The following is a 43029-nucleotide window of genomic DNA, read 5'->3' as shown; positions in this document are numbered from 1 at the left end:
GCTATGTGGATCCGGTCGGCCTCACGCAAGTACCGCGAGGGACCGGGCGGGGGCGCCACCGCTGTGATCGGTGACGCCCCGACGTCCCGGCCGGACGGGGCGCGGCCGTTACGCCACCGCTTCCCCGTCCGGAGGTTGATCCCGACGATCCGGCACGCCTCCGCGTTGCTCACACCCTGCTGCATGAGCTGAAGGTAGACGCGCCGTTCCTCGGTCAGGGAACGACGCCCCCGGTTGATCGAACGGTCCCGGACCTCGAAGTCCATCGCACTCCCCGAGCTGGGGTGTTGCGACGACCACTAGAACCCAAGGACGGGCGGGGGCCGCTGTCGTTCGCGGTGGGCCTCAGGCGAGCGTGCTTATCGGCCACCCACCCGGCAGCAGTCCGGTTCGAGACCGGCCGGGAGGCGTTCGCCGCTGAAGACCGCGGTGGTCGCCTCGTCCCCGCCGAGCGCGGCCACCGCGAGCAGCAGGGATCCGGCGGTCCAGGTGGTGAGTTCCTCGGGCCATATGGCCCGCTCGCCCTCGAAGACGTATCCCGTCCAGTAGAGGCCGCCATCGGCCCGCAGGTGCTGGATGGACTGCAGGATCTCCAGGGACCGGTCCGACTCCCCCATGATCCAGAGGGCCAGGGCCAGTTCGCAGCTCTCGCCGCCGGTCACCCATGGGTTGGGGAGCACGCAGCGCACCCCGAGTCCGGGGACCACGAAGCTGTCCCAGCCGTCCTCGATCCGCCGGCTCGCGGCGGAGCCGGTGACCGCGCCGCCGAGCACCGGGTAGTACCAGTCCATCGAGTAGCGGCTCTTGTCCAGGAAGCGCTCGGGGTGGCTGCGGATCGCGTGGCCGAGCGCCCCGGCCGCCAGCTCCCAGTCCGGCTGGGCCTCCTCGCGCTGTTCGGCCAGCGCCAGTGCGCAGCGCAGTGCCTGGTGGATGGAGGAGCAACCGGTCAGCAGCGCGTCGGTGACCGGGGTGCCGTCCGCCTCGCGCTTCCAGCCGATCTGCCCACCTGGCTGCTGGAGCCGCAGCACGCATTCGATCGCGGCGAAGACCGTCGGCCACATCCGGTCGACGAACGCGTCGTCACCGGTGGCGAGGTAGTGGTGCCAGACGCCGACGGCCACGTAGGCGCAGAAGTTGGTCTCGAGACCGAGGTCGGTCGGCTTGGCGGGGTCGCCGTCGTGGTACGCGGCGTACCAGGAGCCGTCGCCGTTCTGGTGGCGGGCCAGCCATGCGTAGGCGCGGGCGGCGGCCTCGTGCTCACCGGCCGCGTCCAGCGCCATCGCGGCCTCGATGTGGTCCCACGGGTCGAGGTGGTGGCCACGGAACCAGGGCAGCGCACCGTCCCCGCGCTGCACGGCGAGCAGTGCGGCCACGGTCTCGGCCGCCTGTTCGGCGGTGAGGACGCCCGGCAGGACGAGATGCTCGGTCTGCTCCGGCGTGCTCACGCCGCCTCGGCCTCGGGCAGGTGCGGCTTGGTGGCGTACGCCACGAAGCTCTTGCCGACGACCGGGTTGAGCAGCTGCTCGGCGACCCGGGTGGCGAGCGGCTTCTTCATGATGTCCCAGACCAGCAGCTTGTGATAGGCGCGCACCGGCAGCGCTGCGTCCTCGCCGTCACGGCCCACTCCGAAGGCGCACTTCAGCCACCAGTAGGGGCTGTGCAGCGCGTGCGCGTGGTGGGTGCCGTAGGGCTTGAGCCCGGCCTCGCGGATCCTGCCGAGCAGCTGGTCGGCCTTGTAGATGCGGATGTGCCCGCCCTCGACCTCGTGGTACGCGTCGGAGAGGGTCCAGCAGACCTTCTCGGGGCCGTAGCGGGGCACGGTGATCGCGATCCGGCCACCGGGCTTCAGCACCCGGACCATCTCGGCGAGCACGCCCTTGTCGTCGGGGATGTGCTCCATCACCTCGGAGATGATCACGACGTCGAAGGAGGCGTCGGGGAAGGGCAGGTTGAGCGCGTCGCCCTCCATCGCGGTGGCGGTCGCGCCCGCGGGCGCCTCACCGGCCTCCTTCATCGCGGCGAACCACTTCGCGACCTCGCGGATCTCCTCGCTGTTCTGGTCGAGGGCCACCACCTGGGCGCCGCGCCGGTAGCACTCGAAGGCATGCCGGCCGGCGCCGCAGCCCAGATCGAGCACCCGGTCGCCGGCGGCGAGCGGGAAGCGGGTGAAGTCGACGGTCAGCACGGGGGCCTGCCTTCGAGGTCGGAGGTACGGATTCCAGGAGACACCGGAGCCACGGGGGCCACAGGAGCCGCGGGGGCAGTCACCTGCGGGCTCCCCGGGCCGCGATCGACTGACGGTACAGCTCGACGGTACCGAGAGCGGCCCTGGCCCAGGTGAAGTTGGCCAGTACCCGGGCGCGGCCTGCCTCACCGAGCCTGGCGCGCAGTTCGCGGTCGCCGAGGAGCCGGCCGAGAGCGGCGGCCAGCGCCCCCGCGTCACCGGGCGGCACGGCGAGGCAGGTCTCCCCGTCGGGCCCCGCGACCTCGGGGATCGCGCCACCGGTGGTGGCGACCAGCGGGGTCCCGGTGGCCATGGCCTCGGCGGCGGGCAGCGAGAAGCCCTCGTACAGCGAGGGGACGCAGGAGATCTGGGCGCTGCGGACAAGGTCGACGAGCTCGGCGTCGCTGATGCCCTTCACGAACTCCACGGCGTCCTGGAGCCCGTAGCGCTCGATGGCCTGGGCGACGGGGCCGCGTTCGGCCCGCTTGCCGACGACCACGAGGTGCGCCCGCGGGTTCTCGACCCGGAGCTTGGCGAGTGCCTCCACCAGGTGGACGAGGCCCTTGAGCGGGACGTCCGCGCTGGAGGTGGTGACGATCCGGCCGGGGATCTCGGCGACCGAGGGGTCGGGCGACCAGAGGTCGGTGTCGGCCCCGATGTGCACGACCTGGATGCGCTCCCTGCGCACCCCGAGGTGCTCGACGATCTCCTGCTGGGAGGAGCCGGAGACGGTGAGGACGGACGGCAGCCGGCGGGCGACGCGCTTCTGCATGCGTGTGAAGCCGTACCAGCGGCGCACGGCGAGCCGGCGGCGCACCGAACCCGCGGCTTCCAGATCCAGCCTGCGGTCGACGGTGATGGGGTGGTGGATCGTGGTGACCAGCGGCGCGCCGAGGTCCCCGAGCAGCCCGTAGCCGAGCGTCTGATTGTCGTGCACCACGTCGAAGTCGCCGCGCCTGGCGAGGAGATGACGGCGGGCCCGCAGGCTGAAGGTGGTGGGCTCGGGGAAGCCGCCCGTCCACATGGTGGCGACTTCGGCGACATCGATCCAGTCGCGGTACTCGCCACGCCCCGGGGTGCGGAAGGGGTCGGGCTGGCGGTAGAGGTCGAGGCTCGGCAGCTCGGTGAGCGGGACACCCTCGTCGAGTACGGGGTAGGGCTGGGCGCCGATCACTTCGACGCTGTGGCCGAGCCGCGCGAGCTCCCGGCCGAGGTGGCGGACGTAGACGCCCTGGCCGCCGCAGAAGGGGTTGCCCTTGTAGGTCAGGAGTGCGATGCGCAAGGGCCGGTCACCGTCCGTGCCCGAGGCGCTGCCGCCCGCGAGGGGGCCCGTATCTATGGCCTCAGCGGTCACACTCGGCCCCCTTCTCACTGCCTTTTCGCCGGAGCGTAACCGGTCGCGCTAATCTAGAACAAGTTTCAGACTGGTCGGTTCAACCCGCACCGAATCTACCGGCAGGTAGCGTCGGTGTGGCGGCCGGATCAGGTGATTCGCGCCACGGCAACACCCTGGCATGCCGCGCGCGCCCGGAAACAGGCGCCCGGCCGGGCAGGGAACCGGTTCTCCCTTATTGGACGGGGACAGATGACAGCGGAAGCCAGGCCCCCGGCACCTCTCCTGACGGAACGCCAGGAGGCGCGCCGTCGCGGCATCCTGCAGGCCGGCGCCCAGCTCGCGGGGCGTGGCGGCTTCGAGGCGGTGCAGATGCGTGAGGTGGCGGACGCCGCCGGGGTCGCCCTGGGCACGCTCTACCGCTACTTCCCCTCCAAGGTCCATCTGCTGGTCGCGATCATGCAGGATCAGCTCCAGCATCTGCACGCGGTACTCCGCAGGAAGCAGCCGGCCACGGGCGACGACGCCGCCGAGCGGGTCGCCGAGACGCTGATGCTGGCCTTCAGGGCCCTCCAGCGCGATCCGCATCTGGCCGATGCCATGGTGCGGGCGCTGACCTTCGCCGACCGGGGGGTGAGCCCGGAGGTGGACGCGGTGTCCCGGCTGACGACGGCGATCGTCCTGGACGCGATGGGGGTGGAGAACCCCACGCAGGAGCAGCTGGCCGTGGTCCGCGTCATCGAGCACACCTGGCACTCCGCGCTGATCACCTGGCTGTCGGGCCGGGAGTCGATCGCACAGGTGAAGGGCGACATCGAGACGGTGTGCGGGCTGATCGACCGTCCGGCGGACGCCCGCTGACCCCGCGGCCCTCCCCCGCTGTCAGGCCGGGTCCTCGTAGGCGCCCTTGGCCTTCTCGGGCAGATGGCAGCCGTCCTCGACGGCGGTGAGGGACACCGGCTGCCCGGTCCCTGAGTCCTCCACGGCCGCGTAGCGGGCGTACAGCTTCCAGCCGCGCTTGGCGAGGGTGCGGTAGGTGGTGTCCTGCTCGGCATGGCTGGAGATGATCTCCCAGTCGTGCTGCCGCAACCGCATCACCGTCGCGTCGAAGGCGCCGGCGGAGTCCGGTGCGGCGCTCTTCCAGGGCGCGACGCACGTCCGCCAGGCCCCGTCGGGCAGCCCGGCCGTCGAGGTGTCGCCGGCCGGGAGGCCACCGGCCCGGGCGAGGCCGGCTATCTCGGCGGCGACGACCTGCGTGGTGAACGGCGGGGTCGGTTCGGGTGAGGCGGAGGCGGAGGCGGGGGCCGCCCCGTCGCTGTCCCCCGTCAGGCCGCAGCCCGCCGTCACCGTCATGAATCCGGCCGCCACGGCGGCGACGGCCACCGTCCTTCGAATGCGCAACTCTGCTTCCCACCCGGCTCGTCCCATCCCGGGGCAACCGCCTCGGGACCTCCGCCGGAGTTTCGCACGGGCCTGAACTGCTGGGAAGGCCCTTCGTCCACGGGGTGCGGCTGTCCGCCCTGAGGGGATCGGGAGCGCCCCGGTAGAGTGGGCGGGTCGCCATCCTGCCCGTACAGGGGGAAGCCGGTGCGAATCCGGCACAGACCCAAGCCCTACGCGCTCGGCCAGTTCGAGCAGGGGAAACCCCATTCGAGAGGCCCAGCCCGCCATGTCCGTACGCCGCAGCGCGGCAGCGCTCGCGATCACCGCCGCCGTGCTCTGTGGAGCTGCCGCCCCGGTGGCGGTCGCCGCGCCGAGTCCCTCCCCGTCGTCCTCCGCACCCAAGCTTCCTGCGGGGCTGTACGGCACCGAGGACCCGACGTACGACGGGGTGTGGCGCCAGTCACTGTCCTTCCTCGCTCAGAAGATCGAGCTGGTCACCCCCGCCACGCAGTCGGTGGACTGGCTGGTCGGCCAGCAGTGCGCCAGCGGGGCCTTCGCCGCCTACCGCGACGCCTCCAAGCCCTGCGACGCGAAGACCGTCGCGGACACCAACGCCACGGGGGCGGCGGTCCAGGCGATGGTCGAGCTCGCCGTGCACGGTGAGGTCGTGGCCAACGGGGTCAGCTGGCTGAAGTCCGTACAGAACGACGACGGCGGCTGGGGCTACAACCCGGGCAGCCCGAGCGACGCCAACTCCACCGCCGTGGTGACCGGGGCGCTGGCGCGGGCGGGCGTCCCGCTCGCCGACATCACGAAGCCCGGCGGGAAGACCCCGTACACGGCGCTGCAGAGCTTCGCGCTGCCGTGCGAGGACGAGGACGGCGGGGCGTTCGCCTACCAGCCGGACAAGGACGGCAAGCTCACCGCCAACGCGGACGCCACGGCTGCGGCCGTCATCGGTGCGATGGGCAAGGGCCTGGCCTCGGGGAACTCCAACGCGGTGAAGGCACCCGTCTGCCACAAGGGCACCGGTCTCACCGCCGAGCAGTCCGCGCAGAACGGCGCCTACTACCTCGCGAAGACGCTCGCAGGCTCCGGATATCTGAAGTCCGCGCCGATGCCGGGCGCCGAGGAGTCGGACCCGCAGCCGGACTTCGGCAACACCGCGGACGCGGTCGTGGCACTGGCGGCGTCCGGCCACAAGGACAAGGCCGCCGGAGCGGTCACGTATCTGGAGAAGCACGCCCAGGGCTGGGCGAAGGAGGGCGGCCCCGCCGCCACCGCCCAGCTGGTGCTCGCCGCCCACGCGACCGGCTCCGCGGCCCGTGACTTCGGCGGTGTCGACCTCGTCGCGCAGCTCAACGCGACGGGCCCCGCGCCCGCCGCGACCGCCGTGCCCTCGCCGACCGCGACGACACCCTCGGCGCCCGCGGACACGAGCAGCGACGACGAGGGGCTCGGCCTCTGGTGGATCATCGGCATCGGGCTCGCCTTCGGCGCCGGCATCGGCTTCCTGCTCAGCGGACGCAGGAAGAACCAGCAGCTGTGAGAGCCCGTCGGGCTCCGGGCCGCCCGCTGGGCGCGGGAGCGGTGCTGCTCATCGGCGCCCTGCTTGCCGTGCTGGGAGCGGGAAGCGCTCAGGCGGCGGGCTACCGCTACTGGTCGTTCTGGGAGGGCGACGGCGCGAAGAGCTGGACGTACGCCGCCCAGGGGCCGTCCATGGTCAGGCCCGACGACGGAGCCGTGCAGGGCTTCCGCTTCTCGGTGAGCGCGGATTCCCAGGACTCCGCGCAGCCACGCCGCGCGCCCGGCTTCGGTGCCGTCTGCGCGGAGACCCCGGCGAAGGACGGCCTCAAGCGGGTCGCGCTGGTCATCGACCCGGGAACGGCGGCCGACGCGCCGGACGGCGAGAAGCCGCCCGCGCTGCGTACCGCCTGTGCCCGGGTCGCGCAGGACGCGAGCACCGCGGAGGCCCTCGCTTCGGTCGCGAAGCCCCTGCGCTACGACAGCTCGGCGATGCTCTGCGCGATCTCGGGGTATCCGCGGTCGGGCTGCGGTGAGCAGGTCGGCCAGGACTCCGGCGGAGCGAAGTCCGACGGCCCGGCCACGGCACCCGCCACCGGCACCGGCACCGGCACCGGCAGCAGCGCCGACGAAGGAAGCTCCGGCGGCCCGTCGGCGGGTGTACTCGCCGGCGTCGGCGCGGTGCTCGTCCTGGGTGCCGCCGCTGTGCTGCGGGCCCGCCGCCGCCGATGACCCGCTCCACCGGCACGGCCCGGCCCCACCCTGACCTGCGCGCCCCAGGGGCGACCCGCGCCAACGCCCTGCCGGCCGGGGCGTGGTGGCTGTGGGCACTCGGTCTCGCGACCGCCGCTTCCCGTACGACGAACCCGCTGCTGCTCGGGCTGCTGGTGGGCGTGGCGGGCTATGTGGTGGCCGCGCGCCGTACGGACGCGCCGTGGGCCAGGTCGTACGGGGCGTTCATCAGGCTGGGGCTGTTCGTCGTCGCCGTACGGCTGGTGTTCTCCGTACTCCTCGGCTCGTCGGTGCCCGGGACGCACGCCCTGTTCACCCTGCCCGAGGTGCCGTTGCCCGGCTGGGCGCAGGGGGTCAGGATCGGCGGCCGGGTCACGGCGGAGCAGCTGGTCTTCGCGCTGTACGACGGTGCGAAGCTGGCCACCCTGCTGATCTGCGTCGGCGCGGCCAACTCACTGGCCAGTCCGGCCCGGCTGCTGAAGTCTCTGCCCGGCGCGCTGTACGAGGTGGGGGTCGCCGTCGTCGTCGCGATGACGTTCGCCCCGAACATGGTCGCCGATGTGGCGCGGCTGCGGACGGCCCGCAGGCTGCGCGGCCGTCCGACCGGCGGGATCAGGGCGGTGCTCCAGATCGGTCTGCCGGTGCTCGATGGCGCGCTGGAGCGCTCGGTGGCCGTCGCGGCGTCGATGGACGCGCGGGGGTACGGGCGCACCGCGCGGGTCTCGCCGGCCGTCCGCCGCACCACCCATGTGCTGACGCTCGGCGGACTGCTGGGCGTGTGCGCGGGGACATACGGGCTGCTGGCGGCGGAAGGCGCCGTGCACGGGCTGCCGTTGCTGCTGGCCGGGCTGCTCGCGGCGCTGGCCGGGCTCAGGCTCGGCGGGCGCCGTTCGGTGCGTACCCGCTACCGGCCCGACCTCTGGGGCGCCCGCGCCTGGCTCGTCGCCGTCTCGGGCGCGGCCGTCGCCGCGGCGATGATCGGGGCGGACGCCGTCGCCCCTGATGCCCTGCACCCGGGGGTCGTGCCGCTCACGGCCCCGGTGCTGCCGTTGTGGCCTGCCGCCTCGGTACTGATCGGACTGCTGCCCGCCGTGGTGGCGCCACTGCCCGCTTCCCCCTCGGACTCCAAGGAGCTCACATGATCCGGTTCGAGAACGTCTCGGTGCGGTACGAGGGCGCGGAGCGCCCCACCCTGTCCGGGGTCGATCTCACGATCCCCGAGGGCGAACTGGTGCTGGCCGTCGGACCTTCCGGTGTCGGCAAGTCGACTCTGCTGGGGGCCGTGTCCGGTCTCGTGCCGCACTTCACCGGCGGGGAGCTGAGCGGCCGGGTCACCGTCGGCGGCCGTGACACCCGCACCCACAAGCCGCGTGAACTCGCCGACCTGGTCGGCACGGTGGGCCAGGATCCGCTCGCCCACTTCGTGACGGACACCGTCGAGGACGAGCTGGCGTACGGCATGGAGTCCCTGGGCCTCGCCCCCGACGTGATGCGGCGCCGCGTCGAGGAGATGCTCGACCTGCTGGGTCTCGCGGAGCTGCGCGACCGGCCGATCGCCACGCTCTCCGGTGGCCAGCGCCAGCGCGTCGCGATCGGCTCGGTCCTCACCCCGCACCCCAAGGTGCTGGTGCTCGACGAGCCGACGTCCGCGCTCGACCCGGCGGCGGCCGAGGACGTCCTCGCGGTCCTCCAGCGACTCGTGCACGACCTGGGCACGACGGTGCTGATGGCCGAGCACCGGCTGGAGCGCGTGGTGCAGTACGCCGACCAGGTCCTCCTGCTGCCCGCGCCCGGCGCCGCCCCGGTGATGGGCGCGCCCGCCGACATCATGGCGCTCTCGCCCGTCCGCCCTCCGGTGGTGGCCCTGGGCCGGCTCATGGGCTGGGATCCGCTGCCGCTCTCGGTGCGTGACGCCAGGCGCCGCGCGGTGGATCTGCGGGCGCGGCTCGCCGATGTGGAGCCGCCGGCGCGCGAGGCCGCCGCGGAGGCCGAGGTCGCCCCGCTCCCCGCTCAGGCCGCCGCCCGCCCGGGTCTTCTGAGCCGGCTGTTCGGCCGGGGCCCGGCCGGCGCCCCGGCGAAGCTCCCGGCCCACGACCCGGTCACCCGCGTCGAGCGGCTCGGGGTGCGGCACGGGCGCGTCCAGGCGCTGCGCGGGGTGACGCTGTCCGTCGCGCCGGGCGAGACCGTGGCGCTGATGGGCCGTAACGGCGCGGGGAAGTCGACCCTGCTGACGACCCTGGTCGGGATGACCGAGCCGACCACGGGGTCGGTCATGGTCGGCGGTCTGGAGCCCTCCCGTACGGCGCCGCGCGACATGGTGCGCCGGGTCGGGCTCGTCCCGCAGGAACCGCGCGACCTGCTGTACGCGGACACCGTCGCCGCCGAGTGCGAGGCGGCGGACTCCGACGCGGGCGCGCCCGTGGGCAGCTGCCGTGCGCTGGTCTCCGAGCTGCTGCCCGGGGTGCCGGACGACATCCACCCCCGTGATCTCTCGGAGGGCCAGCGGCTCGCGCTGGCCCTTGCCCTGGTGCTGACCGCCCGGCCCCCGCTGCTCCTCCTCGACGAGCCGACGCGCGGCCTGGACTACGCGGCGAAGGCCCGGCTCGTCGGCGTACTGCGCCGGCTGGCCGCCGACGGCCACGGCATCGTCCTGGCCACGCATGATGTGGAGCTGGCCGCGGAGCTGGCGCACCGGGTGGTGATCCTGGCCGACGGTGAGGCCGTCGCCGACGGCCCGACCCGGCAGGTCGTGGTCTCATCGCCCGCCTTCGCCCCGCAGACCGCGAAGATCCTGGCGCCCCGGGAGTGGCTGACGGTGTCGCAGGTGCGCACGGCTCTGGAGACGCTCGCATGACGGCCGGGTCCACGCGCCCGGTCCGGCTGGGCCCGCACGCCGTCGCCGCGCTCGTCCTGATCAGCGCGGTCGGTCTCGTCGCCTTCGGCTGGCCCCTGCTGGCGGGTGCGGAGTCCGGTCTCGCCCACGCCAAGGACGCGCCCTGGCTGTTCGCCGTCCTGCTGGTGCTGCTCGTCGGGGTGGTCCTCGCGACGATCGCGGACTCCGGTCTGGACGCGAAGGCCGTCGCGATGCTGGGCGTACTCGCCGCGGTCGGCGCGGCGCTGCGTCCGCTGGGCGCGGGGACGGCCGGCCTGGAGCCGATGTTCTTCCTGATGGTGCTGAGCGGCCGGGTGCTGGGTCCGGGCTTCGGCTTCGTGCTCGGCTCGGTCACGATGTTCGCCTCGGCGCTGCTCACGGGCGGGGTCGGGCCGTGGATGCCGTTCCAGATGCTGTCGATGGGCTGGTTCACCATGGGCGCGGGCCTGCTGCCGGGCCCTGACCGGCTGCGCGGCCGGGGCGAGCTCCTGATGCTGGCGTGCTACGGCTTCGTGGCGGCGTTCGCGTACGGCACGGTGATGAATCTGTACGGCTGGACGATCGTGCCGGGCCTCGGCTCGGGGGTCTCCTTCGTCGCGGGCGCACCGCTCCACGAGAACCTGGTCCGCTTCCTCGCCTACTGCACCGCCACCTCGCTCGGCTGGGACCTGGGCCGCGCCGTCCTCACCCTCGCGCTGACCGTGGCCATCGGCCCGACGCTGCTGAGGGCCCTGCGCCGGGCCACCCGCCGCGCCGCGTTCGACGCGCGGGCGGCCTTCCGGGCACCCGCGGACTGAGCGCGCTCTACGTCCTGCCGACCGCCGGTTCGGGTACGGCGTCCCGGGCCGCGGCCGTCTCCTCCCCGGGACCGGGCCGTTCGGTCACGCCCGGGTCGCCCGCGTCGCCCGGGTCGCCGCCACCGGGCGCCTGGAGCCTGCGCGGACCGGCCAGGGCGTAGGTCAGCCCGAAGCCCATGGCCACCACCGTCGCACCGCCGACCGCGTCCAGCACCCAGTGGTTGCCGGTGGCGACGATGGTGGAGACCGTGAACAGCGGGTGCAGCAGCCCCAGGACCTTCATCCAGGTCCTGGGCGCGAGCAGGAGGATCACCACACCGCACCACAGCGACCAGCCGAAGTGCAGCGACGGCATCGCCGCGTACTGGTTGGTCATCGCGGTCAGCGCCCCGAAGTCGGGGCTGTCGAGGTCCTGCGCGCCGTGGACGGTGTCGATGAAGCCGAGCCCCGGCATCAGGCGCGGCGGCGCCAGCGGGTAGAGCCAGAAGCCGACGAGGGCCAGGACGGTGGCGAAGCCGATGGAGCTGCGCGCCCAGCGGTAGTCCGACGGCCGGCGCACGTACAGCACACCGAGAATCGTGAGCGGCACGATGAAGTGGAACGTCGAGTAGTAGTAGTCGAAGAAGTCGCGCAGCCAGGGGATGGCGACGACGGTGTGGTTCGCCCAGTGCTCGATGTCGATGTGCAGCCACTGCTCTGCGGAGTGGATCTGCCGGCCGTGGGCCTCCGCGGTGGGACGTCCCACCGCCGCGGCGAGCCTGACCTTCGCGTACGCGGAGTAGACGACCCGGATGAGCAGGAGTTCGAGGAGCAGGTTGGGGCGGCTGAGCACCCGGCGCCAGAGCGGCACCAGCGGCACCCACGCGTAGCGCGCCGGGACCGGCTTCGCGTAGTCGGTGGGGACGGGCCGCTGCCAGTGGGGCGAGGTGCGGGACAGGAACGGCACGACGCAGGCCGCCCCGAGCGCGGCTATGAGCAGCACGTTGTCCCGTACGGGCAGGACCACGCCGACGTTCGGCAGCAGCATCTTCCCCGGCAGGGTCAGCACGAGCACCACGACGGCGGGCCAGACCAGGCGGTCCGAGGCCTTGGTTCCGGCGCGGCCGACGACGGCCAGCAGCACCCAGAGCAGCTGGTGCTGCCAGGCGGTGGGCGACACGGCGACGGCGACGCAGCCCGTGACGGCGACGGCGAGGAGCAGCTGCCCGTCACGCGCGTAGCGTGCCGCGCGGCGCAGACCGACGAGGACGACGACGGCGGCCAGCACCAGGAACAGGGCGATCTCCAGGGGGCCCTGGAGCCCGAACCGCAGCAACGCGCCGTGCAGGGACTGGTTGGACAGGTCGTCCGGGCTCGCACCGAGTCCGGCGCCGGCCACATGGTGCACCCAGTACGCCCAGGAGTCGCCCGGCATCACCGCCCAGGCAAGCGCCGTACAGACGGCGAACGTGGCACCGCCGCTCACGGCGGCCCTGCGTCTGCCGGTCAGCCAGAACAGGACGGCGAAGAGCAGGACGGCCGGCTGGAGGGCGGCGGCGACACCGGTCAGTACGCCGGGGAGCCGCTCACCGCGGACCGCGAAGCAGGCCAGGAGCACCAGCAGGACCGGCAGGATGCTGGTCTGGCCCAGATGCAGGGTGGTGCGGACCGGCAGCGACACCATCAGCAGGGTGATCGCGACGGGCGCCGCCAGGAACGCCGTGCGCCGGCTCACCGGTGCGGGCAGGGCCCGTACGGCGACGAAGCCCAGCAGCACGACGAGCAGCAGCGAACCGAAGGTCCATACGACGCCGAGTGCCTGCTGGGCCGAGATCGTCAGCGGCCGCAGCACAAGACCGGCGAACGGCGTCCCGGTGAACCGCCCCGGGTCGTAGAGGGAGCCCGAGATGTGCAGGACCCCGGTCGCGCCGGTCCAGGTCTCCAGATCGATGAGGCGTTCGCCGGGCGGCCTGCGCAGCACCACCGCCACCTGCCGTATCGCCAGGACACCGACCAGCAGCCAGAGGACAGCTCTGGCCGTCGCGGCTCTGGGATCCTTCGTCTCCGCCGCCGCGTCCCCCCGCACACTGCGCTCCACATCAGCCACGCTGCGCCGACCCTCCCGTTTGTGTTCTGTGCACTGTCCCCTCGGCCCGGGTATGTGCGGATGAAGCCTCGCATTGTCCTATGAGGTAGACACCATCAACCCCCTCTTAGCCTGTCCGTCACCACTGATTTGCCGAAAAGAATGCCGGCGACCCGAACTTCTTTCCGCAGAATGACCCCCATGACCTGGACCGTGACCCCCGAGCACTTCGGCAGCCCCGAGGCGGCCCTGCTGCGCCGGGACTACTACGACGAGGTGGCGAGCCGCTACTGGGGCCGGCCGGCGACCACTGCGGAGATCGACGACGGTCTCAGGGACGACGGCGTAGAACAGCTCGCTCCGCCGACCGGGGAGTTCCTTGTGGGCAGGTACGACGGCAGGCCGGCGAGCTGCGTGGGCCTGCGGCTGGTCGACACCGCGACCGCGGAGCTGACCCGGGTGTTCGTCCGGCCCGCGTTCCGCTCGACGGGCGGTGGCGGACTGCTGCTCGCGGGCATCGAGCGCGCCGCGCGGGCGTACGGGGTGCGGCGGATCCGGCTGGACACCCGTGACGACCTGGTGGAGGCGCGGGGGCTGTACGCGAAGCACGGATACGGGGAGATACCGGCGTTCAACGAGGACCGCTACGCGGAGCACTGGCTCGCCAAGGAGCTCTGAGCCCGGCGGCCGGGCCGCCTGCCGGTCGAGCGGCCCGGTCACCCTTGGCACACCTGCCCGCCTGCCCGCCTGCCCGCCTGCCCGCCGAGTCGCCTGCCCGCCGAGTCGCCCGTCACCCTCGGGCCGTCGGCGGGGCGGTCGCCGTCAGCCCGCCGAGTGGTCGCGGCGTGGTTCGGGCATGTGCGGGCGCTCACTGCTCGATCCGCTCACCTCGGCCGACAGCTCCGTCACCAGGCGGATCAGATCGGTGGGCCGCTCGGGACCCCACCAGTCGCCCAGCAGCTCGGCCAGGGACTCCTCGCGGGCCTTGGAGAGCCGGACCACGGCCTGTGCGCCCTGCTCGGTGAGCACCAGCTGCACCCCCTCGCGCCGGGCGAAGCCACGCCCCTCCACCTGACTGGCGGCCGCGGTGATCACCCTGAGCGGCACGGGGGCCACTTCGGCCAGCCGGCCGGGTTCGACGGTCCCGTGCCGTCTGATGCGCAGCAGCAGCCAGCTGGCGGCGGGCTGGAGGTCGTATCCCGCCTTCGCGGTGATCTTCTCGTAGATCTCCCGGCGCCCCTCACGGGTGGCGAGCACCGACAGCGCGCGGGCGCACTCGTCGTACGAGGAGCGCTGGACCGGGTTCGATGCCAGCGTCTCGCTGGGGTCGGGCGCCGTCACCGAACCGCGCAGGGGCTCCTCCCTGAGGAACCAGGCGAGGACGAAGGCGACGAGGACGACGGGGGCCGCGTAGAGGAAGACATCGGTGATCGAGGTCGAGTAGGCGCTCAGCACCGAGGGGCGCAGACTCGCCGGGAGCCGCCCGAGGGCACGGGGGTCGGCGGCCAGTGTCCCGGAGTCGACGCCCGGTGGCAGGGAACGGCCGCTGAGCGCCTCGTCGAGTTTGCCGGTGAGCCGGTTGGTGAAGATGGTGCCGAACACGGCCACGCCGAAGGACGCGCCGATGGACCGGAAGAAGGTCGCTCCCGAGGTGGCGACGCCGAGGTCCTCGTAGCCGACGGAGTTCTGCACGATCAGCACGAGCACCTGCATCACCAGGCCGAGTCCGGCGCCGAAGACGAAGAAGCACAGGCTCATCGTCCAGGTGGAGCTGGACTCGGAGAGCGTGTGGAGCAGCAACAGGCCGATCCCGGTGACGGCGGTGCCCGCGATCGGGAAGACCTTCCAGCGGCCCGTCCGGCTGACGATCTGTCCGGAGCCCGTCGAGGTGAGGAGCAGTCCGAAGACCATGGGCAGCATGTGCACACCGGACAGGGTCGGGGTGATGCCGTGCACGACCTGGAGGAAGGTCGGCAGATAGGTCATGGCTCCGAACATCGCGAAGCCGATGACGAAGCTGATGGCGGCGACGAGGCTGAAGGTCCGCTGCTTGAACAGCTTCAGCGGCAGCACCGGCTCGGCCGCCCGGCGTTCGGTCGCGACGAACGCGACGAGGAGCGCCACGGCGAGGACCGCGAGGATGATGATCTGCGCGGAGCCCCAGGCCCAGGTGGTCCCGCCGAGTGAGGCGACGAGGATCAGACAGGTGGCGACGGAGGCGATGAGGAAGGTGCCCAGGTAGTCGATGGTGTGCTTGGTGCGACGGACCGGGATGTGCAGGACCGTGGCGATGACGAGCAGAGCGACGATGCCGACGGGCAGGTTGATGTAGAAGACCCAGCGCCAGCTGAGGTGCTCGGTGAAGAAGCCGCCGAGCAGTGGCCCCAGCACGCTGGTCACACCGAACACCGCACCGAAGAGACCCTGGTACTTGCCTCGTTCGCGTGGGGTGACGATGTCGCCGACGATGGCCATCGACAGCACCATGAGACCGCCGCCGCCGAGCCCCTGGAGAGCTCGGAAGCCGATCAGCTGCGGCATGTTCTGGGCCATGCCGCAGAGCGCGGAGCCGATGAGGAAGATGACGATGGCCGTCTGGAAGAGCCGCTTGCGCCCGTACTGGTCGCCGAGCTTGCCCCAGAGCGGGGTTGCCGCGGTCGCCGCCAGCAGATAGGCGGTCACCACCCACGACAGATGGTCGAGGCCGCCCAGTTCGCTGACGATCGTGGGCAGGGCGGTCGACACGATGGTCTGATCGAGTGCCGCGAGCAGCATGCCGAGCAGCAGTGCGCCGATGGACACCAGGACACTGCGCCGGGACCGCCCCTCACCGGGTGCAAGGTGTGGCGGGCTCAACTGCTGGGCCATGAGCATCTCCTCGGGTCCGCTTCACCCCCATCCTGGCCGTTCTATGCTGTTATGGCCTGCCGAGCAGCGTACGGCCGTGGGGGCTCCCGCACGGCGGCCTGCATAATCGCAGGCAGTTCAATGGGGAGGGGAACCCACGATGACCGGACACGTGTGCCCGGAGTGCGGCGGCGAGCAGAGCGTGAACCCCGGGGCGGGGTGCGCCTGCGGAGCGCGTACGCCTGAGCCGGACGCCCGGCCGGCACAGAGCGCGACGGCGGGAGCCGCGGCGGAGCGGACCACGGCGGCGGAGATCGCGGCGGCGGAGGACTTCGACCCGCTGCGGATCCGGCCGTACGTGACGCTGAGCAGCGAAGACACCCAGGATCACGGCGCCCCCGCGGCGGCCACGACGATGCCGCTCTTCCTGGAAGGCGCCGCGGGCGGGTCCGGGGCGCCGGGGGACACGCCGGGCGGGCCGCCGGGCACCGCCGCCGCCGACGAGGCCCACAGGCGTACCGCCGCCGCCTACGCGGGCGGTGGCCCCGATCCCGTGCAGCCACGCCGTCGGCGGCCGTTCGCCGCCATCGCCGTAGGTGCGGCGGTGGCCGCCGTGGTGGGCACGGCCGCTTTCGCGAGCGGCCTGTTCGACGACAAGGACAGCCGGGACGCGGCGCTGCCCGAGGCCACGACGAGCATGCCGGACACGGACGGTGGCCCGGCCGCGTCCGTGTCGCAGTCACCGTCATCGTCATCGTCCCCCTCTCCGTCGGCCACGCCGTCCCGCTCGGCGTCCGCGTCGCCCTCCGCGTCCGCCTCGGCGTCGACGAGCCCGTCCGCGTCGCGTCCGGCGACCGCTTCGACGTCGCCGTCCCCGTCGGCTTCCGCGACGAAGGCCCCCGCCACGACCGCGGCGGCGGCGCCCGTCGACGAGGCGGCAACCGGGCCCACCCTGCGGCGCGGGGACCGGGGTCCGGAGGTCTCCGAGCTCCAGCGTCGGCTTCAGGAGGTCTGGGCGTACCGGGGGCCCGAAAACGGCGACTACTCGCGCCAGGTGGAGGAGGCTGTCGCCGAATACCAGCGTTGGGTGTCGGTCCAGGGCGATCCGCCGGGCGTGTACGGCCCGGAGACCCGGCGCGCCCTGGAGGCGCGGACCAGCGGCAGGGGGCACCGGCCCTGAGGGGGCCGGGGGCGAGGGGCGTGAGCCGGGGCGTGAGCCGGGGCGCGCGATTGGCGTTTCCGCCCCGCTTTTTGTATCGTGATGGAACAAAGTAGCCTCCGCCCGTTTTCCCTGACCGGCGGGCGGGGCTACTTGTTTCCTCCCTTTCTCCACCCACAGCTGTGAGCTGTTCCCCCGCGCTCTGGAGCATGCCGATGCCGGCCACCGTCCTCGAAGCCCGCGCCCTCCTGCTGGACATGGACGGCACCCTGGTGAATTCCGACGCGGTGGTGGAGCGCTGCTGGCGCCGCTGGGCCGCCACCCAGGGCCTCGACCCCGAGGCCGCGCTGAAGGTGGTCCACGGCCGCCAGGGCTACGCCACGATGGCCGCCCTGCTGCCGGACCGCCCCATGGAGCAGAACTACGCGGAGAACCGCGTCATGCTCGCCGAGGAGACCGCCGACACGGACGGCGTGGTGCCCGTCGGCGGCGCCACCGCCTTCATGGCGTCGATCGCCGGCCTCCCCCACGCACTCGTGACCTCGGCCGACGAGGCGCTCGCCCAGGCACGGATGACGGCCGCCGCCCTGCCGATGCCCAAGACCCGCGTCACCGCCGAGATGGTCGGCGCGAGCAAGCCGGACCCCGAGGGCTTCCTCAAGGGCGCGGCCGAACTGGGCTTCGAACCTGCGGACTGCATCGTGTTCGAGGACTCCGAGGCAGGCATCATGGCGGGCCGTGCGGCCGGCATGCGCGTCGTGGGCGTCGGCCCGCGCGCTGCGGCGCTCTCCCCCGACGCCCACGTCGAGGACCTGACGCGGCTCCGGGTGGAGCAGGGCACGGACGGCACGGTCCGCCTGCACATCACCGCCGCCCGGTAGCTCCCGCCCCACCCCCGCTCACTCCCGGCGCAGCGCCCTTCGCGCGACCGGCACGAGCGCGACGGCGACGGCCTGCACCGCCTTCAGCACGACCAGGACGAACAGCCGCACGGCGCCCACCCCACCGGTGAGGCGCCGTGCAGCAGCATGCCGACGAAGGCCCCGGACAGGGTGACGAGCCCCCCGGTCCGGGTCTGATCGAGCCCCGGCAGCAGCGCGTCCGACGCCGCGGGGCGTCCGATCTCCAGCCTGGCGTCCCGGTCGGGCAGACCGAGCGCCCTCCCGGCCTCCGCCTCCCCCCGCCGCGCCCCGGCCCGTCCGCCGCGCGTGAGCAGCACGCCGGGTGGATCCCGGTGAGCAGCACGCCGGGCACGGGACAGCCCGATGCAGCCCCAAGAGGGTCCGGACCCACCAAGAACTGGCGGCCCGTCACCCCTCCACCTCGAACACCCTTCGGACGGGACGTCAGACCGACCGCCCTACCCCTTGATGTGACGTGCGCATGTCGTCACTCTGTTACCTGGCGACCATCCCATCGAAACCCGGCGCCGCCACGATGGCCTGGCTCCGCAGGTCGCCCGCTCAACATCCCCCCACATCAAGGGAGTTCGAATGTCCGGTATCTACGCGCGTCGCATAGCCGTCCTCGTGGCCTCGGCCGCGCTCGCCGCCACCAGCGGGCTCCTCACGGCCCCGACCGCCCAGGCCGCGATGCCCACCCCGATCGCCGCCTCGACCGCCCGTACGTATCTGAGCCAGCTCACCGTCTCCGCCGAGGGCTCATCCTCCGGCTACAGCCGCGACAAGTTCCCGCACTGGATCACCCAGTCGGGCAACTGCAACACCCGCGAGGTGGTGCTGGAGCGCGACGGCAGCGATGTCGTCCAGGACTCCGCCTGCGCCGCGACCAGCGGCAGCTGGTACTCGGAGTACGACGGCGCCACCTGGACCGCGGCCTCCGACCTGGACATCGACCACATGGTCCCGCTCGCCGAGGCCTGGCGCTCAGGGGCCAGCAGCTGGACCAACGACCAGCGCCAGGCCTACGCCAACGACCTGACGCGTCCTCAGCTCATCGCCGTCACCGACAACGTCAACCAGTCCAAGGGCGACAAGGACCCGGCGGAGTGGCTCCCGTCGCGCACGGCGTACCAGTGCACCTACGCCCGCGCCTGGGTGCACGTGAAGCACTACTACGACCTCAGCGTCGACTCCGCCGAGAAGACCGCACTGCAGTCCGCCCTGAACGGCTGCTGACCCGCCTCCCCGCCCCGGCGGAACCAACCCGCCCTCCTCCGTCGTTCCGTACCCTACGGAGCCACTGGTCACAGCGACGCGAGGAGGGCACACATGGCCGGGCTACGCCTGGGACCACTGCTGAGGTACGTCGACTGGGAGTCCGGCTCACGGGCGACGGTCTGGGTGGAGGCGACCAGGCCCTGCACGGCGGAGGTCCGCTGCGCGGACGGTGCGGGCGGGGCCTCGCCCACGTTCGCGGTCCAGGGCCACCACTACGCCCTGGTGGTGGTGACGGGCCTGACGCCCGGCTCGACCACGCCCTACGAGGTGCTGCTCGACGACCACCGCGTATGGCCGCCCGAGGACCACAGCTTCCCGCCGAGCACCATCACCACACCAGCCGTGCCACAGCCGGAGGACGCGGATCCTGTCCGGGTCGCGTTCGGATCCTGCCGCTGGGCCGCCCCGCCCCCCGCCGGACACAGGCACGGGCACGGCCCGAACTCCCGGCGGCACCCGGGCGGGACAGACCCCTCCCGGAGCTCACGGCTACAGGATCCCATCGGCCCCGACGCGCTGGACGCACTCGCCGCTCACCTCGCCTCCGACCCCGAGGCGATACGCCCGGACGTCCTCCTGCTCCTCGGCGACCAGGTGTACGCGGACGAGACCTCGCCGGCCACCCGCCGACGGCTGGCCGCCCGCCGCGACCTCAACGAGCCGCCGGGCGCGGAGGTCGCGGACTACGAGGAGTACACCCACCTCTACGACGAGTCCTGGCGCGACCCGGAGGTGCGGTGGCTCCTGTCCACGGTGCCCAGCTGCATGATCTTCGACGACCACGACGTCATCGACGACTGGAACACCAGCGCCGCCTGGGTCCAGGACATGCGGCGCACACCGTGGTGGCACGAGCGCATCGTCAGCGGGTTCATGTCGTACTGGGTCTATCAGCACCTCGGCAATCTCTCCCCCGACGCCCTGGAGGCCGACCCGGTCTACGCCGCGGTGCGCGCGGCCACGGACGGCACGGAAACCCTGCGCGCCCACGCCGCGGCGGCGGACGCCGAGCCTTCACGGACCCGTTGGAGCTACCGGCGTGTTTTCGGCCGAGTACGGCTGCTGATGGTGGACACCCGGGCGGCCCGATCCCTGGACGAACAGCAGCGGTCGATGCTCCGCGACGAGGAGGAACGCTGGCTGCGCGACGAGATGCTCGCGGACGCCGGTGCGTACGACCATCTCCTGGTCGGCACCTCGCTGCCGTGGCTGCTGCCGCCCCTCATCCATGACGCGGAGACCTGGAACGCGGCGCTGTGCCGGGGCGACCGGGGCGCACGCTGGGCGCGCCTCGGGGAGAAGGTCCGCCGGGCCGCTGACCTGGAACATTGGGCCGCTTTCCCGGAGTCCTTCCGTCGCCTGTCCGAGCTGCTGAGGGAGGCAGGACGCGGACCCGGCGCTCCCGCGACGATATGTGTGCTCTCGGGTGATGTGCACCACGCCTACATCGCCGAACCCCAGTGGTCCGATTGCACCACCGACACCACTCCCACCGCACGCGTCCTGCAACTGACCTGCTCCCCCGTGCACAACTCGATCCCCGGGTACGTACGCGCCGGATTCCGTTTCGGCTGGAGCGGGGCCGGCCGGTGGCTCGGGCGCGCTCTCTCGCTCCACGGGCGGACCGGGCGCCCTCCGATGCACTGGCGCAGGGAGGGTGGACCATGGTTCGGCAATCAGCTCATGACCCTCACCCTGCATGGCCGGAAAGCAGAGCTGACATTGGTTCAGGCCAGAGCACGACCTGCTGGAGCACAGCTCGAGACGGTACTGGAGCGGTCACTGACCAGGAACGGATGAACCGTTTTCAGCCACTCGACAGAATGTTGAACTTGCAAGTAATAATGAGGTCACCCTAACCTGATGGGCCCCCGATCGGTTCACGTCCCCAGACCGAAGGAGCCCCGTCCCCATGTTCCTACGCCTGAACCGGGCCCAGCCCTACACTCTCGGCCTTTTTCGCATCATCATCGGCTTCCTCTTCGCCTGCCACGGCGCCGCCTCGCTCTTCGGAGTCTTCGGCGGCTCCATGGGCGGCGGGAGCATACCCGTCGGCACCTGGCCCGGCTGGTACGCGGCCGTGATCCAGCTCGTCGGCGGAATCCTGGTCATGATCGGCCTCGGAACCCGCGTCGCCGCCTTCATCTCCTCCGGCTCCATGGCCTACGCGTACTTCACGGTGCACCAGCCTGACGCCCTGCTCCCCCTTCAGAACGGCGGGGAGGCCCCCGCGGTCTTCTGCTGGACCTTCCTGCTGCTGGTCTTCACGGGCCCCGGCGCACTCTCCCTGGACCAGCTGTTCTTCTCGCGCGGCCGCTCCGCGCAGGAGAGCGAGCCCGCGCACGAGAAGCCGCACGCCGTCTCCGCCTGATCCCGCACTCCCTTCCGCCCCGGTCCCCTTCCCTACGAGGGGGCCGGGGCGGAAGCGCGAGCAGGGCGCGCCGAAAAGCGACGGCCGTACGTGACCTGCACGACATCCGCCGCCCACCCGGTGAATACCTGGTGAACCGGGTGAACGGCAGGCGTACGCTGTACAGCTGCTGACCCTGCCGCTCCTGCCGCTCCCCTGCGACGTCGCGGCGTTGACACGGAATCACGGGAACGGGGAGTAGAAAGTGCTCGAGAGTGTGGGTGCGCTGACCGGCAGCCCATGGATCTACGCAGTGGTCGCCCTCTCGGTGCTTCTGGACGTGTTCCTGCCGCTCCTCCCCAGCGGCGTACTGGTGATCACCGCGGCCACCGCCGCGGCAGCCAGCACGACCACGGTCACCGCCGCGGCCGGTGGGACCACCCCGCCGCAGGTGCCCTCGCTGCTGGTGCTGACCCTCTGCGCCGCCACCGCGTCGGTGCTCGGCGACCTCGTGGCCTACCGTCTCGCCTGGCGCGGTGGCGAACGCCTCGACCGGGCCATCGCCAGGTCCCGCCGCCTCACCTCCGCGCAGGACCGTCTCGGCGTGGCCCTCAGCCGAGGCGGAGGGGCGCTGGTCGTCGTCGCCCGGTTCGCCCCTGCGGGCCGCTCCGTCGTCTCCCTGGGCGCGGGCGCCGCGCACCGCAAGGTGAAGGAATTCCTGCCCTGGTCGGCCGTGGCCGGAGTGGCCTGGGCGGTCTACAGCGTGGGCCTCGGCTACTTCGGCGGCCAGTGGCTGGGCGCGGGCTGGCTGGGCACGGCCGTCTCGGTCCTCGCCCTGTTCCTGGCGGGCGCCCTCGCGGCGCTGGTGGTCCGCCGCCCCGCCCACACCTCGGAGGCGGTCCCAGCCCCGGCGGCCGGGACCCCGGCCAGGACCTGACGGCACGGGCGGACGCTCGGTCGCTCGGGCGGACGCCCAGGACCGGGCGGACGCTCAGGACCGGGCCGCGCCCCGTATCTCCAGGCCGTCCAGCAGCCGCTGGGTGGCCTCGGTGATCTCGTCCACGGCCCGGTCGAAGACCTCCTGGTTGTGCGCGGCGGGCGCGCGGAAGCCCGACACCTTGCGCACGTACTGCAGGGCGGCGGCTCTCATCTCCTCCTCGGTGGCCTCTTCGGGGATGGCTGGGGGACGAAGCGTCTTGATGCTGCGGCACATGTCTCCATTGTGCGACGCACCACTGACATCGTGCCTGAGCGTGACCGCGACGCGGTCGGCCCCTACGCTCCCTGCCGGTCGTCCCCCAGCCGCTCGATCGCCGGGATGACGTAGCTCCCGTCGAGAACGGCCTGGTCGGGCAGGTGGAGCCGGAGAACGGGCCGGAAGCGGCCGGCCGGGACCGGCAGCCAGTTCGCCGTGTCGGCCTGGTCCGCGGGCGGTTCGGCGGACAGGTGCAGCGTCAGCGCCCCGTCGGCGTCGTGGACGAGCCCGGCGGTCCGGCTCCCGATCGTGTACCGGTCCGCCGCGTTCGCGACCAGATGACCTCCGGGGCTGTCGTACGCGGTCAGCGACCAGAACGCCCGGACCGGGGGCGGCTGCGCGAAACGCAGCGCATAGCGGTGGGCGCCCTCCAACGGGCGGCCCCCGGAGTCGCGGGCGGTGTGCGCGTACACCGCCTCGTACCCATGGGGCAGCCAGCGCCCTCGCCGTGCCGCCACCGCCCTGACCAGGTACGACGCCTGGCGTCCTGGAAGCCTCCACTCCGGCGTGCCGAGCGTGCCGACACCGAAGTGGTCCAGGTTGTAGTCACGCAGGTGCGGAGTCATCTGCCAGCCCGCCGCCGCCGTGGGCCGGCGGGCCGCCTCCTCCACCCGCAGCCTGCCGAGCGCGAGTCCCCGCCTCAGCGCCCGTACGAGGCCCGGCCCGGGCGACACGTACGGCGAGATCCCCTCCTCCAGGAGCCCGAGCGGCTGGAAGCGGTCCTGGTAGGCGCGATCGGCCGCGGCCGGCGGGAAATCGGCCATCCACACCCGGAGCTCCTCGAAGAACCGCAGTTCCCCCGGCACCCCGGGCTCCGTCGCGGGGAGTCCGGTCCGGTGCGCACGGTCGCCCAGATGCGTGAGGGTGAGCTCCTGCTGGAGCGCCCTGACCCTGGGCATGTCATCGGGCCCGTCGCAGGCGAGGCGGCCGAGTACGGAGATGACGGAGGTGGGGGCGTCGATCACCCCGGACCCCTCGGGCACGGTGCCGGCCCAGCCGGGCGGCACGACCAGCCAGTCGCCCTCGTCGGGGCCTGTCCGGTCACCGAGGTAGGCGAAGACGTTGCTCCACGCGTCGACGAACTGGAGGACGTGGTACGCCCCGCCCATGTCCGGGACGTGCAGCCTGACCGGCCCTCCTGAGAGGTCGAGCTGGGCGAGCGCGTCGACCAGGTCGGCGGGGGCGTAGGGGGTGTGCGTACGGGGCGTGGCGGGCCCGTCCGCGTGCGCGAAGTCGTTGAACGGCGCGGGCGCCAGCTCCCCGTAGCCCTCCTGGAGGCCTGCCTGGACCGCCGAAAGCCGGCGGACGAGCGGGGACCCGTAGACGTACGCGTCGGCGGCCAGCGCCGTGGTCGCGTCCGGTTCCATGCCGCCTCGGCCCTGGTTCACGTCAGATGACCGGCTTCACCCGGTGGGCGCACAGGGCCCAGATCACGAAGGTGTCGAGCGCGATGGAGATGACCGCCCACAACGGCTGGTACGGCAGCCAGATGAAGTTGGCGACCAGATTCAGCGCGGCCAGCGCCAGGCCCACCCCCCAGGCCCAGGCGACGCCCTTGAGGATGCCCCACCCGACGAGCACCAGGAACACCCCGAGGATCAGGTGGATCCATCCCCAGGCGGTGATGTCGAACTTGAACGTGTAGTTGCTGATGCGCGTGTACACAGCGTCGGAGGCGATGCCCGCGATCCCCTTGACGACGGCGAGGATGCCGTCGACCAGGAGCACGACACCGGCGAACATGACCCCGCTCGACGCCCAGGGGCTGTCGGGGCCGGGAGCGGAAGGAGGCCGTGGGGAGTCAGGCGTGGAAGGCCCTGAGGAGCGAGGGGCGGAAGCTGACTGGCTCATGGGATTCCTCCACTCGACGAGCTGCCACGCACTGCTGCGGGCAGCTCCGACCCTGTGCGAGGACAGCGCCGGCCACGACCCGGAAGCGCCCGTCCGGGTGACAGCCCACCTCCCGCTCAGGGGCCTCCGACGGTCACGACCTGCCCCTGTGCGTCGACGGTGAGCGCCACCCGCTCGACGTCGTTCGTCAGCACAAGGACCCCCCACACGACGCCCCAGAGGCAGCACGTGAAGACGGTCAGAAAGGCGTGCAGCACATGGTTGACCGGCTGTCCCCGCACCAGCACCGCCTGGCTTCCCGACCGGGACTCCACCCGCCATCCGGCAGCGACCCGCCGGCTCACCACCCAGTCCAGGATCAGGCCCCTCTGTGTGGCGTCCGGTGCGCCCGTGCTCGCTCCGTAGTAGCCGGGCGGCGGTTCGAGTGATGCCTCGCGGGGGTGTCCCGCACAGCGGTGTCCCGCACGACGACGCTTCACGGAGCTCACCTCCAGGTGTCGAGGTCTCCGCCCCGCCACTCGATCAACTCCGGCTGGTCCAGGTCGATCTCCTCGGCCCCCCGCGCCAGCCCGGCCTGCCGGAGGAACGAGGCGACCTCCCCGCGTCCGTGCGCAAGACCGACGATCTGCCCGCGCACGGTCACCCGCCGCCCGCCGGTCGGCGAGGGCGGGTACACGATCACGGGCGGATGTCCTGACATGCCTCCACGGTCCCCCGTGCCCCGTCGCCTCGCATCCCGGGGCCGTCAGGAGCGGCCGGGACCCGGCGCCGCAGCAGGAACGGGGTGGTCAGCAGCAGGAGGGCCGCCGCCCCGATGGCCGCGCGCGTACCGATGACGGCGGCCAGCACGCCCCACGCGGCCGTGAGCACCGCGATGGCCGCCGTACTCGAAACCGTCCACGCGGTCAGCACCCGCGCCACGCGCTCGGCCGGTACGTGTTCGAGCCGGTGGGTGGCGAAGAGCGGGTTGAAGACGCCCATGCACGCGATGAGGCCGAGTTCGACCAGGATCACCAGCACGACACCGGCGGCGCCCGGGGTGACGAGGACCAGCCCCATGAGCCACACCGAGCGCAGCACGCCCGACCACAGCAGGACGCGGGCCCTGCCGAAGCGGGTCTGCAGCCGCGGTGCGGCCTGGGCGCCGATGAGCCCGCCGACGCAGGGGAGGCCGAAGGCCAGGCCGTACTGCCACGCCGCCCAGCCGAGATCGCCGAGGAAGAGGACGGCGCACAGCGGTTCCGTGGCCATGATCAGGGCGTTCACCGCGACGGTGTTCAGGAACAGCGGCCGCAGCTCGGGGTCGGCCAGGATGAAACGCCAGCCGTCGAACAGATCGGCTGCGCGCAGCCGGGAGCCCCTGGCCCCCGCCGCCGGCACCGTCCCGGGTTCACGCTGCCGGATCGCGAGGATCCCGGCGGCGGAGAGCAGGAACCCGACGGCGTTCGCGACGACGGTCACCGCCGGACCGATGAGGCTGATGGCGGCCCCGCCCAGGGTGGGACCCACCGCTGTGGCGGTCCAGGTGGTCGACTCGAAGCGGCCGTTGGCGACGAGCAGCTGACCGGGCCGTACGAGCGTCTTGAGATAGGCGCCGCTCCCCGAGGTGAAGGCGATGTTCGCGGCGGCCGAGACGACGGAGACCAACAGCAGCTGTGAGTACGTCAGCACCCCGAGGCCGAAGGCGACGGGGATGCTGCACAGCGCGGCGAAGCGTACGAGGTCGGCCGCCACCATGACGGGCTTCTTCGGCCGCCCCTCCACCCAGGGCCCCAGAGGCAACGCGAGCACCGCTCCCACGGCGAGCCCCGCGGCGGCGAGGCCGGAGACGGCGGCGGGCCCCACGTGCAGCACCTGGAGGGCGATCAGGGGCAGGGCACCGAAGCCGAGCCAGGTCCCCAGGGTGCTCGCGGCGTACGCCGACCACAGCCATCCGAAGGGCCTCCCGAGCCGCTGCCGCCCACCCGTCGCACTCTGCGCCGTGCCCTTCGCCGCGCTCTTCGTCGCACTTCTCATCGCACTCCTCGTCACAACGAACGGTTGACGGCGAGGATTGGACCAGCAACGACACCGCCGGAGCCAACAACCGACGCGCCCCACACCACAACCTCCGGTTGTGCGGTCCTACAGTGGCCGGATGGACCTGGAGGGAGTGCGGACGTTCGTCGTCACGGCAGACGTGGGCCAGTTCCAGGAAGCCGCGTACGAGCTGTCGGTCAGCCAGCAGGCCGTCTCCAAACGGGTGGCCGCCCTGGAGCGCCGTCTCGGCGTCCAGCTGTTCGCGCGCACCGCCCGGGGCGCGCGGCTGACGCTCGACGGCCAGGCGTTCCTGCCGTACGCCCGCGAGCTGCTCCGGGCCGCCGACCGCGCGGCGGCATCCGTACGCCCTGGCGAACGCGCGCTGAGGGTCGACGTGCTCAACCGCAGCATCGCCCCCGCGGTGGCCCTCCAGGGCTTCTACCAGGAGAACCCGGGTATCGACCTGGATGTGGTGACCCTCTTCACCAGCGGGGTCGACACGGCGATCGAGGCCGTGCGGACCGGTGAGATCGACGCGACGTTCAGGGCCGTCCCGTATCCGGCGGACGCCCTGCCCGCCGACGTCGTCGTGGAACCGGGCCTGGACGCCCCCGTGGAACTCCTCGCCGGTCCTCACCACCCGCTGAGCCGGGCCGAGACGCTCACACCCCGCCGGCTGCGGGGCCACCGCCTCTGGATCCCGGGCATCGTGCCCGGCACCGAATGGGCGGCGTACTACGACCAGTTGTCCGAGGCGTTCGGCCTGCGCATCGACGCGATCGGCCCGCACTTCGGCACAGCCGCCCTGCTGGACACACTGGCTGACTCCGACGACCTGGCCACGCTGGTGGGCGCGGGCGACCGTTACGTCTGGCCGGCCGGTCACGGCCTCCGCCGCATCCCGCTCCGCGATCCGGTCCCGGTCTACCCGCACGCGCTGGTCCGCCGCCGGGACAACCCGCACCCGGCTCTCGCGTCACTGCGCGCCTACCTGGCGGCGAACCGGCCGAAGACGGGGGGCGAACGCTGGAGACCGAACTGGCTCGACCAGCGGGCGGACCGACATGGCGTGGAGGAACAGTGAGCGCAGGCAGCCGCGGAGTACTGGGAGTCGTGGGCACGGCGACCGACGGGGTGGAGACACTGCGTACGGGGCTGGTCGAGCCGGCCGTCGCGCGGGGCTGGCAGGTGACCGTGACCCTCACACCGAACGCGGGCCGATGGCTGAGGGCGAACGGTGAGTGGGACCGACTGGAGTCGCTGACCGGTTTCCCGGTGCGCGACACCCCCCGTCTGCCGGCCGAGCCCCGCCCCCACCCGGTCGCCGACTGCCACGTCGTCGCACCCGCCAGCGCGAACTACGTCGCCAAGCTGGCTGCGGGCATCGCCGACAACCAGGCCCTGACGCAGGTGGGCGAAGCGCTCGGCACGGCCGGCGTCCCGGTGGTCGTGTTCCCCCGGATCAACGCGGCACATGCCCGGCATCCTGCCTGGGACGGCCACATCGAGGCACTGCGCCGGGCGGGCGTGGAGCTGGTGTACGGGGCGGACGTCTGGCCCCTGTACGAACCGCGGGAGGGCCCGGCGACCCGGGAGCTCCCCTGGGCGGCGATCCTGGGACACCCGGCCGTGGGACCTCGCTGAGGACGCGGTCAGCCGCTCTGCTCGGGCCCCGCCGATCCCTCACGCCGTTCACGCCGCGCACGCGCGCGGTCATGGGCCTCCCGGAGCAGCCGGCGGACCACCGCTTCGGTCCTGGGCCCCGGGTTCACCACGGCGAGCCAGGCCGCGGAACCGTACACGGGATGCGCGATCACGGTGTCGACGGCCCCGGGGTCATCGCCGGGACCCGGCTCGCCCTGCGCGCCCGGCGCGTGACCGGTCCAGGTACCGAACGCCTCTTTCCCCGCCGTTACGTTGACGCGAAAGGCGTCCGGCCGGTCCAGGCGCGACCGCTCGTCGCCCGGGTAGTTCTTCGTCACGATCGTCGCGAACGGCTGAGTCGCCCGCGGGACGACGCCGTCCGGAGCGTGGTAGAAGAACGCGTCCCCCCAGCTGATCTCCGGTGAACCGTCGCCAGGTACCGGCCTGACGGTCAGGACACCGTCGAGGCCTTCCACGAATTCGATGATCTCGTCGATGGTCATGTGCTCAAGCGTTTCATTAAGGTGCATGTGGAGACTTCGCCCCGCTTTTCGAAGGACAGCCAGGTGACAACCCTCAAGTCGCCCAAGTCACCGGCCATGCGGACGGTCGATGTCGCACGGCGCGCCGGGTACTCCGTCCAGCAGGTCCGCCACCTCCAACGTGACGGTGTCCTCCCGCCCTCGACACGCACGGCTACGGGCTACCGGATCTACGGGGAGCCGCACCTGCGGTCGGCACTGGCCTACCGGGCTCTCGCGGCGGGCACGGGCCCGGTCGAGGCCAAGCGGATCATGCGTACCGTGCACGAGCGCCCGGTCGCGGAAGCACTGGCCCTGCTCGACGCGGCACACGCACGGCTCGACCGGGAGCGTACGGACCTGGAACGCGCCAAGGAGGCCGCCGCGGCGATCTCCGCCGAACAGATCGAAGACGTACGCGCATCGGACGCGCTGAGCGTCTCCGAACTCGCCGCCGCGCTCGGTGTGCGCCCGTCGACCCTGCGGCACTGGGACGCCGAGGGGCTGGCCGTTCCGGACCGGGTCCCCCCACGGGACACGCGTCGCTACTCGCCGGCCCAGACGCGGGACGCCCGGATCGTGCACCAACTACGCAGCGCCGGTTACGGCGTCGAGGCGCTCCGGGCCTTGATGCCGGACCTGCGACACGGGCAGGGGCGACACGGACAGGGGCGACACGGACAGGCGCACGGAGACCTCGAAGCCGCCCTGGCCGCCAGGGACGCGAGCATCACGACCCGCTCCCGAGCCCTGCTGGACGCGGCAGCCCCACTCTCCGCAATCCTCGCGGGGCCCGCCGATCACTGACGTAGGCTCCCTGTTCGCATGCGGAGCATGCACGGACGAGGGGGCGGTTCATGAGTGATTCCCAGCGCATGGAAGCGGACGCGGAAGCCGGGGACGGCACGCCCGGCAGCGACCCACGAAGACGGGGCCTGCTCGCACGTGCGGGAATCATCGCGCTCGTCCTGGCGGTACCGGCCGGCGCTTTCGTCTGGCTGTTCCAGGACGAACTCTTCCACCCCTTCGGCGACGCACGCGCCTGCGACGGCAGCGACGCGCAACTGTCGGGCCTGCTGGGCCCCGGGGGCATACCGTTGCCCGCCGACGCGTCCGACGTCCACTACTACACGCAGAACGGGCGCACCGAAGTCTCGTTCCTGAGCGGCCGGATACCGGACTTCCTCCACCGCGCGGGCTTCGTCCCCGACGGCACATCTCCGTTCGACGCCGAGCACGACCACCGCTACGCGATCGGCGAGAACGAGACCGAACTCCCGGCCGGCCTGTGCGGCTCCGGCGCCCGGGCCCCTCTGGTGACCTATTCCGGCTCGGCGGCCGAGATCCTGGTGGAACGTTCCCCTTTCACCGCCGACCGGTTCCGCGCCCCGGCACGCGCGATCGTCACGTACAACACCCCCTGACGGCTCGGCAGACCGCTCGTCACCAGCGGGCGACGAGCGTCTCCTCCTCACCCCGGCTGCGGTACAGCCAGGTGGTACCCGGCGGTGCGGCCCCGGTCAGGTAGCCGACGATGGGCTCACGCTGTATCGCGCTGTCCAGCTCACCGAGCAGCTTCAGGGCGTCGGGCAGGGGGAAGAAGGCGGCCTGCTCGATGTCATCGTCCTGCGGCGCGACATCCCCCGACCACTCGCCGACCTCAAAGGCGACGGCCAACGCCGAAGGGTGCCGCTCGGAGTCGATGTGCATGAGGAACGCTGTACGCACCGGGTCACCCACCAGCAGCCCTGTCTCCTCCAGCAGCTCGCGCCGGAGGGCTTCGTGCATGAGCTCACCGTCCTCGACTCCACCTCCGGGCAGGGACCACAGAAGGCCCCCGTCGACACCGAGCCCCTCGCGCACGAGCAGGATCTCGTCGCCTCGGCGAATGATGCCGATGACCAACTGCACACGGGGCGTCGGGGCCTTCATTTCCTCTTCTGTCATGCCGCAGACCGTAGATGACGGGCCGTTACCCGGCAGCATCGGGAAAGGCCCCCCATGCGACGGCGCAGGCCGGACCAATCAGCCTTCGGTGAAGGCCTTGAGCAGAGTGTGGGGCGTGCCCTCGCCCAACATCACGTGCAGATCGGGGGCTTCGGCGTTCGCTGCGGCACTGCGTACGAACATGGCCTGCTCGTATTCGGTGAGGGCCGTCTCGATGTCGTCGGGGTGTGCGGCGATGGCCTTGCCCAGTTCGGCACCGTCATACAGGGCCAGGTTGGCGCCTTCGCCGTTGGGGGCCGTGAGGTGTGCGGCGTCGCCGAGCAGGGTCACTCCCGGTGTCCGGTCCCACCGGTGATCGACGGGCAGGGTGAAGATGTTGCGCAGGACCGGCGCGGTCTCGCCCTCGGTGACCAGGGCGGTGAGCTCCGGTGCCCAGCCGTCGTACTCCCGCACGGTCCGTGCGGTGGCCGCCGCGGGATCGGCGAAGTCGAAATCGGCGAACCACTCCTGGGTCCCGGACAGGAGCACCCAGGTGTGAAGGTTGCTGTCGCGCTCCCGGTGAGCCAGGATCCCCTTCCCCGGCTCAAGCACCATCATCGATCCGCCCCCGACGGTCTTCGCGCTGGACGGGTGCCGGTTGTCGCCGTCGAACAGATAGGTCTCGATGAACGAGAAACCGGTGTACTCGGGTGTCGCACCGGAAACCAACGGCCGGACCCTGGACCAGGCACCGTCGGCGCCGACCAGCAGGTCCGTGACAGCGGTGGTGCCGTCGGCGAAGGCCACCTCATGGCGGCCGTCGCCCAGACCACGCACACCGCTGACCTTGTGCCCCCATCGGACGGTGTCGGCCGGGAGCGAGTCGAGCAGCATCTGCCGCAGTTCGCCGCGCTGCACCTCGGGCTCGCCACCCGTACCGTCGTCGGGCACGTCGAGCAGGACGTTCCCGTCCCGGTCAAGGAGCCGCATCGCCTGACGCCCCTCCAGGACGAGCCCCCGGAACTCCTCGGTCAGGCCAGCCGTCTCCAGCGCCGGCTGACCGTTGTACTCGCGGATGTCGAGCAGCCCGCCCTGTGCACGCACCGCCGGAGACGGCTCCGCCTCGTACACCGTGGACGGTATCCCGTGGACGTGCAGGACGCGGGCGAGCGTCAGTCCGCCAAGCCCTGCGCCGATGATGGTGACATGTGTGGTCATGGTGATTCCTCGTGTGTCCATGCCCGCCGGATGATCGCCCGGCCGGATCTCCATGAACAGTTCCAGCCCCCGCCGACAAGGCACTGACAGCGCACTGACAGCACCGACAGATGACCGGCACCACCGTCGCGGTCAGAACCAGTGCAGGCAGTGAGGGGCGCGCTCGGTGCGGAAGAGGGCGTCGGCCAGGACGACCGCGGCCGGGCGGTGGACCCGGATGCGTCCGGCCCGCACCAGCGTGCTCGGGGCGGTGCCGCCGAGGTAGACCGAGCCCAGGTCGCTCACGTCAAGGGACAGGTCGGGCGCCCGGTCCGTCGGGACGCAGTCGGCCTTACCGTCCCGGACGGTCAGCAGGTAGCGGCCGCCCTCGCCGAGGAACGGGTCCTCGACGTCGAGGACGAGCTCGCCGTCCATGGACCAGCCGCGCGCGGTCAGCGCGCCCGGGACGTCCAGCAGCCGCACCCAGAGCCAGTCGGTGTCGCCGCTCACCTCGCCGGCCCGGAAGTCCGCGAACTGCCAGCGCAGCGGGTGCCCGGGCGGGACGTGCTTGAACACGACCTGAGAGACCAGGTCGTGGCCCAGTACGAACCGGGCCAGGGCCGTGAAGACGGTGTCGTCGGTGGTGATGGTCTCGTCGACCGTCAAGGTGCCGGACTCGATCGAGTAGCTCGCGTACCCGTCCGGTACGCCGTCGGCATCCCGATGGACGGCGATGTAGCGCGGCGCCGGTGAGATCGGGGGCTGCCCCGCGCGCAGGGCCCACCAGCGGTGCGGCCGGGACAACGCACCGGGCTGGGCACGCCGATACCGGTCGTAGACCTCTTCCAGGATCTCGCCGCACACGTCACGCCGCAGCACCTCGACCGAGCCGTTGTCCGCCCCGGTCGCCGGTGCGTCGTCCCCTGTGCGAGCCAGGGGAACAGCGAGGGCAGCCTTGTGGCGCGGCACTGTCAGCCGAGACGTGTGGGTCGCCGGACCGTAGCCGAACCTTCCGTAGATCGGGGCCTCGGAGGCCAGCAGCACGGCCAGGAACTCCCCCCGGGCCCGCAGGTCGCCGAGCTGGTGCCGCATCACCGCGCTGAGCACGCCCTGGCGCCGGTGCGAGGGCAGGACACCGACGGAGCTCACCCCTGAGACCGGGACGAGGGCCCCACCGGGCAGGGTGAGATCGAAGGCGTACGCGGCGGCGGTGCCGACGGGCCGCCCGTCCTCCGTCAGGGCAAGCAGACAGCGGTCCGTCCGGAGCGCCGACCACCACTGCCCGCCGCCGTCGACCGGGGTTTCCGGGAAGAGCCCGAACGCCGCATGCACCGTGTCGACGAAGACGTCAAGGTCCTCATCGGTCGTGGAACGGATCTCCATCGCTGCGGCGGCCTCCTCGAAATCTGCCGTCACCCACTACCGTCGACGCCCCCACAGCGGCTCGCTGCGGGGGCGTTCTGACTGGTGGGCGCGGGCAGTTTCGAACTGCCGACATCTGCTTTGTAAGAGCAGCGCTCTACCCCTGAGCTACGCACCCGTGGATGAGGCAACAGGTTACATGGCCCGCAGCCCCCGGCGGCAATCCGGTTCCGGGCCCGGCTCCGTCGCGGTGGCCCGGGGCCGGTACGGGGGTTAGCCCCACCCCGGAGACGGTAGCCGTCCGGATCGTGCGGGGAATCGGGGCGCGCATACCGTGGGGCCACACCGGCCGTGCAGCGCTCTCAGGGGGACTCGACACCATGACCATCCGTACACGACGTACCGAGGCACTCGTGGCCGCCGGCGGGACCGTGCTGCTGGTGGCCGCGCTCAGCGGCTGTGGCAGTACGGATGTGGGGGACGCGCCCGACGAGCACAAGTCGTTCGCCTTCAGCGGGAAGGCGCTCACCATCGACGCCGACAATTCGAGCCTGGAGCTCGTGTCCGCCGATGTGAAGGAGATCGAGGTGACCCGCCGGGTCGACGGGTGGGTCGTGCTCGGCAGTGGGCCCGACCCCGTGTGGAAGCTCGACGGGGACACGCTGAGGCTCGAGGTGAAGTGCGGGGGCATGATCAGCGACTGTGACGGCCACCACGTGGTCAAGGTGCCCCGTGGACTGGGCGTGACCGCGTCGGGGAGCAACGGGGAGGTGAGCGCGACCGGGTTCAGTGCGCCGCTCAAGCTCTCCGGTGACAACGGCGGGGTCCAGGTGCGTGACATCTCCGGGCCGCTGGAGCTGAGCTCGGACAACGGTTCGATCGAGGCAGACCGGATCTCGGGGAGCTCCGTGACCGCCCGCTCGGACAACGGGTCGATCAAGATCGGGTTCACCCAGGTCCCCGACCTGGTGGACACCGTCAGTGACAACGGGCGCATCGCCATCGACCTTCCCGCGGGGAAGGAGACGTACGCCGTGTCCGCCGCCGCGGAGAACGGTGACGTGTCCGTCACGGTGCCCCGCAGCGACAGCAGCAAGCACGTGGTGAAGGCGCGCAGCGACAACGGAGAAATCACAGTCCGAAGTGCGAACTAACCGACCCGTGCGTTCGTCCTAACTGGTGCGAGAATGAACCGGGCAGGGTGAATCGGCACGGGAGAGGGATGTGACGGCGACGCACACGCGGCCGCAGGCGAAAGCGAGTGGTGGTTCCGCCGTCAGGGACGTCCTGGTGCTGATGCTGCTGCCGGTTCCTCTCGTCGCCGCCGCGCTGCCCGGCGCCTTCGCGGGCGGTGGCACGCGCCGCTGGTTCGGGGGGCGCGGGGAGAGTCAGCGTGCTGACGCGCAGGCGGCGAAGGACGCGGCGGCCAACGCCTTCTACGAGCTGGACACCGCGCAGCGCGATCTGCGGATCTCGATCGAGACGATCACCGCCGTGGACAGTTCGCCGCGCGCCCGCAAGGCCGCGGAGGACTTCGCGGAGCTGGGCCGGCGGATCGACGCGGCCAGCCTCGACTACATCACCGCGGTCGACGCCCATGACCTCGACCGGGACGATCTGGAGCCCTCGGCGGCCGCGGGTGCGCGGACCCAGCTGACCCGGGCCAAGGACGATCTCGTACGGGTCAAGGGCGAGCTCGACCGGTTCTCCCAGGGGCTCGGGACGCTGCTCAGCAGCGCGGAAACCCAGCTCGCGCGGCTCGCTCCCGCGGTGGAGCGGGCCCGGCAGGGGCTGCTCGCCGCGAGTAACGCCCTGGACACGGTGCGCGCGTCCGGGCTGCGGGCGGACGAGCTCGCGGCCCGGCTCGCGGCTCTCGGCCCGGAGCTGACCAAGCTCAACCAGGGCGCGGGGCAGCACGGCGTCGCCGAGACCCTGCAGCGCGCGGACCGGGTGCTGCGGGACTCCGAAGCGGTGCGCGCGGAGGCGGAGCAGTTGCCCGAGCGGGCCGCCGAGATCGACCGCAGGCTGGTGTCGCTGCGCACCCGGGCCCAGGCGCTGACCACCCGCGCCGGGCAGGTCGAACCGGTGCTCAGCGAGCTCCGGCGGCGCTTCTCGGCCGCCTGCTGGCAGGACCTGCAGCCGGTTCCGGAGCAGGCCGCGGTCAATGTCAGGCAGGCCGAGACGAAGCTCGCGGAGGCCGCCGCCGCGCGGTCCGAGCAGCGCTGGGCCGATGCGACGTCCCGCCTGAGTACGGTCAGGGCGCTGCTCAACGCGACCGATGAGGCGGTGTCCGCCGCCGGGGACCGGCTGAAGCAGCTTGACGCGGTCGCCAAGAATCCGCAGGCGGAGATCGACCGCACCCGGTTCGCGATCCGGGACGCCCAGCGTCTGGCCATGGCCGGCCGGCAGACGCCCGATCCGCGCCATGCCCGCCCGCTGGACGACGCCGTGGGGCGGCTGGACCGGGCGATCGCCGGTCTCGAAGGCCGCCACCCCGACTACTGGCATTTCCTGACCGAGACCGAGGCGGTGCGTGGGACGGCGACCCGTGTGGTCTCCGCCATCCGTGAGGACCTGGGAAGCGGCACCTGAGCACACCGGGCGCGGCGCGGCGCTGCTGCCGGAGCGGCCCGACATTGCCCGGCGCTTGATTTGTCCCCGGCGGCCGGTGGGCCGATCCTGGAGGTTACGCGGCGGCTTCCGCATCCCGCCGATCCGCCGAGGTGCCCCTGGCCGGTACGCGGCCGAAGGAGGCCGTCATGGTCACACACATCCTGCATCCCCCGCGCCGTCACGGCGGGCCCGCCCGTCGCGGAACGGCCCTCCTGGACGAACAACTGCCCGTGGACCACCGCCTCAGCCGCGTCTACCGGGTCGGCGCGGGCCTGATGGGCCTGCTGCTCGTCGCCTTCGGCATCCTGGGGCTCATCGACCGTATCGGCTACTTCGACACCGGCGGCGACACGGTGGCGGGCCTCAACACCAACGGCACGCTGAGCGTCCTGTCCATCTGTGTCGGGCTGCTGCTCTTCGCCGGCATGGTCGTCGGCGGGAACTTCGCCTCGACCCTGAACATGGTCCTGGGGGTCGCCTTCGTCCTCAGTGGGTTCGTGAATCTGGCCGTGCTGGACAGCAGCATGAATTTCCTGGCCTTCCACATGCAGAACGTGCTGTTCAGCTTCGTGGTCGGGCTGCTGCTGATGATGTTCGGCATGTACGGAAGAGTCAGCGGCGCCCTGCCCCACGACAACCCGTACTGGCGGGCCCGCCACCCCGAGCAGGTCGCCAGGGAGCAGCGCCGGCCGCGCGCCCCGATGCCCGGTGTCGCGAAGGGCGAGGGACTCTGATCGAGAGGCTCTAATCTGGGGCCATGCCTCGTTACGAGTACCGCTGCCGCCCCTGCGGCGAGACGTTCGAACTCAGCCGCCCGATGGCCGAGTCATCCGATCCCGCCTCCTGCCCCTCCGGGCACGAGGACACCGTGAAGCTGCTCTCCACCGTGGCCGTGGGCGGCTCGGGCTCCTCCGCCGCTCCGGCCGCCGCCCCCGCGGGCGGCGGCGGTTGCTGCGGCGGAGGCTGCTGCGGCTGACCCCACCGCACGCTCTGTCGCTGCTCCTGCGGCTCGCCCGCGTGTGCTCAGCGACCCGCCCGCACAGGGTCGGCGGCGCGCAGGAAGCGGCGCAGGATCTCCTCGCCCGCGGCGCCGCCCCGCTCCCGGAGCACCTCGGTGTTGGGCGCGCCCCAGCCGCAGTCGGCGAGCTCGCCGTGACCCGGGCGCCAGGCCCGGTCCGCGGCGAGCAGCAGGTCGGCGTCCAGGAGCGAGTCACCGGCGGCGAGCGTCAGCGTGGCACCGCTGCGGCGGGCCACCTCCCGCATCGCGGCGCTCTTGGTGAGCGGCTTGGGTACGACGTAGATCTTCCGGCCCTGGAGCGAGACGGTCCATCCCCTGGGGTCGGCCCAGGCCGTCAGCTCCTTGACCCAGCCCTCGGGGAGGGCGGCGCGGTCGACGACGAGGTAGGCGAAGAGGTCCTCGGCGACGCGTTCCTTGAGCAGCCAGGAGGGGTCGCCCTTCGCCTTGAGGTGGGCGCGGACCTCGGCGAGTGAGGCGCACTCGCCGGCGATCCGGCGTGCCACGTGGTCCTGCCAGTCGGGGTCGGAGACGCCGTCGACCAGGAGGTGTCCACCGTTGGCACAGATGGCGTACCGGGAGGCGGGTCCTGGCAGGTGGATGCGGCCGTACTGCTCCCGGGTCCGGGTGGTGGTCGGGACGAACACCGTGGTGCGGGCCAGTTCGTCGAGCAGCGCGGCGGCGGTCTCCGTCATGTAGCAGAGGGGCGCACCGCCGTAGACCTCCACGCAGAGCAGGCGCGGGGCCTGCGCGTCGGGCATGGACAGCTGGAGGGACGCCGCCGAGTAGATGAGGGTGCGGTCGAGATCACTGGCCACCAGCGTCACGGGGGTGTTCTCGGGCGTGCTCCCGGGGGCGTTCACCGTTTCGCTCACTTCGCCGTCACCGCCGTGCCGTCGACGCCCGTGGCGCCGCGCGTGTACTTGGGGTGGATCAACCCGACGCAGGTGTACGGGAGTTCCCGGACCTCCTCGACCGGGACCCCACGCTGCTCGGCCAGCAGCCGTACGTGGTCGAGGTCGGCGCCGGCTCCCCGCTTGGCCAGGATCTTCCAGGGAACGCGGCGCAGCAGCACCCGGGTGGTCTCGCCGACGCCGGGCTTGACCAGGTTCACGTCGTGGATGCCGTACTCCTCACTGATGCGTTCGACGGCGGCCCAGCCCTCCCAGGTGGGGGCGCGGTCCGCGGCGAGCAGTTCCTTCGCCTCGGCGTCCACGGCTCCGGCGACCTCGTCGAAGCGGGCGGCGACCGTGTCGAGGAACAGTCCTGAGACATCGGCGTCCGCGAGTTCTCGGTAGAACTTCGCGCCGTGGAAGTCGTCCGGGCCGACCAGGTCGGAGCGCAGGACCGTACGGGAGATCAGCCCGGACACGGTGGAGTTGAGGCAGGCGGACGGGATGAGGAAGTCCTCGCGCGTGCCGTACGTGCGTACGCAGCCGCCCGGGTCGGCCAGTACGGCGATCTCCGGGTTGAACCCCCCGAAGTCCTCCAGTGCCGCCGCGAGTTCGCGGGTGATGGCGCCCTTCCCCGTCCAGCCGTCGACGAAGACGACATCCGCGGGGTCGTGGTGGGCGGCCAGCCAGCGCAGGGCGTTGGCGTCGATTCCGCGGCCGCGGACGATGGAGACCGCGTAGTGCGGCAGGTCCAGGCCGTGGCGGTGCTGGGCCCAGCGGCGCATCAGGACGCCGACCGGGGTACCCGCGCGGGCCAGGGAGACCAGCACGGGCCGGGGTCCGCGTTCGGCGAGTACGGTCTCGGTGACGGTGCCGACGGCCCGCGCGATCCGGGACGCCGAGGTGTCCAGGGCGGCCTTGAAGAGCTCCTGGTACTGCGTGCTGGGCTGGTACTCGACGGGCAGCGATTCCGCGTAGTGGGCGCCGCCGCTCTGGATCGCCTCCTCGCGCTCCTCGGTGGGGGCCTCCAGGGCCGTGTCCGAGAGGTCCTGGAGCAGCCAGCCGACGTCGTCCGCCGCGTAGGAGGAGAAGGCGGGTCCCCGGAGGGGTTCGGGCAGCATGGCGGCTTCCTGCCAGTCGTGGGGCGGCGGGGGGACGTACGAGGGGACGACCGCGAGCAGCACCTGGCCGGTGTGCTCGGCCAGCCGGGCCAGCAGTCCGTCGGGGGCGTGCAGGGCGGGGGTGTCGGCGGTGGAGTCGACGACGGCGACGACGGCGTCGAAGCCCGCTCCCGCGACGTTGTAGGCGTACCGGTCGCCCGGTCCGTCGGCGGGTTCGTCGTGGGCGGGGAAGACGAGGCGGCTGCGTATCGCGTAGCCCGGGTCGTCGACGGCGAGCACGGGCGAGCGGGTGGTGGTGGAGTAGCGGACATCGGCCGTGGTGGCGTCCTCCAGGGCGGTGCCGAGCCGCAGGGGTGCGTACATCAGCTCCTCGAAGCCGAGGACGAGCACCCTGCGGGCGTCGCCGAGGGCGCCGGCGAGGCGGGCGGCCATGGCGGGGAGGGCGGCTTCGAGGGCCGCGCGCTGGACCGGCGTGAAGCCGTGCCGTCCGCCGTCGGGCACACCGGCCGGCCAGTCCAGGGCGACGCGGAGGGGGGCGGGCCGTGGCATGGCGGGCTCACTCACCGCGAGAGACCCACTCACCGCGTCCTGCCCGTGAGCCGCCTCGTGCTCGGCCACCAGGCCCCGGCCCTTCTCCAGGACCCCGTCCGGCAGCCGCACGGTGCCCCGGGCGCGGGCCACCAGGTCGACGCGGGCACCGATCTCGCCGGCGAACTCGGCGAGCCGCCCCCGGTCGGCCTCGGAGCGCATGTCCACCAGGGCGACGATGACGTACCGGTCCCTGGGGTAGCGGGCGTGGAGGGCCCGGATGGTGTTGAGCACGGTGTTGCCGGTGGAGAACTCGTCGTCGACCAGGACCAGCGGCGACCCCTGGGCGGTGGCGTTCAGCAGGTCCGGGTCCTCGGGCAGCAGCAGGTGGGAGGTGGCGTGCGAGTGCGCCTCCTCGAAGCCGCCCGCCTGTGCGACGCCGGTGACGGGGCGCCGGGTCGAGTGGAGGTACGGGGCCACCCCGAGCCCGTCCGCGACGGCGTGGCCGAGCCCTGTCGCCGTCTCGGCGTATCCGAGGACGACCGCGCGGCGGGCCTCCTCCTCGCCCAGCAGGTCGCGTACCCGCTCGCCGAGTTCGAAGCCGACGCCGTGGACGACGGAGGGCCGCTGCGGCACGTGCTTGCCCAGGACGTTCGAGACGAGCAGATGGGCCCGCTTCGGGTTGCGGCGCAGGGCGAGGCCCAGCAGCTCCCGGAGCTCACCGTCGCCGACGAGCTCGACCCCGAGCCGTTCCGCGACCCAGTCGCCCGACCACTCCACGTCGCTCACCGCTTCGTCCACTGCCTCTTCTTCCCGTATCCACTCGTTCGCCCGCCCGTACCCGTCCGTGTCCGCCGTGTCCACGCTCAGGCCGCCACGCCGGCGGCCAGCAGGTCCACGAAGCCGACCTCCTCGCGGGCCACGCCGAAGACCTCGGCCCGCTGGAGGGTCCGCTCGGCCCAGGCTCGGTGGGGCTTCACTTCGTTCATCTTGTTCGTGTAGGCCGAGCGCAGCACCCCGCCGCCGCCCCGCTCGGGCCGCAGGATGTCCTGCGCGTCGCAGTACTCCTCGTGGCTGACGACCGACAGCGCGTGCACGGGCGCCACGTGCGACGGGTGGATGCAGGTCTTGCCGAGCAGCCCGTTGGCCCGGTCGAGCTCGATCTCGCGCAGCAGCCCGTCGAGGTCGTGCTCGATGAGCGCGTTGCGCAGCTCCTCGGCCTCTCCCATGAAGGGGCTGCGGCGCAGCTGGGGCTTGAACATCCGCTCCTGGAGCCGGAAGTACTCCCATACGGGCCCGGTGATGGTGAAGCCGGTGCCGTCCGCCCGGCCCAGCACGTTGACGACGTCGCCGATGACCGCACCGACGATCTGGACGTCGTACGCCGTCATGTCGGGGGCCCGGCGCAGACCGTAGGCGGAGCAGAAGTCGGTCACACCGAGCCGCAGCGCCAGGACCCGCTCGCGGTACTTGTCGACGGTGCGGGCTATCCCCCGCAGGGTTTCGCCTCTGGTCTCCAGGTGCAGCAGTTCGGGCGATTCGAGGACCGGCATCGCGAACAGCCGGTGCCCGCTCTCCGCTTCGGCCGCTGTGAGCGCCTCCATGAAGAGCTCGCCCCGCTCTTCCGTGAATTTCGGAAGTACGAATCCGGACAACAATCGGACGGAGCTTCCCAGCCGCCGTACGAGGTCCAGAATCTGCTCGGGCTCGCGGACCCTGATGAAGAGCAGCGGCACATCGGCGTCACGCGCCTCGATGTCGGCGAACTGCCGGACCAGGTTGGCCTCCGCGCCGACCACTTCGGCGTCGTCGATGGAATCCTCCAGGCAGAGCACCATGGAGACGACTCCACGCCCGCTCTGCCTGATCACGTCGTCGGCCAGCCTGGGCCGGGTCGCGGGGCTGTAGAGCGTGGCTCCCAGGGCCGCGGACAGCATGCGGGAGGGGGAACCCGCGTCGAATTCACGCGGCTCCCTGAAGAACAGAGCCTCCCGGACAGCGGGCGAGATGTGCCCGAAATGACGCATGTGATTCCCCCGTACTGCCTTGTGGACCGGACATACATGTGGCCGGTAATAATACGTTCGGACAGGTGTCGCTGGTTCCCCGTCCCTATGAACTCGAGGTGTCCCCCGCGTATCTCACACCCCGCGCGGCGCGCCTGCGTGCCCCTCGTGAACAGCTCCTGGCCTACTGTTTCGTACCCCCGCGTTGCCCGGATCCCCACCCAGCAGGCAGGATGATCGCCATGACGCACGCGATGCTGAAGGGATCGAACGTCCCCCTCGACGCCACGGCCGTGCGGGCCGTGCTGCGCTGGACTCCGGGTGCCGGGGTCCCGGATGTGGACGCCTCCGCGCTGCTGATCGGCCCTTCCGGACAGGTGCGTTCCGACGAGGACTTCGTCTTCTACAACCAGCCGCGGCACCCTTCGGGCCTCGTGCGGCGGCTGCCCAAGCGCAGTGCCCCCGAGGGGCTCACGGACACGATCGAGGCGGATCTCTCCTCGCTCGACCCCTCCGTGGAGCGGGTGGTCATCGCGGCTTCCTGCGACGAGGCGGCGTTCGAGCACGTGACGGACCTGCGGATATCGCTGTACGACGCGGCTTCCGCCGACGGCGAGCCGCTCGCGGTGTTCGATGTGCGGGCGGAGACCGGCGAGGAGACCGCCGTCATCTGCGGTGAGCTGTACCGGCGCGGTGACGGCTGGAAGTTCCGCGCCGTGGGGCAGGGCTACCCGACGGGCCTTGTCGGACTGGCCACCGCCTTCGGGATCTCGGTGGACGAGGCCGAGGCGGCCTCCGAGCCCGGCCCCGCGGCCGTGCCCGGCGCCCCCGACCCGTCCGCGTCCTTCCCGCCGGCGCCGGAGGCCGAGCCGCAGGCCGCCGACCGGAACCAGCAGCCCTCGCCCGACTCGCAGGCCACGATCCAGCACCAGCAGCCCGCGTACGGCTACCCACAGCCGCCGGTGGCGCCCCAGCCGGCCTACGGCTACCCCCAGCAGCCCGCCGTGTCCCCTCAGCCCGCCTACGGCTACCCACAGGCCGCCCCGGCCCAGCCCGCGTACGGCTATCCGCAGCCGGCAGCGGCTGCGGCGCATGCCGCCGACCCGGCTTTCGTACTCCCGCCGCAGGGCCCGCAGTTCATCCGGTCGTGAACCGGGGGCAGGTTCGCCCCCCACGGTGCGCACTCAGGCCCGTGTCTTGTAGCCGCGTCCCCACTGCATGCCGAAGCCGTACATTCGGTCGAGCTCGGACTGGAAGCCGTACACGAACTTCACCTCACGGCGCACGATCAGCTCGCCCTTGACGTTCTCCACCGTGAAAACGGCGCAGGAGCGGGCCTCCGGGGCGTGCTCGTCCAGGTCGATCTCGATGCGCGGGCCGTTGCCCGGATAGAGCGTCACCTTGGCGTGCGTACGGTCGAAGGCCGGGGTCTGGTCGTAGATGTACACGAAGAACAGCAGCCGCTTGATCTCCTCGTGCTTGTCGAGGTTCACATAGACGGTCTCGCCCGACGGCGCCCCGAACCGGTCGTCGCCGCTGAGCCTGATGTACGGCGGCGCGTTCAGGTCGCCTATGAGGTTACCGAGGGGCTGTACGACGCCCTTCGTGCCGT

42 protein-coding genes, 1 tRNA gene and 2 pseudogenes (1 of these 45 only partly in view) are annotated in these 43029 nt (G+C 72.1%); 22 read left to right on the top strand and 23 right to left on the bottom strand.

The annotated features are described in order from the left end of the window. From AB0C75_RS07740 to AB0C75_RS07725, 4 genes and pseudogenes are all read right to left on the bottom strand, one after another. Window positions 1-266: pseudogene (locus tag AB0C75_RS07740) on the bottom strand (IS30 family transposase); the annotation flags it as partial. Window positions 267-359: 93 nt separating this feature from the next. Then, window positions 360-1445, bottom strand: coding sequence for a prenyltransferase (locus AB0C75_RS07735; RefSeq protein ID WP_362888095.1), 1086 nt, complete (start codon window positions 1443-1445; stop codon window positions 360-362). After that, on the bottom strand, window positions 1442-2185 hold the full coding sequence (locus AB0C75_RS07730) for a class I SAM-dependent methyltransferase (protein ID WP_362888094.1): 744 nt from the start codon (window positions 2183-2185) through the stop codon (window positions 1442-1444). The genes AB0C75_RS07735 and AB0C75_RS07730 overlap by 4 nt, the downstream gene beginning before the upstream one ends. 79 nt (window positions 2186-2264) lie before the next feature. Further along, window positions 2265-3578 carry a glycosyltransferase family 4 protein gene (locus AB0C75_RS07725; protein WP_362888093.1) on the bottom strand — a complete coding sequence of 438 codons (1314 nt, stop codon included), beginning with the start codon at window positions 3576-3578 and terminating at the stop codon, window positions 2265-2267. 231 nt (window positions 3579-3809) lie between these two features. On the opposite strand from AB0C75_RS07725, the gene AB0C75_RS07720 reads away from it, so the two are divergent. After that, window positions 3810-4418, top strand: coding sequence for a TetR family transcriptional regulator (locus AB0C75_RS07720; protein WP_362888092.1), 609 nt, complete (start codon window positions 3810-3812; stop codon window positions 4416-4418). 21 nt (window positions 4419-4439) lie between these two features. Here the strand turns inward: AB0C75_RS07720 and AB0C75_RS07715 are convergent, their stop codons facing one another. Continuing rightward, a complete protein-coding gene (locus AB0C75_RS07715) occupies window positions 4440-4958 on the bottom strand; it encodes a hypothetical protein (protein ID WP_362888090.1) in 519 nt (172 codons plus the stop codon). Window positions 4959-5226: 268 nt separating this feature from the next. On the opposite strand from AB0C75_RS07715, the gene AB0C75_RS07710 reads away from it, so the two are divergent. The 5 genes from AB0C75_RS07710 to AB0C75_RS07690 are packed head-to-tail and all read left to right on the top strand — an operon-like array spanning window position 5227 to window position 10865. Continuing rightward, window positions 5227-6489, top strand: a complete 1263-nt coding sequence (locus AB0C75_RS07710) for a prenyltransferase/squalene oxidase repeat-containing protein (RefSeq protein WP_362888088.1) — start codon at window positions 5227-5229, stop codon at window positions 6487-6489. Window positions 6490-6515: 26 nt separating this feature from the next. Then, complete coding sequence (locus tag AB0C75_RS07705; RefSeq protein ID WP_362888120.1) at window positions 6516-7196, top strand: SCO2322 family protein; 681 nt, start codon at window positions 6516-6518, stop codon at window positions 7194-7196. Further along, window positions 7193-8338, top strand: a complete 1146-nt coding sequence (locus AB0C75_RS07700) for an energy-coupling factor transporter transmembrane protein EcfT (protein ID WP_362888086.1) — start codon at window positions 7193-7195, stop codon at window positions 8336-8338. The genes AB0C75_RS07705 and AB0C75_RS07700 overlap by 4 nt, the downstream gene beginning before the upstream one ends. Continuing rightward, window positions 8335-10050 (top strand): ATP-binding cassette domain-containing protein, encoded by a 1716-nt coding sequence (locus tag AB0C75_RS07695; RefSeq protein WP_362888084.1) that lies wholly within the window; start codon window positions 8335-8337, stop codon window positions 10048-10050. Before AB0C75_RS07700 ends, AB0C75_RS07695 begins: the two co-directional genes overlap by 4 nt. After that, window positions 10047-10865 carry an ECF transporter S component gene (locus tag AB0C75_RS07690; RefSeq protein WP_362888082.1) on the top strand — a complete coding sequence of 273 codons (819 nt, stop codon included), beginning with the start codon at window positions 10047-10049 and terminating at the stop codon, window positions 10863-10865. The genes AB0C75_RS07695 and AB0C75_RS07690 overlap by 4 nt, the downstream gene beginning before the upstream one ends. 7 nt (window positions 10866-10872) lie before the next feature. Here the strand turns inward: AB0C75_RS07690 and AB0C75_RS07685 are convergent, their stop codons facing one another. After that, a complete protein-coding gene (locus AB0C75_RS07685; protein WP_362888080.1) occupies window positions 10873-12951 on the bottom strand; it encodes a bifunctional glycosyltransferase 87/phosphatase PAP2 family protein in 2079 nt (692 codons plus the stop codon). A 180-nt stretch (window positions 12952-13131) separates the two neighbouring features. Here AB0C75_RS07685 and AB0C75_RS07680 point away from each other — a divergent pair, with 180 nt between their 5' ends. Further along, window positions 13132-13608, top strand: a complete 477-nt coding sequence (locus AB0C75_RS07680; RefSeq protein WP_362888078.1) for a GNAT family N-acetyltransferase — start codon at window positions 13132-13134, stop codon at window positions 13606-13608. Between the two features lie 144 nt (window positions 13609-13752). Here AB0C75_RS07680 and AB0C75_RS07675 read toward each other — a convergent pair whose 3' ends face one another. After that, complete coding sequence (locus tag AB0C75_RS07675) at window positions 13753-15798, bottom strand: MDR family MFS transporter (protein WP_362888076.1); 2046 nt, start codon at window positions 15796-15798, stop codon at window positions 13753-13755. 139 nt (window positions 15799-15937) lie between these two features. On the opposite strand from AB0C75_RS07675, the gene AB0C75_RS07670 reads away from it, so the two are divergent. Together AB0C75_RS07670 and AB0C75_RS07665 are read left to right on the top strand one after the other, a co-directional pair. Then, window positions 15938-16957, top strand: coding sequence for a peptidoglycan-binding domain-containing protein (locus AB0C75_RS07670; protein ID WP_362888075.1), 1020 nt, complete (start codon window positions 15938-15940; stop codon window positions 16955-16957). A gap of 194 nt (window positions 16958-17151) precedes the next feature. After that, window positions 17152-17817 carry an HAD-IA family hydrolase gene (locus AB0C75_RS07665; RefSeq protein WP_362888073.1) on the top strand — a complete coding sequence of 222 codons (666 nt, stop codon included), beginning with the start codon at window positions 17152-17154 and terminating at the stop codon, window positions 17815-17817. Between the two features lie 18 nt (window positions 17818-17835). Here the strand turns inward: AB0C75_RS07665 and AB0C75_RS07660 are convergent. Further along, window positions 17836-18122, bottom strand: a pseudogene (locus AB0C75_RS07660) (ABC transporter permease); the annotation flags it as partial. 307 nt (window positions 18123-18429) lie between these two features. Between AB0C75_RS07660 and AB0C75_RS07655 the strand changes: the two are divergent. The 4 genes from AB0C75_RS07655 to AB0C75_RS07640 all read left to right on the top strand — a co-directional run bounded on the left by AB0C75_RS07655 (window position 18430) and on the right by AB0C75_RS07640 (window position 22403). Beyond that, window positions 18430-19074 carry an HNH endonuclease family protein gene (locus AB0C75_RS07655; RefSeq protein WP_362888071.1) on the top strand — a complete coding sequence of 215 codons (645 nt, stop codon included), beginning with the start codon at window positions 18430-18432 and terminating at the stop codon, window positions 19072-19074. Between the two features lie 93 nt (window positions 19075-19167). Continuing rightward, window positions 19168-20916: an alkaline phosphatase D family protein gene (locus AB0C75_RS07650; RefSeq protein WP_362888069.1), complete on the top strand. Its 1749-nt coding sequence runs from the start codon at window positions 19168-19170 to the stop codon at window positions 20914-20916. Between the two features lie 112 nt (window positions 20917-21028). Then, window positions 21029-21487: a DoxX family protein gene (locus tag AB0C75_RS07645; protein ID WP_362888068.1), complete on the top strand. Its 459-nt coding sequence runs from the start codon at window positions 21029-21031 to the stop codon at window positions 21485-21487. Between the two features lie 244 nt (window positions 21488-21731). Next, window positions 21732-22403 (top strand): VTT domain-containing protein, encoded by a 672-nt coding sequence (locus AB0C75_RS07640; RefSeq protein ID WP_362888066.1) that lies wholly within the window; start codon window positions 21732-21734, stop codon window positions 22401-22403. 54 nt (window positions 22404-22457) lie between these two features. Here the strand turns inward: AB0C75_RS07640 and AB0C75_RS07635 are convergent, their stop codons facing one another. From AB0C75_RS07635 to AB0C75_RS07610, 6 genes are all read right to left on the bottom strand, one after another. Then, the gene (locus AB0C75_RS07635; RefSeq protein ID WP_362888064.1) at window positions 22458-22679 is read right to left on the bottom strand and encodes a DUF2277 domain-containing protein; all 222 of its coding nucleotides are present in this window, start codon (window positions 22677-22679) and stop codon (window positions 22458-22460) included. 62 nt (window positions 22680-22741) lie between these two features. After that, window positions 22742-24088: a DUF1254 domain-containing protein gene (locus AB0C75_RS07630; protein WP_362888062.1), complete on the bottom strand. Its 1347-nt coding sequence runs from the start codon at window positions 24086-24088 to the stop codon at window positions 22742-22744. 22 nt (window positions 24089-24110) lie between these two features. Continuing rightward, window positions 24111-24572, bottom strand: a complete 462-nt coding sequence (locus AB0C75_RS07625; RefSeq protein ID WP_362888060.1) for a hypothetical protein — start codon at window positions 24570-24572, stop codon at window positions 24111-24113. Window positions 24573-24688: 116 nt separating this feature from the next. After that, complete coding sequence (locus tag AB0C75_RS07620; RefSeq protein ID WP_362888058.1) at window positions 24689-25051, bottom strand: hypothetical protein; 363 nt, start codon at window positions 25049-25051, stop codon at window positions 24689-24691. Between the two features lie 5 nt (window positions 25052-25056). After that, window positions 25057-25272: a hypothetical protein gene (locus AB0C75_RS07615; RefSeq protein WP_362888056.1), complete on the bottom strand. Its 216-nt coding sequence runs from the start codon at window positions 25270-25272 to the stop codon at window positions 25057-25059. Continuing rightward, window positions 25251-26588, bottom strand: coding sequence for an MFS transporter (locus AB0C75_RS07610; RefSeq protein WP_362888054.1), 1338 nt, complete (start codon window positions 26586-26588; stop codon window positions 25251-25253). Before AB0C75_RS07610 ends, AB0C75_RS07615 begins: the two co-directional genes overlap by 22 nt. Before the next feature lie 121 nt (window positions 26589-26709). Between AB0C75_RS07610 and AB0C75_RS07605 the strand changes: the two genes are divergently transcribed. Both AB0C75_RS07605 and AB0C75_RS07600 read left to right on the top strand, forming a co-directional pair. Beyond that, window positions 26710-27675, top strand: coding sequence for a LysR family transcriptional regulator (locus tag AB0C75_RS07605; RefSeq protein ID WP_362888053.1), 966 nt, complete (start codon window positions 26710-26712; stop codon window positions 27673-27675). Then, window positions 27672-28235 (top strand): flavoprotein, encoded by a 564-nt coding sequence (locus AB0C75_RS07600; protein ID WP_362888051.1) that lies wholly within the window; start codon window positions 27672-27674, stop codon window positions 28233-28235. The genes AB0C75_RS07605 and AB0C75_RS07600 overlap by 4 nt, the downstream gene beginning before the upstream one ends. A gap of 8 nt (window positions 28236-28243) precedes the next feature. On the opposite strand, the gene AB0C75_RS07595 is transcribed toward AB0C75_RS07600, so the two are convergent. Next, entirely contained in the window at window positions 28244-28738 is a 495-nt protein-coding gene (locus tag AB0C75_RS07595) for a DUF6194 family protein (RefSeq protein ID WP_362888049.1), read from the bottom strand. 63 nt (window positions 28739-28801) lie between these two features. Here AB0C75_RS07595 and AB0C75_RS07590 point away from each other — a divergent pair, with 63 nt between their 5' ends. Next, window positions 28802-29563 carry a MerR family transcriptional regulator gene (locus tag AB0C75_RS07590; RefSeq protein ID WP_362888047.1) on the top strand — a complete coding sequence of 254 codons (762 nt, stop codon included), beginning with the start codon at window positions 28802-28804 and terminating at the stop codon, window positions 29561-29563. 50 nt (window positions 29564-29613) lie between these two features. Next, window positions 29614-30180, top strand: coding sequence for a hypothetical protein (locus AB0C75_RS07585; protein ID WP_362888045.1), 567 nt, complete (start codon window positions 29614-29616; stop codon window positions 30178-30180). A 19-nt stretch (window positions 30181-30199) separates the two neighbouring features. On the opposite strand, the gene AB0C75_RS07580 is transcribed toward AB0C75_RS07585, so the two are convergent. The 4 genes from AB0C75_RS07580 to AB0C75_RS07565 all read right to left on the bottom strand — a co-directional run bounded on the left by AB0C75_RS07580 (window position 30200) and on the right by AB0C75_RS07565 (window position 33419). Continuing rightward, a complete protein-coding gene (locus tag AB0C75_RS07580; RefSeq protein WP_362888043.1) occupies window positions 30200-30703 on the bottom strand; it encodes an NUDIX hydrolase in 504 nt (167 codons plus the stop codon). A gap of 78 nt (window positions 30704-30781) precedes the next feature. After that, complete coding sequence (locus AB0C75_RS07575; protein ID WP_362888041.1) at window positions 30782-31900, bottom strand: NAD(P)/FAD-dependent oxidoreductase; 1119 nt, start codon at window positions 31898-31900, stop codon at window positions 30782-30784. Window positions 31901-32032: 132 nt separating this feature from the next. After that, on the bottom strand, window positions 32033-33262 hold the full coding sequence (locus AB0C75_RS07570) for a GNAT family N-acetyltransferase (RefSeq protein ID WP_362888118.1): 1230 nt from the start codon (window positions 33260-33262) through the stop codon (window positions 32033-32035). Between the two features lie 82 nt (window positions 33263-33344). After that, a tRNA-Val gene (locus tag AB0C75_RS07565) sits at window positions 33345-33419 on the bottom strand. A 202-nt stretch (window positions 33420-33621) separates the two neighbouring features. Here AB0C75_RS07565 and AB0C75_RS07560 point away from each other — a divergent pair. From AB0C75_RS07560 to AB0C75_RS07545, 4 genes are all read left to right on the top strand, one after another. After that, window positions 33622-34395 (top strand): DUF4097 family beta strand repeat-containing protein, encoded by a 774-nt coding sequence (locus tag AB0C75_RS07560; RefSeq protein WP_362888039.1) that lies wholly within the window; start codon window positions 33622-33624, stop codon window positions 34393-34395. A gap of 70 nt (window positions 34396-34465) precedes the next feature. Next, the gene (locus tag AB0C75_RS07555) at window positions 34466-35833 is read left to right on the top strand and encodes a hypothetical protein (RefSeq protein ID WP_362888038.1); all 1368 of its coding nucleotides are present in this window, start codon (window positions 34466-34468) and stop codon (window positions 35831-35833) included. A gap of 167 nt (window positions 35834-36000) precedes the next feature. Next, window positions 36001-36588, top strand: a complete 588-nt coding sequence (locus AB0C75_RS07550; protein ID WP_362888036.1) for a DUF4383 domain-containing protein — start codon at window positions 36001-36003, stop codon at window positions 36586-36588. Between the two features lie 23 nt (window positions 36589-36611). Then, complete coding sequence (locus AB0C75_RS07545; RefSeq protein ID WP_362888034.1) at window positions 36612-36830, top strand: zinc ribbon domain-containing protein; 219 nt, start codon at window positions 36612-36614, stop codon at window positions 36828-36830. A gap of 47 nt (window positions 36831-36877) precedes the next feature. On the opposite strand, the gene AB0C75_RS07540 is transcribed toward AB0C75_RS07545, so the two are convergent. From AB0C75_RS07540 to AB0C75_RS07530, 3 genes are all read right to left on the bottom strand, one after another. After that, complete coding sequence (locus tag AB0C75_RS07540; protein ID WP_362888032.1) at window positions 36878-37744, bottom strand: HAD family hydrolase; 867 nt, start codon at window positions 37742-37744, stop codon at window positions 36878-36880. After that, the gene (locus AB0C75_RS07535; protein ID WP_362888116.1) at window positions 37741-40212 is read right to left on the bottom strand and encodes a phosphoribosyltransferase; all 2472 of its coding nucleotides are present in this window, start codon (window positions 40210-40212) and stop codon (window positions 37741-37743) included. Before AB0C75_RS07535 ends, AB0C75_RS07540 begins: the two co-directional genes overlap by 4 nt. A gap of 65 nt (window positions 40213-40277) precedes the next feature. Then, entirely contained in the window at window positions 40278-41438 is a 1161-nt protein-coding gene (locus AB0C75_RS07530) for an HpcH/HpaI aldolase/citrate lyase family protein (protein WP_362888030.1), read from the bottom strand. 212 nt (window positions 41439-41650) lie between these two features. Between AB0C75_RS07530 and AB0C75_RS07525 the strand changes: the two genes are divergently transcribed. After that, window positions 41651-42568 (top strand): TerD family protein, encoded by a 918-nt coding sequence (locus AB0C75_RS07525; protein WP_362888028.1) that lies wholly within the window; start codon window positions 41651-41653, stop codon window positions 42566-42568. A gap of 33 nt (window positions 42569-42601) precedes the next feature. On the opposite strand, the gene AB0C75_RS07520 is transcribed toward AB0C75_RS07525, so the two are convergent. After that, window positions 42602-43029, bottom strand: the 3' portion of a protein-coding gene (locus AB0C75_RS07520) for a Tellurium resistance (protein WP_362888026.1). 307 nt of this gene lie beyond the right edge of the window; the window shows 428 of its 735 coding nt (coding positions 308-735); the start codon falls outside the window, past its right edge; the stop codon is at window positions 42602-42604.

The organism is Streptomyces sp. NPDC048565 (assembly GCF_040650935.1).
In the GTDB taxonomy this organism is placed as follows: Bacteria; Actinomycetota; Actinomycetes; order Streptomycetales; family Streptomycetaceae; genus Streptomyces.
Note: the sequence above shows the minus strand (reverse complement) of the source record. Positions and strands in the feature narration are given on the sequence as shown.

What these genes read in the sequence shown, in the direction of transcription:
- AB0C75_RS07635 (WP_362888064.1), bottom strand. Translation starts at nt 22,679, where the DNA reads ATGTGCCGCAGCATCAAGACGCTTCGTCCCCCAGCCATCCCCGAAGAG.
- AB0C75_RS07670 (WP_362888075.1), top strand. Translation starts at nt 15,938, where the DNA reads ATGACCGGACACGTGTGCCCGGAGTGCGGCGGCGAGCAGAGCGTGAAC.
- AB0C75_RS07700 (WP_362888086.1), top strand. Translation starts at nt 7,193, where the DNA reads ATGACCCGCTCCACCGGCACGGCCCGGCCCCACCCTGACCTGCGCGCC.
- AB0C75_RS07650 (WP_362888069.1), top strand. Translation starts at nt 19,168, where the DNA reads ATGGCCGGGCTACGCCTGGGACCACTGCTGAGGTACGTCGACTGGGAG.
- AB0C75_RS07645 (WP_362888068.1), top strand. Translation starts at nt 21,029, where the DNA reads ATGTTCCTACGCCTGAACCGGGCCCAGCCCTACACTCTCGGCCTTTTT.
- AB0C75_RS07615 (WP_362888056.1), bottom strand. Translation starts at nt 25,272, where the DNA reads ATGTCAGGACATCCGCCCGTGATCGTGTACCCGCCCTCGCCGACCGGC.
- AB0C75_RS07595 (WP_362888049.1), bottom strand. Translation starts at nt 28,738, where the DNA reads ATGACCATCGACGAGATCATCGAATTCGTGGAAGGCCTCGACGGTGTC.
- AB0C75_RS07610 (WP_362888054.1), bottom strand. Translation starts at nt 26,588, where the DNA reads ATGAGAAGTGCGACGAAGAGCGCGGCGAAGGGCACGGCGCAGAGTGCG.
- AB0C75_RS07625 (WP_362888060.1), bottom strand. Translation starts at nt 24,572, where the DNA reads ATGAGCCAGTCAGCTTCCGCCCCTCGCTCCTCAGGGCCTTCCACGCCT.
- AB0C75_RS07575 (WP_362888041.1), bottom strand. Translation starts at nt 31,900, where the DNA reads ATGACCACACATGTCACCATCATCGGCGCAGGGCTTGGCGGACTGACG.
- AB0C75_RS07530 (WP_362888030.1), bottom strand. Translation starts at nt 41,438, where the DNA reads ATGCGTCATTTCGGGCACATCTCGCCCGCTGTCCGGGAGGCTCTGTTC.
- AB0C75_RS07630 (WP_362888062.1), bottom strand. Translation starts at nt 24,088, where the DNA reads ATGGAACCGGACGCGACCACGGCGCTGGCCGCCGACGCGTACGTCTAC.
- AB0C75_RS07605 (WP_362888053.1), top strand. Translation starts at nt 26,710, where the DNA reads ATGGACCTGGAGGGAGTGCGGACGTTCGTCGTCACGGCAGACGTGGGC.
- AB0C75_RS07680 (WP_362888078.1), top strand. Translation starts at nt 13,132, where the DNA reads ATGACCTGGACCGTGACCCCCGAGCACTTCGGCAGCCCCGAGGCGGCC.
- AB0C75_RS07580 (WP_362888043.1), bottom strand. Translation starts at nt 30,703, where the DNA reads ATGACAGAAGAGGAAATGAAGGCCCCGACGCCCCGTGTGCAGTTGGTC.
- AB0C75_RS07690 (WP_362888082.1), top strand. Translation starts at nt 10,047, where the DNA reads ATGACGGCCGGGTCCACGCGCCCGGTCCGGCTGGGCCCGCACGCCGTC.
- AB0C75_RS07665 (WP_362888073.1), top strand. Translation starts at nt 17,152, where the DNA reads ATGCCGGCCACCGTCCTCGAAGCCCGCGCCCTCCTGCTGGACATGGAC.
- AB0C75_RS07570 (WP_362888118.1), bottom strand. Translation starts at nt 33,262, where the DNA reads ATGGAGATCCGTTCCACGACCGATGAGGACCTTGACGTCTTCGTCGAC.
- AB0C75_RS07720 (WP_362888092.1), top strand. Translation starts at nt 3,810, where the DNA reads ATGACAGCGGAAGCCAGGCCCCCGGCACCTCTCCTGACGGAACGCCAG.
- AB0C75_RS07710 (WP_362888088.1), top strand. Translation starts at nt 5,227, where the DNA reads ATGTCCGTACGCCGCAGCGCGGCAGCGCTCGCGATCACCGCCGCCGTG.
- AB0C75_RS07695 (WP_362888084.1), top strand. Translation starts at nt 8,335, where the DNA reads ATGATCCGGTTCGAGAACGTCTCGGTGCGGTACGAGGGCGCGGAGCGC.
- AB0C75_RS07655 (WP_362888071.1), top strand. Translation starts at nt 18,430, where the DNA reads ATGTCCGGTATCTACGCGCGTCGCATAGCCGTCCTCGTGGCCTCGGCC.
- AB0C75_RS07525 (WP_362888028.1), top strand. Translation starts at nt 41,651, where the DNA reads ATGATCGCCATGACGCACGCGATGCTGAAGGGATCGAACGTCCCCCTC.
- AB0C75_RS07545 (WP_362888034.1), top strand. Translation starts at nt 36,612, where the DNA reads ATGCCTCGTTACGAGTACCGCTGCCGCCCCTGCGGCGAGACGTTCGAA.
- AB0C75_RS07675 (WP_362888076.1), bottom strand. Translation starts at nt 15,798, where the DNA reads ATGGCCCAGCAGTTGAGCCCGCCACACCTTGCACCCGGTGAGGGGCGG.
- AB0C75_RS07560 (WP_362888039.1), top strand. Translation starts at nt 33,622, where the DNA reads ATGACCATCCGTACACGACGTACCGAGGCACTCGTGGCCGCCGGCGGG.
- AB0C75_RS07550 (WP_362888036.1), top strand. Translation starts at nt 36,001, where the DNA reads ATGGTCACACACATCCTGCATCCCCCGCGCCGTCACGGCGGGCCCGCC.
- AB0C75_RS07585 (WP_362888045.1), top strand. Translation starts at nt 29,614, where the DNA reads ATGAGTGATTCCCAGCGCATGGAAGCGGACGCGGAAGCCGGGGACGGC.